Here is a 53779-nt window from a genome sequence, read left to right on the forward strand (position 1 = left end):
TACCAGAAAATATATTCAATTTTAACCTATAGGTTAAAGCTTTAAAACAGTGTACTGTATTTTACACAATTTTATGGACTTGACTTAAAAAATCTGGAATTACTGATGATCCAAACGATTTTAGTGATGATCCAAAGTATATTTTGAATTTGTTACTGTCTGTAATAACGGTAAGTATGAAAACATTGGAGTTGATTGATGAACTACCGGATTTCGAACCAATTGATATTTAAAGAATCTTTCAGTATTTTACATCGAAAAATATTAGTGACTAGTTATGACGACCTAGTTTTATGAATTAGGAGCCACCGGTATGAAAAAAGGAAAATTAATCAAATACATTGTTGTGATAGGTAATGGTTTGGATTTACACCATGGATTATCATCAAGATATGTAGATTTTTATAATTCTTCGTCAATGTCCAGCAGATTGAAAGAGGAGTATGACATTGTCACTGCGCAATTTAGAAAACCAGGAACCTGGTACGACTTTTAAAATTAGTATCGACAGCTGATTTATCAAGAAACAACGAAAATGAATTCAGGTGCATATGGGACAGGAGATTTAGGTCTTTCTGAGAAAAATGGAATTATATTGGAGAAGCACGTCCAACGTTTAAATTATCTGTTTCAGATAATTGATAAAAAATTTGAAGATTATCTGTCTGTTGAGTACGACAAACAGGCTGCTAAATTTAAAATAGATTCTAATGTCAAAAATGTGTTAGATACCGCTGATATAGTACTTAATTTCAATTACACAAACACGCTTCAAGATGTTTATGGAATCGAAAGTTCTAAAGAAATACATGTTCATGGCGATTTCACAGCAAGTATGATTTTAGGACACTCAAATTATTACGATGGGGAGGGTGCGAAAAACTTTGGAGTTCACTTCACCGACTTGTATGAAGACGTGTCTATAAAAATTTCAGTAAATGAATTGAACGAAGAAGGAATTTATAGATTTTATCAAAAGTATACATTTTATGATTTTGATAGAGCCGCTGACGTATATATAAAAATGTTAAAACGAAAACTAATAGATTGAAATTTGATCAAGCTGTCTGTATACTTGTCAAGAAAGAAAGGCGGTAAGAGTAATGGATATAAAAATTGAAAAATCAAATAAATTTGGTTCATCTATAAAAACCACAAAAAATATTGGCGTATCTATTTCTGAAGCCAAAACTGCCGTAATGAATGATGAGAGTATTTTAAAAGCGCTCAAAAAATTATCTACTAAGTAATAACTACAAATAGGCCTCACCTAATGGTGAAGCTTATTTTTATACTCAAAATTGATTTTGTGTCAATTTAAAACCTGCGTATTAAGTTGAAGTAAACCCCAATAATTGAAGTTCACTTCATGAGAGGGTTTTTTATTTTGTCTAAAAGGATAGAAGGGGATATTTTGGGCGTACACTATGTAATTAGTCACCAAGTTATATTGTTTTATGATGCATAGCGTCCAAAATATTCTCAATATTATGAATCAATCTTTGGGTCATCATATTTCCTGACAATATACTTAACATCCTGCAGTGAGATAGGCATATCTTCTCTATCGTAGTATTCTTTATTGACGACCTTCACGGGGACTTCATGGTGGTCGTCGCCAACCGGCACGATAACACGATCATTTACTTCGATGCTGTCGTCATCCGTGAGATAGTAATAGGTTTGATCACTATTGAAGAAGCTGACGCTCAGCAAAATATAATCATGCGGAATCTTCTTTATTTCCTGGGCCAGGGGAGAGGAGAGTAGATTGCCTGAACTATACGAGTTAATTAGTTGTCTGATGGCAGATAGGAAATCAAGCAAGCCGCCAGGCCAACCATCTTTAGTATAATTTCCTTTAATCACGAATGGCTCCTGGTATTTATAATTCACCACAATTATATAGTCTTCGGACTCGGTATCTGGATCAATTAAGTATTTTGAGCTGGACTGGTCGTTAGAAAATGGCCTTGTTACTTTTAAACTATCAAGTAAATTTGAGACGCCGTCTTTAATCTGGTATTTATGCGAAATATTAACGGTAGTGTCGATTTTCTGAGTATGAGTAATGGTTTCTGCTGCTCTATCTACAACCACTTTTTCAAACCGTTCACAAGGCTTAAGTGACCAAAGAGCTTGACCAGAAGTGTTGTCGGCTAGTATCTGGGACACTTTGTGATATTTCAACGTAATTCTGGTGATTAGATCAGGTTCGAAATTGCCGTCTAAAACGTACAAATCTCTGCGACCAATAACTTCTCGCGTCAGATTCGACAAATTAATTCCTTCGGTTGCTAAGTTGTCCAGAAAACTACCGTGGTACTCATAAACGATGCCCTCGGTATTAGTCAACTCAACGTCCCAGGTACCAACGTCAGTTGCAAGCAACTCATGGTGTTTTTGTTTAAAATAATTGGAAAATACAGTCAATAACTTGTGCGCTTGATTTTTTTCGATTTTGAAATCGCTGCTCTGAGTTGAATTCGGTATATCAGTATCTAAATAAAATTCTGTGAAAACTACCATACCAATATCACTAACTGTAAGCTGTTGGGTGGCCGCCAGATTGAAGTCAGAGGATGAATTCCAACTGCTGTAGTTTGAAGTAATCTGGATTTTTTGTGGTACTCCTTGGAATATGTTATTTTCTACAGTTACTTTAGTAAGTAGTGCAAGGCGTTCAAGCACAATTATGAACCATTCACGATTAGCAGGTTCGATGATCTTCTCAGGCTCAAGTGCCCAGTGGTTAAAGTAACGCCAACGCGAATAAATTACCGAACCCAGCAAATCAATATCTGTGACGTTGGCTATTATTTTGGCAAAAGTAGTAGGATCGGAAATTGCATTGCCATAAACGCTCTTAAACGATTTACCACTATCCATTTTAAAACCGAGTTTATCACAGTCATCAGCAAAGTAATGATCAACAAATTCTGTATATTCGTTGGTGCGGTCACGAAATCTGGCCAACCATTTAAGCGCAAATTGATGTATCTGAATCATATCTGACATAATATAGTTAGCTCCTTTTAAATCCTAGCTACACTCACTTCAATTGATTATGCGTTGATTTTATCACCATTAATAATATATTACTACGTAAGGTGATGGATTCAGAAGGTTATATTGCAGACAAAAAGACCTGACTCAGGATTGATACCAGAATCAGGTCATTTTTTAGAAATATCTGACGTTTTGGGTCACTGCTTATTACCGGAAGTTTTTCTGGGCTTGTTCATTGCAATGCCAAGAATTGTGGTCGAGCATGTTAATTGTTATTCCTTAGCACCTTATTTGACGTTAATAGCGGACAACCAGTGATCAACTTCTTGAGCCACTGCCACCTTCTTGTTGCCCTTAATCACCAGCAGACGGCCGCTAATTTCTTCGCCACCTTTGACAGAGTAGCCCCGCAACACTGCCGCACCTTTAGCTTCTCTTTTAATTTGAGTGAAAACGGACCCTGCACCGTAGCCACCATTCGTGTTAAACGGGATGACTGTTTTATCGGCAAAGTCATGCTCCTTCAAGAATGACACGACGGCTTGAGGGAGCGCCATGTTCCAGGTGGGCGTCCCAATGAAAATTCTGTTGTGATTGGCAAAATTTGGGATTTTGGTCTCCAATTCTGGTAAAACATTATTTTCTTGCTCTTCCTGATTCAATTCGACTTCTGCGCGATAATTCTTGGGCCTCGCTGCTGTAGTTTTTAGTTGCACGAGGTCACCCCCAATCTTTGCTTGAATCAATTCGGCCACCGCCCGGGTGTTGCCAGTCCGTGAATAATAGACAATTAAAGTTTTCTGTGTTGCCATAGTTGTTTCTTCTTTCTCATGCTCATTTGCTGCTATCATAAACCTTGGAGCCGGATCTAAGGCAATCGATGGCCAGTTTCCCGCGCCAACTGCTGAAATTCCGCTCCAGATGATTTAATGAAAAGCCTTCTTAATGAAGGCTTTTTTTGTTGGCGAGTAAGTTTGCTAGGTACAATTCCTCAATCGGCTTATACTTTGGGTGTAAAATCATCACCTGGTTGGCCCAGAATAAATTCGTTTGCCTCACTAAGTAATAGTCTGAATTAATTGCTATTTTAAATAATCTCGTTATAGATGCTTATAGTTTGAATAATCTAATTATTATAAACTATGATGGAATTATCGGAATAGTTTATTTGAAATGAGGTATCAGCTATGGTATTGATGACGAGGTTAGAGAAATCAATTCAAGAGATTGCGACCGCCCATGTGAATGTCGGCGTAGAGGTCGAAAAGTTACGCGTTGACCAACAGAATAAGTTAAGCCTGAAGTCATTTCCCCAGCACTTAAGTCAGGATATTGCGGAATACATTGAGCGAGAATTCCTTACAGCCCAGCTCGAAGTTGTCTTCCCACCGGCTGTTGTTGCAGAGGACAACGTAGCACTAATTACTGAGGTCATGACTGAGCTCGATCAGCAGTTACGACCTGGTGAGAGGTTATGGTCCTTCAGTTGTCCTCCCGAATTACCACCCCATATCTCCGAATCGGAAATTTCCGCCAAACCAGATGCTAGCCTTTGGTATCGTAAGCGGATTGGTCAACTGTACGATGTGCGCCGAGTTGCCAATACCGGAGTACATCTTAACTTAAGCTTTTCAGCTGACGTAGTCGACCAGCTTGTTAACAGTACTTCGTTTACAGATTCAAATGAGCTCTATATCCACCTTGCCCAGCAGTTTATGCTTCATCATTGGTTATTCACATACTTGTTTGGTGCGACGCCGACGGTCGATGCCTCGTACTTCGATGGTCCAGGTCTCCAGCAGCCGGTACGTAGTATTCGCAACAGCCCATACGGTTTCCCAACAAGTATTATTGGTGATTACAGTAGTGCCGCAAACTACGTGACCCGGATTGAATGGGCCGTCACTACTGGTGAATTGATGCAGCCTGGCCAATACTACGAGGGTGTGCGGTTAAAGGGGCAAAAGGGTAAGGCCCTAAGGTCGATTCTGACAGATGGAATCTCACACTTGGAACTGCGTTTCTTTGACTTAAATCCGTTCAAGATTGCGGGCTTAACGAGCATGCAGATCAGGTTAATTCAGTTGTTGGCATTGTACTTTGTTCAGCAAGAACCGATTCCAGATAGTAAGTTGGTTCAAAAATTGAGTAGGGCTCGACGTAAGAATACAGAGGTGGCTCTCGAGAACCCAATCGAGGAGTGCCGCTACCAGCAGCAAGGGCTCGAACTTTTAGCCGCTTTAAGGGAGTTCGCCCTGGCAAATCAACTAGACGAGAAGTTCGTGATCGCAGTCGAGCACTTTAAGGAGTGTTTCGTTGATTGTGAGCAGACGCTCAGTGTGCAGGTACTTGATGCGATGAGTTCTGTAACCACCTAAAGTTAATAGAGCCTGCCCGTCACTGTGGCCAGGTTCTTTTTGTTCGTTGCCCAAGATTTCGCGGTCTGCTAGTCCTATTTTAAAAGCATGTAATCTGCTATACTTAATGCAATATACCGACAATTATTGTGTTTAGTGGGAAAAGGATAAAATATTGATTACAGTAAGTGAAATGGGCCTCATCCTTGATGGCCATAAGTTATATGAAGACGTTAACCTGAAGTTTACGCCCGGTAACTGCTATGGCGTGATTGGCGCAAACGGTGCGGGTAAATCGACTTTTCTGCGTTTGCTGGAAGGTAAATTGCAGCCAACAAGTGGTGTGATTGCAATTGATAGTAATTCACGGATGTCGAGCCTCGTGCAAGATCATTTCTTATTCGACGACTTCGATGTTTTGGATACCGTAATTCAGGGGCACAAAGAACTACACGATGTAATGCTCCTAAAGGATGCATTGTATGCTAAACCGGATTTCTCTGAGGAGGATGGCATCAAGGCGGCGGAGCTCGAGAATCGCTTCGCCGAACTCGACGGCTGGAATGCAGAGGTGGAGGCGACCCAGTTGTTGAATGAACTGGGAATTTCCGAAAGCATGCACCACCAGAAGATGGGCGAACTATCGGAACCCCAGAAGGTGAAGGTCCTGCTTGGGCAGGCACTATTTGGTAAGCCGGATATTCTGCTTCTCGATGAGCCGACCAATGGGCTTGATATGCAGACAGAAGTTTGGCTAGAGAATTTCCTCGCCGACTATCCCAATATCGTCATTGTGGTTTCCCATGACCGCCATTTCTTAAACCAAGTTTGTACCAACATGTGTGATGTGGACTTTGGCAAAATCAAGATGTTCGTTGGTAATTATGACTTCTGGTTGGAATCTAGCCGCCTTGCATCTAAGCTGGCTGGGCAACAGAATGCGAAGAAGGAAGAACAAATTAAGGAGCTCCAGGAGTTCATCGCCCGTTTCTCTGCCAATGCCTCTAAATCAAAGCAAGCAACTTCACGCAAGAAGCAGTTGAGCAAGATTACATTGGATGATATTCAGCCCTCCTCGCGCAAATATCCGTTTGTGAAATTTGATTTCGAACGAGAACTAGGTAACGATTTATTGCGAGTGGAGAATGTTTCGAAGACGATTGAGGGCGTCAAGGTACTAGATAACATTAGCTTCAGCGTTGGCCCAAATGAGAAGGCCGCGATCATGTCGCGGAGTGATTTGGCATCGACGACAATGATGCAAATTCTAGCAGGGGAGCTTGCACCGGACACGGGCACTGTGACGTGGGGTGTAACCAGCATTCGCTCGTACCTGCCAAAGGATACTAATTCGGCGTTCAACGATGACCAGTTGAACATCCTCGATTGGCTCCGGCAATTTGCCGAGAAGGGCTTCGATGACAACACGTTTTTGCGTGGTTTCTTAGGTAAAATGCTCTTCTCTGGGGATGATATTGAGAAGAAAATCGCTGTGTTATCCGGTGGTGAAAAGGTCCGGGTCATCCTCGCCAAGATGATGCTCCAAAAGGCCAATACCCTGTTGATGGACGATCCGACGAATCACCTCGATTTGGAATCAATCACGTCATTGAATGATGGCCTGATCGGCTTTGGTGGCGCGATTATCTTCACCTCCCATGACCACCAATTCATTCAGACAGTAGCGAACCATATTATCGAGGTCTCGGCTAGAGGTGTGGTGGATCGTGCAGATACGAATCTTGATGAATGGCTGAACCACGAGGTAATGCAGGCGAAGGTTGCTGAACTATATTAACCTTTTAACGGTTTAAGTGTTTAATTGTATCGTTAGTTTTTAGCTGAATTATGAGGTAATCTGATGGTGAATAAGAAGACTGGTCTAGTCAGAAAAATTGGAAAAAACATTGGTAGTACGCTAATTCAAAGCCTCGGTGTGACCGATATTGCCGATAAGTCACTCGAACTATTGAATAAGTATGTTGATCAGCATAGTGGTGATATTCGAGTGCCGGATCTGAAGGATGTGGGGCTTGACGATGCTGAAGCGATTTTGGCCCAACTAGGCTTCAAATACGCACGCGTCTTAGTCCAACCAAAGGCGGCATTAGCGGAGCAAGCCACGATGATGGTCCTAGAGACTCAGCCCAAAGCCAACAAAAAGGTTGCACCAGGGAGCTTCGTGAAGCTCTATTTCATGGATGAAGTGGTCCAAACTAAGAGCCGAGAATTGGTCCAACAAGCTGTGTTGAAGAAGCAGCAACGAAAGGCACAACAAGCGGCAAGAGTCCACAACACCGTCCAAGCAACCAAGCAGAATGTGGGTAACATGGCCCAGAAAGTACCGCTGCCCAAACTTAAGCGTAAAGCAAAACAAACCAAGCAATAAGTTTCAATATTAAACCACGATTTTTTATCAAACAAAGCCTCTGCTTGACTATTAATGTCAAGGGAGGCTTTGTTTTTGTCTACCAGCTCTGGCGACTTGGACCAACCGTGAATTCGTTGATGGTCGTATCTTCAGGTGCGTCGATGGCAAATGCCACTACATCCGCAATGCGTTCTGGACTAATTTCATACTCGTCATAAAGGGCGCGAATGCCAGTAGCCATGCCACTGTCCGTGATGTGGTCTACAAGTTCTGATTGGATGGCTGCAGGATAAATGACGGATGTCCGAATGTGGGTCTTTTCCTCAGCAGATTCCATCCGCAATACCTCCATGAGGTCGCGCACCGCCCACTTTGTGGCACCATAGACAGCACCATTAGTGTAGGCCTTCAAACCGGCCACGGAAGATGTGGCAATCACTTGACCGTGTTTTTGTTCTGTGAAGGTCGGAAGTACACTCGCAATACCATACAGGACGCCACGTAAGTTGACGTCAATCATCTTATTCCATTCGTCAACATGGAGCGCTGATAACGGTGAGTTAGGCATCAGGCCGGCGTTCAGGAAAGTGACGTCCAGACGGCCAAAGCGTTCTAAAGCGAGCTTAACCAACGCATCGTTGTCATCCCGTTTGGTCACGTCCGTGGCCAGGGCAACAGCTTCACCACCCGCATTCTTGATGTCAGCAACAATTTTTTCTAACTTCTCAATCCGGCGTGCACCAAGCACAACCTTTGCACCAGCAGATGTCAGCTTCTTAGCGGTAGCCTCACCGATACCTGATGATGCACCAGTAATTACAACAACTTTATCTTTAATACTCATTGAAATTTCCTCTTTTCTGCTATATGATTGTTCTCATGTTACATCCTAAAGCTGACTTTAGGTCAAGGGAAAGAGGAATATAATGGCAAAAAATTTATTAATTGGTGAGGTTGCAGCGCAGTTTAGGCTTACTGTCCCAACGATTCGCTACTATGATCAGGAGGGACTAATCCCCAATTTACAAAAGAATGAGTCCGGTCAACGCGTTTTTACAGCTGAGAATATTGATGCACTACAAATAATTGAGTGCCTAAAGGATTCCGGCATGGCGATTAAGGATATCAAGCAGTTTATGCAGTGGGTTAGTGAGGGTGATGAGACGCTCTATAACCGGCGAGAAATGTTTGTGCACCTAAGAGCACAGATGCAGGAGAAGATGAACCGGTTGCAACAGACGATGCACGTGCTTGATTATAAGGTGGGTTATTACGGCAAGGCGGTGCAGGACGGCACGGAAAAGTATGTTAAACAAACTGCCAAGCCAATCGCTGAGATTATTAACGGATAGTAGGATGATGTAAAATGACAAATGAAACTGATGACGAACGCCTTTACGCGGGGAAATTATTTAAGTCGCACCAACTCTCGGCTAAGAATCGTTCACGCCGTGGTCGGGCACTAGCCCAGCAAATTAATCAACTGCCGCTAGAGCAGGTTGAACAGATTGTTGCGGCAGAGCGCCAGTTAATTGAGCATAGTGGTCAAGATATGTTTATTCAGCCACCATTAATGGTGGAGTACGGGCATAACATCACGATTGGTGATCACTTCTATTGTAATTTCGACGCTATTTTCTTAGACAAAAGCACCATCACGATTGGCGATAACGTGATGGTGGGTCCACGCGTGAATTTTCTCACCGCCGGTCACCCGGTGGATGCGAAAACGCGCAACGAATTTTATGAATACGCAAAACCAATCGTGGTCGGCAACGATGTCTGGATTGGTGGCAACGTGACAATCCTGCCCGGCGTAACAATTGGCAGTGATGTCGTAATTGGTGCAGGCGCAGTTGTGACAAAGGATATCCCCGATCACGTGATTGCCGTGGGTAATCCGGCCCGTGTCCTAAGAACAATTACGCCAGAAGAGCAGCAACGGTGGCGTGAAGAAGCCAGCGAATATGAAGCGGAAGTGGGCAGGTAGTGATGCTACAAATATTGATTTTTCTGTTCGCCGCAATTGGCGGGATTCTGCGTTTCTGGCTATCACTGCATGTCCATGTCCTGGGGGTTCCCGTGGCCACTTTACTCGTCAACTTACTTGGTACGTTTTGCTTGCCTATCTGGAACGAACGGCTGCAGACGAGTGCACCACTGCAGGTGAAGTTGAAGGAGGCTGTAGGGGTGGGCTTCTTTGGCGCGTTGACGACATTCTCAAGTATGAGCCTCGACACCTACTTGTTAGTGTTGCGTGGTGCTAATTTGCAGGCCGTAATCTACCTGCTGTTGACCATTTTCGGTGGAATTTCACTGACTTTCCTTGGTACGCGAATTGGCATAAATAAAAAAAGAGTAGGAGACTAATTGATGAGCCTAGTCTTGTTGGTTGGGGCGGCAGCTGGCGTCGGTGCACTAGTGCGCCGTAACTTTACCGTCTTCTTCCGTAAACACGTTTCGCAGCGTAATGCGTTTATTGCGACGATGTTCATCAACATCGTCGGCAGCTTTTTTATTGGGATTTTAGCCGGGTTATTCCTACCCAATACTGTTAATTATCGAATCTTGGCGGTCGGTCTGTTAGGAGGGTTGACTACGTTCTCCTCGTTTAATTCCGAGCTAGTCAACCTGACGCTCGCCGGCCGGACCAAGGTGGCTTTAGCCTACATGGGTGGCTCATATCTGCTTGGCTTGACATTTGTTTTTCTTGGTCATTTGGTTGCCACAATGGCGGTGTAATAATCGGCTTCTGTGCCCGCATTTCCATGTACGGAGAATTTTTTTATATTTTTGGTGACATTTTGTCACCAGAGGAGTATGCTGGTTTTGTGTTTAAGTGACAAAGTGTTACTTGGGTAAAAATAGTCAACGAAAGAAGAATAATTATGTTCTTAGCATTGAAAGAGATGAAGGATCAGAAGCTGCGCTACCTCCTACTCACGAGCATCATCGGGCTGATTGCGCTCGTCGTGTTTGTGATTAGCGGCCTAGCGAGTGGCTTGAGTTCTGGCAATAAGCAAGTAGTCCTCGATTGGCATGCGACTGGGATGGTGCTCAACAAGAACGCTAACAAGACGGTGAACGCGTCCAACCTGGCTGCACGCGAGCAGGAGAATGTCACGGCTGAAAAAGTCGCGCCGATGGGCATCTATTCCGGGGCCCTGAAGCAGGGCGAGGAACAGAATAACATCACGGTTTTCGGTACTGAAAAGGACAGCTTTATCTTACCCAAGCTGCTAGAGGGTAAGAGTTTCGATGAGGACTACACAATCATGATTTCCCAGAATATGGCGGATAAGTTTCAACTCGCCGTTGGTGACCAGATTAAGGTGGGCAATCTGAAGCACAAGCTCAAGGTGACCGGGATTTTCAAGGCTACCACCTACCTGCTCCAGACCGTGGGTTACACCAACTTGACGACCTACCAGGAATTGAAGTATGGGACCAAGGCCGCAGATGAATCACAAATCATGGTCAACATGTTTGCGGTTAAGGATAAATCATTGAAAGATGTGGCGCTAAACGACACGAAGACCGTGCCACTGGAGAAATTCAGCAACACAACATTTATTGAGAACATTCCGGGTGAGAAACCGGAACAGATTACTCTAAACGCGATGGTCTACGTCTTGATTATCATCTCCGCTGGAATTGTCGCAATCTTCATGTACGTTTTGACCCTCCAGAAGAAGAATCTGTTTGGTATCCTGAAGGCTCAAGGGATTCCCGCGAGCGTGATTAGCAAATCCATCTTCGCCCAAAGCCTGGTGATGGGCTTGCTCGGTGTGGGCGTAGCCTTTATTTTGGCATTGGTATTGGGCAAATTCACACCAGAGGCGATGCCGTTTAAGGCTGACTACCTGAAGTGGGTGATGAACGGTCTCTTGTTAATTGTCGTGGCAACGCTTGGGAGCATCTTCTCGCTGCCAACCGTGCTGAAAGCAGATCCAGTAGAATCAATTGGGGGTTAAGGCATGACACAAAGTTTAGTAATGGAGCATGTTGTGAAGAAGTTTGGAAGTGGACATACCGAGATCACTGCCTTAAAAGGAATTGATTTCGCCATTGACGCCGGAGAATTTGTGGCCGTGATTGGGCCGTCTGGTTCAGGTAAATCTACTTTTCTCACCATTGCTGGCGGGTTGCAGACGCCGACGGCTGGCTCAATTCATATTGGAACTGCTGATTTCAGTAACCTAAACGAGAAGAAGCGGGCGCAGCTGCGCTTACGCAAGATAGGCTTCATTCTCCAGGGGACTAATCTCATTCCCTTTCTCACGGTCGCAGATCAGTTTAAGTTCATCGACCAGGTGGAACACAGGAAGTTTCAGACGACGCGGTTTAAAGATTTATTGACCTCCCTAGATATCTACGAGCTGAAGGATAAGCTGCCGCGTGATCTTTCTGGTGGTGAACGCCAGCGCGTGGCAATCGCCAAAGCTTTGTATAATGATCCCGCTGTGATTCTCGCGGATGAGCCCACGGCTGCACTGGATACGAATCACGCGTATGATGTGGTGAAGTTGCTGGCTAAAGAGGCGCATGAGAAGAATAAAGCCACTATCATGGTCACACACGACCCAAGAATGGTGGCGTACGCAGATCGTGTGCTTGCCATGGAGGATGGATTGTTAGTTGAGAAGCAGATCAGCGATTATCAGGTAGTGGAGTAGTCAGATGCCAAAAGCGACGTTTTTGAATTTGCCGGAGGAAAGGCGTAACCAGATCGAACGAGTCTTGATTGAACTATTGAGTGAAGAGGACCCTAGTCGGGTGACCGTGAAACAGATTATCGATCGCGTCGACTTTTCCCGAGCGGCATTCTATAAGTACTTCATTGATTTAGGTGATGCTATTAATTATGTCACCAGAATAGCAACGAACTTCGTGCACAAGGCGATTATGCGAGAAATTACGACAACCGGGGATTTCTTCTTGGGTAGCCGCAACTACCTCGCACATGTGGCCGATTACGCGCCAGGTTCGCGTGAGCAGCGCTTGATTATTGTTCTCTTAAATGGGGGTAATTCCGTGTTGTTCAAGCGAACATTATCCGCCCAGAACGAGGAGCTCGTACAGCATTTCTTACACCTGCTCCAGCAAAATCAGATTAACATTGAGGATCAAAATGAGGCAATCAGTTTCTTGTACCTAATGATGAGCCTCGTAACTGATGCCCTGTTTGATTACACAAGTAATCACTGGACTAAATCAGAGTTACTCGCTGACTTTGATTTACGAACTAAGTGGTTGCTTCACGGGATTCTGCCGCAATAGGGCGATATTTTAGAATTTTGCTCGTGGAAATACTATACTAATTCTAGAGCTACATTGATGTGCTACTAGATAGCTGGTGACGAAAGGAACGCAGATGAAAACCAAGATTGTATTGCACGCAGATGACATGGGTAAGGTACCGGAGTTACTCAGTAACCTGGGCAACATGGTACGCTACGCTAACACGCACGAGCAGGATCAGATTGAGGTCGTATCTGCCGGCGTTTTAGATATCGCGGTGCTACAACAAGACGGCTTCTCATATATTAAACCGTAGGAGAGGACCGCGGAGGTTTTACCCTGCACCGTTGACGGACATGGATCAGGTGGTCGCCTGGGTACGCCAGCGATTTACAATAAATATTATTAAAGTCATCGGCGGCTCCGCGGTTGGCAACATGGCGGTTGAGCTGGCAATCAAGTACGGGTTTGCCGCGGTCTCGCTTTCCGGTATTTTGGACATTGATGGGTGGCTGCAGGAACACAAGAACGTCGTAGCCCAGCCGGACACAACCCAGGACTTCACTAACGCGGCGAGTGCGACGATTAATCAGGCGGGCGCAGATGACGCTTTTTACAAGTGGTTTATCATGAATTATCTGAATCAGAATCTGGAACTCGCGGAGGCTGCCACGGCCTATCACCGGGTGAATGAAGGTACTGGTTCCATGTTGTTGGTCAATTCGCTCAACGAATTTGTACCCACGAGTGGTGTACTACAGCTTGCGGCGCGACTGGCTCAGATGCATGTTCCTGTCAGCACCATCTGGCTAGCGGGGACACAACATGCGAAGGGCTATCTGGCTCAGGTATGGCCCGTCGTCCGAGACTTTTTGCTGGCGCAGTGATTCTGGTAGAAAAATTACGCACAAATTCAGGTGAAAAAGTATACGATAGAAGTATTCAAACTGGTCTAACCAGAATTGAATACTTTTTTTGTGGGGTAAATTATTAATGCAAGATACTTTCTTAGGAATTGACCTGGGCACAACGAGGCTGAAGGTTGCAATCATCGACCACGGGCAGGTGACTTACCAAAATACCAGCGCACTGACCACCTATAGTGGTGCTCATGGTGCGCGCTACCAGTCTGCGACAGAGATTCTGCAGCAACTGACAGAGTTGTTGTTAGGCATTCCGGTCGAAGAACGGACGAAGATTCAAACAATTGCCTTGTCGACTGCGATGCACAGCACCTGGCCGGTTGATCCGGCAAGTGAGCAGAATGACCAGATATTTATCTGGTCCGACCGGCAGGCGGCAGGGGTAATGGCAGATTTCCGGCAATCAGAGCTCTCAAAGATTTTCTATCAGAAGACCGGGACCCCGATTTACCCAATGACCCCGTTCGCCAAAATTAAATACTTTAAACGCCAGATGCCAACAAGGTATTCGTCAGAGACGAAGTGGCTCGGTCTGAAGGAACTCTTGCTCGAATTTCTCACTGGCAAGGACGTGCTCGATTACCCGACAGCAAATGCGACGGGCTTGTTTAACATTCATGAATTACGCTGGGATGCCGATATTCTCGCTGATCTGGACATCGGCACGCAAAACTTGGCCGAGTTGGTTGACTGGCAGACGCCGTTAAAGCTCAAACAATCGGTCGTGAGCGCCTTTGGTCTTGCTAAGAGCGTGGCGGTTTATCCCGGCGCTAGTGACGGAGTGCTGGCCGCCGCCGCTGGACTGAGCCAAAGTGGTAACGGCAATAGTCTGACCATTGGCACGAGTGCCGCTGTGCGCCGCGTGAGCCAAGAGATTGTCCTCGACTCGCATAAACAGAACTTCTGCTACTATCTCAGACCAAAGTGCTACGTTATTGGGGCACCAACTAATAATGGTGGCGTCGTCTTGGACTGGGCGAAGCAAATCTTTTCGCCGGGTGAAGGAACGGCGCAGGATTTCTACCAAGAACTTAGTCAAAGTCTGACGGAATCCCCCATCGGAGCAAATGGGGTGCTTTTCCTACCGTTTCTAAATGGTGAGCGGGCTCCCTACTGGGATGCCACGCTAACCGCCCAATTTACGCATCTTTGGGTCACAACGACGAGAGCCGACATGCTGCGGGCTATCGTAGAGGGAGTACTCCTGAATATTCGTTTATTGACCGAGCTGGTGGCGGTTAAGGAGAAGACAACTGCAAGCGGTGGTTTTTTTGAAAATACGGCGTTGTCACAATTGGCAGCCGATATTCTTGGCGTGGACCTAGACGTTACACCGGGTAATGAGCCGATTGCCGGACTCTACAGTCTTTTGACGGGAAAGCCTGTCATAGCGATGCAACGCAAGGATGCGCGCCAAATCAAGTTTGATGTCGCGGTGCACGAGCAATATCGGCGCTAATCATTTTTTGGCTTTTTCTTAAATTTGGCTCCTGGCTGGACGGATTACTGGTCAACTGAGTGTAAACTGAGTAATATAAGCATGTTTAGTTGATCATTTAAAAAAGGAGTGAGCAGATGCGCCGATTTATGAGAATGTTCTGGCTCACGCTGTTAGTCATTGGTGGCTTGTTTGTCTACAGAAATTATGATTATCTCCGCGTCAATTTCTGGCCCTTAGTGGAACAAAAAATTGCCCAGGTGACTAGCCAAAAAGACCAGACAGCTGATTCGACTAATACGGCACCAGTTGGCACAACTGAAGATGATGCGGTGACGCCCGTCGAGTCGATTGTGGCCGAGACCAAGTTGAGTAATGTCTATTATTATGTCTTCGAGGATAATGCGCCAGCGAGCGTCCGCAATGTTTTCGAAGAAGCGGTGGTAATCTACAATGAGACAGGTTTGGTAGAGCTTAAGTCAGGTACCCCAGCGGATACCGAAAACAAGATTACCTTTGGTATTTATACCAATGAGGAGGCTGCTAACCAAAACGGTCTCAGCGAGCTGGGGCGTGGCGGACCAAACATTATTAAATATACGGGTTGGACGTCTTACGTCGTGAACCGGGGTAGTGCGCGACTCAATCTTGCGGGAACAAACGCCGTTAGGTTGTCCGTGGCGATTCACGAACTAGGCCATGTCCTCGGTCTGGCGCACTCGACCAATCGCAATTCGGTGATGTACCCGATTGATCAGGGTAAGACTGGCCTGCAGGATGTCGATATTCGGGCGTTGCAGACAATTTACGCCAACTAATCAGAATATTTTATTGATCAGGATAAGCAAAAAGAACGTGGCCAATCGCCACGTTCTTTTAGTCTGCCATATCATGCAAGTTTATGTTGCTACTCTATTTTTTCAGTTTAAAGGTTAAGCGTACGGGATTATGGTCTGAGTTGACGAACCCGGCATCAACAACATGGATTTCTTGCGCCTCAACGTTTGGTGAAAGGATGAAGCCGTCGACTAGGGTCACGAATGACTCGCCTTTTTGATACGGCTGATCCAGTGCTCGGACAGACGGTGTTTTGGCTGCAGCTAGCTCCATTCTTGGTACATAGAATCCTGCAGGTAACTTGTTAAATGGGAAGAGATGGGTCCAGGTTTGGACCTTACTTGTCGTGTGGAAGATTTCTGGTGCGTTTTGGAGCAAACGGTGGTTGTAGTCTCCGGCGACAACCACGTAGTTACCGGCCCGATAGGCCTGGTTGATGTACTTGAAGAGCTTCGCAAACTGGGCCTCTTGAATGCTGTGGTCCTTCGTAAAGGCCGAGAGATGAATGTTGACGAGCTCGAACTGCTTGCCATTATCGGTTGGGAGCTTAGACACCGTAAAGGCGCGGTCGAGATCGATGAACTTATTGAAGTTGGTCTCGATTGGTAGAGAGTAGCGTGTAGCTTTGCCAATTCTGGTAGCTGCTAACGTGATGAGACCTGACTTGGCCTTGCCAATGGGGTCATTGAAAGGGTAGAAGAGGTAGGGTGAATCGTAGTTCTGTCCGTAAACACCACTGTGTGTGTGCGCAAAAGCGTTGGTGATGCGCTTAACCTGATCGACGTGACGTGAGCGATCACCGTCTTGGTCGACCTCCTGGTAGAAGTAGAAGTCTGCCTTTGCAGACTTTGAGGTCTTCACAATCCCTCTGGTTAGCCTGGTTACAGTTGCCTTGTCGTAGGCCTTTGCATACTTACCACCATCCATGAAGAATGAGTAGCTCGGTGGATAAGAGCCGTAGCCAACGTTCCACGACTGTGCGTGATAGGTGCGCCCAACTTGGACAGTATTCTCCCGATTATGTTTAACCCCTAGGCTTTCATTGTCAGGTAAGCGGTAATACGTGATGTAGGCGTAGGCCAGGTACGAACCTGCCGCAACCAGGATAATGAAAACGATGGCAGCAAGTGTCTGCCAGAGCCATTTTAGTTTCATAATTATTTTTCCTCCAAGAAAAGTACTGCGCGTTTTTAACAATTGATAACATACTCGGTTAATAAAAAACGGCACCACCTCATGTGTGCTTGCCGCCGTTAAATTAATGCTTACATCATTCACTCATAGTTGTCCGAGTTCGTGCAATTTATCCTCGATCTGAGTGATGACCGCCGTTTGATCCTCTTTGCTTTCGACGAAATCATACTTGTCACCATCAATTCGAATCTTAGGTGAATAATTGTAGTTCTCATACCAAGGACCATAGTATTCGAGTAGGGTCTTGTAGTACGTCTCGAGAGTGGGATCATAACTGAGTTGTTCGAAACTGCGTCCGCGCTTTGTAATCCGCTTAAGCATCGTGTCGTAGGAGACGTCGATGTGGACCAATAAATCAGGCGCCTTCTTCGGCAATGTTTTCAATTCCTCCATCATGTTGTGCAGTAGGTCGCGGTAGATGTCTACCTCGGTCTGGTTTGCCCGACCCATGTCCGCGTTCATCTGAAAGAATAGTTCATCCTCATAGATGGACCGGTCGAGCACGTTATTGTCGGCAACTAGCGCGTCTTTGATGTTCCGAAAGCGTGTGTTTAGGAAATAAATCTGTAATAGAAAGGCGTATTTGGCCGGATCTGCGTAGAACAGGGGCAGCACCGGATTGTCTTCGACACTTTCGTAAAAGGCCTGACTGCCTAAATCTGCAGCAAGTATTTTGGTTAGGGTTGATTTGCCGGCACCGATTGGGCCACTTAAAGCTATGACGGTCATCACATTCCTTCTATCTAAAGTGTTCTTATACAAAATATGGTCAACTCCTAATATAATAACGCTACATGTGGTGGCAAGCAATATATTTTAAACTTTTATCTTTTTCATGAATTCTCCTCCAAGAAATTCAGAATAGATTCGATTTATCTCCTCTAAATTGAGTTAGCTGATTAAGGCCAGCTAACTATGCTTAAACGCTAATGCCCCGTGAGCGTTTTTTTGGTCAAAAAAGTGCTTGTGTTATTATTGAATAGAATAATGGGGTAAATTATTGTGAATAAGAAAAATTTTGCGCTGAACAAGCACACGTGGTTTGTTGGGCTAGTGTTCGGACTGTTGTTGGTCCTAGCTTTGATAACAAATATTCAGTCGGTTAACGCAGACAACGGCTACGTCGTTGATCCTGCTAATTACTTAAATAAGAATACGGAAGAGTATATTGAGCGTTTGAACGAGCAGGATTTAACTGGTCTAACCGACCGGCCACAGTACATGCTAGCAGCGGTGGGAAAACGCTCGTTGATGGTCGCAGTAACCGAATCCTTAACGGCATCATCCACCAACAGATTGATTTTGCTGATATCGTCGTCGACGGTTGGAAAGTCAGAGACTTCCTTCAGCGTGTAGTAATATTGGCGTGCATTTTGTCGACCAGCTGGTGTTGCACTTTCGAGGATGTAGGCTGACCGCAAGCCACTAAGCGTCACGTGTTTAAGACTCTCCAATTTAAAGACGTCTGCTAAAATATGCGTGACAACTGGTCTGGGAATTGTTGTGGCGTTGACCAGTTGGTCGTGTTCGAATATTTGGGAACCGTTATCCGACACAAAGGCAATCTCGTCCGCCTTGCCGGGGAAAAAAGCTTTGAGTTGTTCATATTGATTCCCGCTGGCGACAATGAATTTAATGTCCTGTTGGCACATTTTGGCGTAGACCCTGTCGAATTGTTCCCGGTCATAATTCTTGGCGGAATTTAGAAATGTCCCGTCCATGTCTGTCGCAATTGCTCTAATCATCAGTTACACCGTCAATTCTATTAGGTTGCCCTCTGGGTCCTCAATCACAGCCTCGTAATACCCGTCGCCCGTCGTTCGTGGACCACTAAGTAGGTTAAAGCCGTCGTTTACAAATTGTGCAGCAAGCGTATCGACTCGCTGCTTCTCACCCAGTGAGATAGCGATGTGTGCGTAGCCTAGGACATCTGGGGCCCGTTTATTGATGTTGTCCTTGTGTGAGAGTTCTATGCGACCGCCCGTCGCAAATTTGAGGAAATACGACGAGAAGCCGGTCTTTACGTTCTCGTAGCGGGCACTCGCTAGTGTATTGAAATAGTGCTCATAAAATTGTTTCATTGTCTCCAAATCATTGACCCAAATTGCGATATGTTCTAATTTCATTTGTTTCACTCCATCTACAGCTAATTATTTTGTAATCGTTATCAACTTCCATTAAATCAGTAAAAGGATTGTTTGACCATGAAAATTATTGTTGCACCAGCCAAGAAAATGACGAACCAAAGCGAGAGCTTTCGAGCGAGACGGCAACCGCAATTTCTCGCCGAAGCCCAGGAGATTTTGGCTGCGATGAAGGCACTCGATTATGCCGCGGCAAAAGAAATGTGGCACTGCAGCGACCGCCTTGCCCGCCCGAACTTCGCCTGGCTACAGGAGATGAAACTGACAGAACACGTCACGCCGGCGCTTACTAGCTACGTCGGTATCCAGTATCAGTATATGGCACCGGATTTATTCACCAAGGATGCACTCGAGTACGTCGACCAGAACTTGCGCATCTTATCGGGCTTCTATGGCGTATTGCGGCCATTCGATGGCGTCGTTTCTTATCGACTATCACTTGATTCTAAACTGGCAGTTGCCGGAAGTCGGAATCTGTATGACTTTTGGGGTTCTAAAATATACCAGGCGCTTGAATTCGACCGAGAGCCCGTGTTAAATCTAGCCTCACTTGAATATACTAAGGCAATTAGGCCCTTTCTGAAGCCCACTGATCGCCTGATCGACGTTCTGTTCTACACTAGTGTCTCTGGTCGACTGCAGGTTAAGGCGACACACGCTAAGATGGCACGAGGGATGATGGTGCGTTATCTTGCGGAGCAGCATGTCACGGATATCCAGGATGTGCGCAACTTCTGGCATCCCGAGTACGAATATCGGGCAGATTTGTCCACGCCCACCAAAATCGTTTTTGTCCGAGATAAATAAATGAAATTTTTAATTTTACCTCAAGTCCACTTGAGCGAGTATCATGTTTATTGATATTTGGTTAAAGGAGACGAACGAAATGACAGATAATAAAGCTGCAGTAACCAATGGCATCTTCCCAATTGGGGAGGAAAATAACGCATATGCACAATTTTTTGTAGGTCAAAGTTACCTGAAGACATTGGTGGCTGACCCGAACGTTAATGTCGGCGTAGGCAACGTGACTTTTGAGCCGGGGACTAGGAATAATTGGCACATCCATCACGATGGTTTCCAAATATTGTTGGTAACCGCTGGTGAGGGCTGGTATCAAGAAGCAGGCCAACCTGCCCAAAAGATCAAGGCTGGAGACGTGGTGGTGACCCATGACGGCGTCAAACATTGGCATGGTGCGACGAAGGACAGTTGGTTAAGTCACATTGCGATTACGGCTGGCACCCCGGAATGGTTAGAGCCGGTTTCGCTCGCTCAGCTGCTCTGTGAATTCCAGCGTGATTGGAACAGGACGGAGACTGTGCCTGGCTTCGTGCAGTTGATGGTTGAGGCGGGTTACTTCCTCAATATGTAATTTGATTGACGTGAAAGCGATTGAGTGCTGCTGCAGTAAATGAGGAGGAATCTTCATTTTTTTTGCTGTCTAAAGCTCAAATTAAGCGTATAATGGGATTATTCTTAAATTTCCACAGGAGGATATTATGACGGCTTCAACACACTTATACGAGTATTTTCAGCCAACTAACTATCAACTTTACATTGATGTTAATCGGGCAAACAAAACAATTACGGGTAAGACAACCGTAACGGGTAATGCAACGCAAACGAGAATTGCATTACACCAAAAGTATTTGACAATTGACCAGGTAAAAGTGGCTGATCAACCAGTTAATTTCGAAGTGGACGACGATGCGGAACTATTCTGGATTGATTTACCAGAAGCGGGTACGACGTCTGTGACCGTCGACTACTCTGCCAAATTGACAGACACGATGATGGGTATTTATCCTTCATATTACACTGTGAATGGTGAGAAGAAGCAGTTAATCGGTACCCAATTCGAGACCACATCTGCTCGTCAGGCATTCCCAGGCGTTGATGAGCCTGAGGCTAAGGCTACCTTCGACCTAGCAATCAAGTATGATGAGGTGCCCGGTGAGACAACCATCAGCAACATGCCCGAGGTGAAGGTCGAAGATGGTGTGCACTACTTCGATACCACCGTCAAAATGTCGACGTACCTAGTTGCCTTTGCCTTTGGGGATATGCAAAGTAAGCAGACCGAGACAAAAAGTGGCGTGAAAATTGGGGTTTTCGCGACAAAGGCACACCCAGCAAAGAGCCTTGACTTCGCCTTAGATATTGCTAAACGCTCAATTGAATTCTACGAAGACTTCTATCAGACACCATATCCACTTCCCCACTCCTGGCAGCTTGCCCTGCCTGACTTCAGTGCTGGTGCGATGGAGAACTGGGGCCTCGTTACCTACCGTGAGGCAGCATTATTGGTCGATCCTGACAATACCAGTCTGGACGTGAAGGAATACGTGGCTACTGTGATTGCCCACGAGTTAGCACACCAATGGTTCGGCGATCTTGTAACGATGAAATGGTGGGATGATCTCTGGTTAAATGAGAGCTTCGCTAACATGATGGAGTACGTAGCTACAGATGCTTTGCAGCCTGATTGGAAAATTTGGGATCTTTACCAAGTTGCAGAGGTACCTTTAGCGTTGCAACGTGATGCGACTGATGGCGTCCAATCAGTGCACGTCGAAGTAGAGGATCCTGCTGAAATCGACTCGATTTTTGACGGGGCGATTGTCTATGCAAAAGGCTCACGGATGCTCGTCATGGCTCGTGCATTAGTTGGCGATGAGGCACTAAGAAAAGGCTTGCGCCAATACTTCATTGACCATCAGTACAATAACGCTCGAGGAAAGGACCTCTGGGATGCGCTCGGGCAGGCCTCCGGTCTAAATGTTAGTGAAATCATGAATACTTGGCTCGAACAACCTGGTTATCCAGTGGTTGAGGCGAGCGTGGTTGCTGGTCAATTAACTCTGACACAGCAACAATTCTTCGTTGGTGAAGGCAAAGATCTTGGGCGGATTTGGCAGATTCCATTGAATGCGAACTACGCCGCTGCACCAAAGATTTTCAAAGAGCAAAAGGTGGTCGTAGGTGATTATGAGCAACTGCGTGCCGAGAATGGGGTGCCATTCCGAGTTAACGTGGGAAATGATTCGCACTTCATCGTGAAGTACAGTCCTGAGCTCTTGTCTGACATCATGGAGACAGTCACCGAACAAGACGACCGCACTAAGTTGCAGTTGTTGCAAGACTTCCGCCTATTGGCAGAGGCAGGACAAATGTCTTATGCGGACATCGTTACAGTGTTACCAAGGTTCAAAGCTGAAGAGTCTGCAATGGTTGTTGATGCCCTCTACACGCTCATCGCTAACCTACGGAAGTTTGTTGTGCCTGAATCTGCAGAGGAGGACGCTTTAAAAGCTTACACCAAGGCTTTGAGCAGTGCTCAATTCGAACGGTTAGGACTCTTGCCTAAAGAGACGGACACAGTTGATGATCAAAGTGTCCGTGTGAAGATTGCAGATGCAGCACTGTATGGACGCAATGAAAAGGCACTGGGAGCAGCTAAAGAATTGTTTGAGGCACACGAAGCTGATCTAGCCAAGCTACCTGCAGATGTACGCTTGTTAGTCCTCTCAAACCAGATGGAAAACGCCGGTAATCAACAATTATTTGATAAGTTGGTTAACTTTTATCGGAACGCAGCAGATGCTAGTTACAAGGCAGCTCTTAGGATGTCATTGACTAAGGCTAACGATGAGGACTTGTTGCAACAGCTAGTCGACTTATTTAAGGACCCCGATACCATTAAGCCACAAGACTTACGGAGTCTTTTCGCCGGTGTGTTGAGCAATCATCACGGCGAACAGCTGGCCTGGGACTGGTTCAGAAATAACTGGGACTGGCTCGTTCAGACAGTTGGTGGTGACATGTCCTTTACCTCATATGTCACCTACATTTCACGGATTTTCCGGACACGTGCACGCTTAAACGAGTTCAAGGAGTTCTTTGAGCCAAAGATTAACATGCCAGGTTTAACCCGGGAGATTGTGATGGATACCAAAGTGATCGAGAATCGTGTCCAACTCGTTGAACGTGAGAAGGATGCGGTAAATAAAACAATCGCTGCTGCAAATCAGCAATAAAGTTTGATAGCAAATTAGGTAAATATGCAGAATTATTGGAATCAGCTAAATTAATTTAGCTGATTTTTTTTGGCAACAAAAATACGTGTTTAGGAGTGTAAATGGCCACGATTCAGGCTTGAGTTGGGTATAATAGCCTTAAAATTAGGCAAGGGGATGCAATGATGAAAAAATTCTATTTGAAACGCACAAGTTTGCCAGAGACAACGCAAAATAACACGCAACGTAATGGTGAGACGACCACGGTAGGTGAACGGGTGGCGGATGCAATCGCTAAATTTGGTGGCTCATGGGGATTTATCGGGATTTTTCTCGCCGTATTGGTCATTTGGATGGCCCTCAATGTGACCCACCTCTTTGGTGTGAAGTTCGATCCGTACCCCTTCATTCTCCTCAACCTGTTCCTGAGCTGTTTAGCAGCTATCCAGGCACCAATCATCATGATGAGCCAGAACCGGGCGGCCAAACGGGACCACGAAGCCGCTCAGAACGACTACCAGACCAACCTACAGGCTGAACGAAGAATTAAGAAACTTGAGAAAAAACTCGAACAACAAAATAAAAAAATTGATCAACTTTTGGCCCTGATTGAAGCTCAGGCTAAAAGCGATCAATTTACAAACGATCGTCAATGAGTTAAATGGGGATAATCGCTGGTGTTCTATGATTATTGTCGCAGGATACTCGTCATTTTCTTGCCGCGTGCTAACTCATCGACTAATTTGTCCATGTACCGGATTTTCTGCATGCGGGGTTCTGTGATTTCTTCGACGCGGACACCACAAATCATGCCCGTAATCAACGTGGCATTCTCGTTAAACTTCGCCTGGTCAACGAAGTCTCCGAGCATAATATCTGAGGCCACAAGGTCGTCCAACTTGTGCTCGTCATAACCGGTCAGCCAACTGAGAACTTGATCGAGTTCAGCTTTTGATTTATCCTTACGTTCGACTTTTTGGACGTACATCTCATAAATCTGAGTAAAGGACATTTCGAATAATTTAGGATGGGCCATTGTCATTCTCCTAGCATTAAAGTTCAAAATACTACAGAATATTGATGTTATTAGCAGCGCACTTTTTGAGCATCTCTTCCGGCCAGACACTTGCCTGGACCTCACCAACGTGTGCCTTACCTAATAATAACATGCAAAGGCGTGATTGTCCGATTCCACCACCGATGGTGTAGGGAAGCTCGTGGTTCATAATCATCTGGTGGTAGGGCAGATCCAAGCGGTCAGTGGCGTGTGCTATTTCTAGCTGGCGTAACAGGGCCTGTTCGTCCACCCGAATACCCATACTGGAGATTTCAATACTTCTTGCTAAGGGTTCATACCAGAAGAGAATATCGCCGTTTAATTGCCAGTCATCGTAGTCGGGTGCGCGATCGTCATGCTTCGGTTCATTGGCTAATGCGCCACCAATTTGCATGAGAAAGACGGCCCCGTTCTCCTTTGTAATGGCGTCTTCTCGTTCCTTTGGCGTATAATCCGGCCACCTGTCTGCTAGTTCTTGAGTTGTGCAGAAGTGAATTTTATCCGGGAGGTGATGGACCGCCTCTGGGTACTTATACCAGACCTCGTGTTCCATGTGCTTGATGACCTTGAAAATTTTGCGGACGGTCTTCTTCAAGGTGTCAATGTTGCGCTCATCTTCACGAATGATCTTCTCCCAATCCCACTGATCGACGTAGATGGAGTGGAAGTTGTCGATTTCGTCGTCCTTTCTGATGGCATTCATGTTGGTGTATAAACCTTGGTGCATCTTGAAGCCGTACTTATGGAGTGCGAGACGCTTCCACTTCGCGAGCGAATGGACGATTTCGATGGTTTCACCTGGCAATTCCTTCATCTGGAATGAGACGGGTTGTTCAACCCCACTAAGGTTGTCGTTTAAACCCGAGTCGTGGTCGACGTACATTGGCGCCGATAACCGGGACAGGTGGAGCTCCTTACCAAACTCATCCTGGAAGGTTTCTCGAATATAACGGATTGCTTCCTGAGTTTCTAGCACATCTAATTTAGGATCGTAATGGTCAGGGATAATTAATTGCATCTGTGTTACTCCTTTGTGGTAGTTTTTATTAGTCTGTTTTTGGGGAATAAAAAAGCCCTTCATCCCCAATACAGGGACGAAAGACTTCGCGGTACCACCCAGTTTGACTATTGCTAGACCACCTCTACCGAGTACAAGCATACTCGCCGCCTTTAACGTCACGGACACGTCTAAGCCTACTGAATTTCGGTTAGAAACTGGGAAGTGTTTTTCGAATAGTCAGTGACTCGTTGGTTTCCACTCAGCCCAACTCACTGGTAGTGTGACTATCTTACTCGTCTTCTTCATCGTTTTATCTAATGTTATTTTCATGTATTATAGCACGATAATTTACAAAAGTAAAACTAAATATTTAGTTTTGTGTTGCGTATGGTATAAATGGGAGCTGGAGGCTGTCTGCGACTGCCTGTTCGGTCAGCTGGCCGTTGTACGTATTCAAGCCAGTGGCAATTGTCGGATTGACTAACGCTTTACTCAAGCCAAGGTTGGCAATGTCTAAGCCATAAGGCGTTGTCGCACTTGAGAGAGCTTCTGTAGCGGTCTTCGGTACTGCCCCCGGGATGTTCGCGACTGCGTAGTGGATGACTCCATGGCTGACGAATGTTGGAGCATCGTGTGTTGTTGCGTGGGTCGTGGTGGCGAAAATTCCCCCTTGATCAATTGGAATATCGACGACCACGGAACCCGGTTCCATGCTCTCAATCATCTCTTTCGTGACCAGTTTAGGGGCGGCAGCACCGGGAATCAGCACAGCACCAATTACGAGATCAGCCGTTTGTACGCTTTGGGCAATCGTGTGACTGTTGCTCAATAATGTGTTAATTCTACCGGCAAAAATCTGCTCTAATTCTGCTAAACGGTGGGCGCTTCGGTCGAGGATCGTGACATTTGCGCCCAGTCCAACAGCGATTTTGGCAGCGTTTACTCCCACAACACCACCACCAATGATCACGACGTTACCTGGCCGAACCCCGGGGACGCCAGCTAAGAGAATTCCCTTACCCCCATTGTTTGATTCCAGGAAGTGGGCACCTGCTTGAACTGCCATCCGGCCGGCAATTTGACTCATTGGTACAAGTAGTGGCAGGTCGCCGTTTGGCCCCACCATGGTCTCGTAGCCGATAGCTGTGACCTTTGCAGCAAGGAGAGTGTCTGTTAACTCCTTGTTTGCGGCCAAGTGTAGGTACGTGTAGAGAATCAATCCGGGACGGAAATACTGGTATTCTTCTGCTAATGGTTCCTTCACCTTGATTACCATGTCGGCAGACCAGGCTTTTGCAGCGTCGACTAGTTCTGCGCCAGCGGTTGCGTATTCTTGGTCGTTAAATCCAGCAGCCACACCGGCATTGTGTTCGACTAGAACCTGGTGGCCTGCTGTAGTGAATTGTTGGACACCACTTGGCATTAAGCCAACTCGTTCCTCGTGATTCTTAATTTCTTTTGGTACGCCAATAATCATTGCTTGTTCTCCTTTTCCTAGAAATAAAAAAATGGACCAAATTGGTATCTACTACCAGTATGGTCCAGCTATTGTATTTATGCAAATCTAGTCGAAGATGGGTGACTAGTTAGCTTCGTCCTTGACGGAGAAGGCCATTTCCACATCCTCTGGAAGTGTTTCAGTTGGTGAAAGTTTCAACTTGATGGCGTCCTGGAAGTCGAAGAATTTGATTTCTCTGACGGGATCGCTATATGATTCTGGCTCCTTGACAATATTGCATTGCATGAAAATCTTGTAGGCCTGCTCCAGGTTGACGGGCTTGTAAGCATGTTTACTAATATCCTTTATGGCAACGACTCTTGCCGCTTCCGTCGTGATTCCCGTCTCTTGCAGGGCTTTCGCGTTGACGTTTTATCAATCAGTTTCTTCACAATATCACTAATCTTCTTGTAGCGTGCGAAGTCGGCCTGATTGTCTGTGTTGTTCTTTCCCTGGAGCGCGATTGTATGAATCTGACTTAAGAGCAGATTGATTTCTTGTTGTTTTCTAAGCATTGATTAAATTCCTCTAAGAATTGATTTGTGTCTCGTCATGAAAGGTTGTTGGCCACAAAAAAATGTATGAGCTTCCATAACTAGGTTTATCTTAACTCAATTTGGTCCATTTAATAACAAAATATGTGATAAATATAACAATAAAAAGCGTTCTTTAATTATGAAACTAATTTGAATGCGCTTATTTACATATTTCTACTAAGTTTGATTAGAAACAGCTACCAAACAAGCCTATTTATAGCAAAAAGAATAATTATTTGTATTTTAACGTTTCTTCGTTACAATCAGTTAGTAACATATAAAAATTAATTAAAGAGATAAAAGGAGTAAACATGACTTTTCCACAACTAGATTTAGAACACGTTACCGGCCCTAAGGCCACAATCAAGACTAACCAAGGGGAGATCATCATCCAATTATTCGCGGCCGAGGCTAAGAAGACAGTGCAAAATTTTGTTGAGTTAGCGAAGAAGGGCTACTACAACGGTGTAACCTTCCACCGGGTGATTCCAGACTTCATGATTCAGGGTGGCGACCCGACTGGGACTGGCGCCGGTGGTGAGAGCATCTACGGCGAGAGCTTTGCCGATGAATTCTCTGACCAGCTCTTTAACTTGAACGGCGCGCTTTCGATGGCTAATGCGGGTCCGAATACGAACGGCAGCCAATTTTTCATTGTTTCAAACACCAACGTGCCAAAGAGGATGTTGAAGCAACTGGCACCTGCAGGTTACCCAACTGAGATTATCGCTGCATATGAAAAGGGTGGTACTCCTTGGCTTGATCATAAACATACCGTGTTTGGCCAGGTGATTTCGGGCATGGACGTGGTGGAAAAGATTAGCAAGCTAGAGCGCGATGCCTTTGACAAGCCGATAGAACCCGTTGTGATGGAAGAAGTAATTATCGCCTAGATTTTTGAGTCTTCAAAACAGACTTTTGCTGATGACAGCGTTATACTTGGGGTAACTTAAATAATAAAGGAGTTGGTTCAATGGCAGATAGAGAATTTACAAGATCAGAGCTAGCTAAATACACAGGTGAGGGTGGCCAACCCGCCTATGTTGCAATCGATGGAACCGTTTATGATATGACTAACGTCGAAGCTTGGGCGGGCGGCAAGCACCACGGTAATACCGCCGGTCAAGATCTCTCGGACGTTATTGTTAAGGCACCTCATAAGAAATCAGTTCTAGCTAAGTTACCTGTTGTTGGTAAATTAGTCGATTAAAAAAAGCCGGTTATCCTGCAGGATAACCGGTTTTATTGTGCGCTCAGTTTAAGGCTAAAGATTCTTGAGCGCGATGTTCTTCGCTACGAAAGTGACCAGGCTGTTAATTCCGTCCGTTGTTGGATGAGTGTGATCGGCGACGAACCAATCGTTGTGGTCCTTCGAATATGCTGCCCAATCAATTATGGTCAGATTCTGATACTTCTTCGCGGATTTAGCGAGTGCAGCATTAACTTCCTCTTCCCACGGGCTGTCCGGCGTGTGGACATTAATCCAGAACACCGTGCGTTTAGTGCCGGCAACCTGCATGATCTGTGCCATTTGCTCAGGTGTATATGTCCCGTTTGTCCCCAGGCCGATTAGTAATGTGTCCGCCATCTGTCCTTGGTCAATCATTGAGCGCTCGATGTCTGCTAATTCGTAAATCTGACGACTGACGCTCGTGTTCAGGTTCATTTGCGAAAAGACTTTCTTGTACTTGTACGCACTACCTTCCATGACTGAATCACCAATGGCGGTTATTTTTAGCTGGTTAATGTATGATTGCTCACGCTTAGTCAAGGTTGTGTAGTCGACTGGCTTTGCTTTCTTAACCTTAGTGACTTTTTTGGTTGTTTTATCAGCCGCGGCTGGTGCCTTAGTTACAGCTGCGTCATTTTGACAGGCACCAAGCATCGCTGTAACTAGAGCAATAATACTCATTGTGCTAATCTTTTTCATACTCACGATTTCCCTGTCCTTTTCGATGTAATTTAATTCTAACACGATTTTGTTCGTGCGAGTATCCCTCTGAAAAATGTTATAATCTGAACTAGGTAGTAGGAGGAACAAAATGGCTAACTACAACGAAAATAATAGGCAATCGCTTAATCGGCCAACTACTCCGAAGAAGCGGAAGCCACTCGATAAGGTGACCGACTGGATTAGTACAAATGGCATGATCATTCTAGTTGTTGGTCTGGTGATTATTCTGCTGATGAGTGCCTCTAGGACGTTGGGCTGGGCAGCGCTCATCGCTGGTATGATTCTAATTTACATCATGGCACAGACCCAGCCGGAAGAGAAGGAGAGTAAGCTCAACCGGCGGCTCTCGACACAAGTCGACTTTTTAGGTCAACGAGTCGGCGCGGGAATTGAAGAACGGGTAGCTGCACCAGAGAATCCCTCGCCTGAAAGACAGAAGATTGACAGGCGCGTCGGTGGGTTGAATCTCAATCTACTCGTGCTATTTCTGGCTGCAATCACCCTAGTACTCGTCTTCTATGGCCCGTTTGCCTCTGCTTATGTGTTAGTAGGGATTGAGAGCAAGTCATCAATCTACCAGACGTCTTTGACGATTGCCCAAATAGGGTTGAACGCCGGAATTCTCAGCTACGGGTTCCTGACAATCGTCATTGGAGCGCCAATCATGATTATTCTACTTACCCTCTCTAAGAAACGACGGTCACGGCTCTGGGCGTTTATCCTTTCCGCGTTAGAGAGCGTCGTTTTGATTGTCGTAATGGCCAGCCTAATCTACATCATGAACACGGTGGAGGAGGGCAAGCTGGTCTCCATGTTCAGCGCTAAACTAGCGGATGTCCTCAGCATGACCGTTGGTTTCGGCATTTCCAGCTACTTGCTGCTAGTCTCCTCATTGATCACATCGGTGGTTACGGCTCTAAATAACAAGAAATGAAATTGAGTCGATGACTAATAATCAAAATGGTGTTGCCAATTTTAACGTTGGTAACACCATTTTTTATTGGTTATTTTTCAGGCTTTGGTAGCTTCTTTAGTCTGATAAAACGCTTGATTAGATACCCGTAGAATGTGCGGGTAATTGGAGCGTCCTCAACTGCCACCGTGAGTGGGCGTAAGTCAAATTGATCATCACGCCCTTCTTCTAGCAGAACGGGCCAGTCTGGTTGCATGATGAGCTGTTGGCCAATTCCAACAATTTCGGCATTTTCCAATACGCCTAATACATCGGCGCGAGTCCGGACACCACCGACACCAATCAATGGGAAGCGCCCATCAATATGGTCGTGAATGTATTTCAGAATGGAGTGTTCCCGGAAATTTGGATTATGTGACACCTTTTGGAAATCATCAAGCGACATGTGCACGTAATCTAGGTCGAATTGCTGGAGTTGATCGAGGAGCCAGAGGGTATCCTGCAAGGCAATGCCCCCGTGACCAAATTCCTCCGGGGAGAACCGGTAGCCGATGACGAATGGCCGGTCCGCATACTTGCTGCGTGCGGCAAAGACGGACTGCAAAACTTCATTTAGGAAGCGGAAACGTTGTGCACGATCACCTCCCCAGGCATCGGTTCTGCGGTTAGCATGTTGTGAGAAGAATTCTTGAACCAGATAGCCATTGGCACCGTGGATTTCGACACCATCAAAGCCAGCTTCAATTGCCCGTCTGGTTGCTGCGCCAAAAGCGGCGATGGTGGTTTCGATCTCGTTTTCCGTCATCGCTCGTGGTAGTTCCGATCCTGGCCGATGTGCCAGTACGACACTTGGGGCAATCGGCTGGGTGTGAATTGTGTCCTCATGGGTAAGCCGTCCAGCATGGAAAATCTGGATGAAGGCCTTGGCTCCTGCATCATGAATCGTTTCTGCCAATTTTTTTAGGTTCGGGATGTATTTATCATCGGCGATGCTTAGCTCACCGTTCCAGCCCTTACCTAATTCTGTGACGTTTGAGGCGGAGACAATAACTGCGCCTAGGCCTTTAGCACGCGCCCTATAGAAAGCCATCTCATCAAGTGTCACTTGGCCATCGTGCATGCTTTGGACGTTCGTTAGTGGTGCCTGGAATAGCCGGTTGGTAACAGTCACACCGGATTTAAATGTTAAGGGTTCGTCAAATTTGCTCATTATCATTACTCCTAAAAAAATCCTTTTCTTTGACATTACCACAAAATGGCCTTATAATGAACAAATTCGCTACTATAAGGCCGTCCGATTTTTTGAACGGAGGTTCTAACAATGAGATATCAACTTAGATTGAATACAGATACACAAATTTTTATTGTGACTGACACTGCAACAAGTAAAACTGCTTCTGGCAGAACAATTCAAGCAGCATTAGCTAAGATGAAAAAATAAGACGATGCAGCCGCATCGTCTTTTTCTTTTGCGCGAGATTAGTGGTCCAGGTGATTGGTGATGAGGTGTTCGTTGACGAATGCCAATTGGCCTAGTTCACTCAGTTCACGACCGTAACCGGAATTCTTAATGCCACCAAACGGTAACTCTGGTAAGCTTGTCCATGCGCTATTGATGAATGTCATACCGGCCTCTATTTGGGCAGCCACAGCCTCGGCGCGTGCTGGGTTAGCTGAGAAGACCGTGCTACCAAGACCATATGAGGAATTATTAGCTAACGCAATGGCCTCTTGTTCTGAATGAACGCGGTAGACTTGCGCCACGGGACCGAATAATTCCTCGTCGAAAATCGGATTGTCCGGTGTAATATCAGACAGGATGGTGGGCATGAAGAATTGTCCGGGAAGGTCAACTGGTTCATTACCGTAGATTATCTTAGCGCCATTAGCGACTGCGCGGTCAACTTGCACCTGAATTTTTTCTTTAGCGGCAGCAGAGGATAATGGTGCGAGTGTTGTCTTAGGATCCAGTGGGTTACCCATCTTCACCGCTTTAAATTCTTTAGTGAGCAGTTCGATGAACTCATCAAAGTAGCTGTCTAGGACGATAAAACGTTTGGAACTGGTGCATACTTGACCGGCATTTGACAGACGTGCATTTGCGACAATCTTCTGCAGCTCTGTTTTGTCAGCGTCGTCTAAAATAATGAACGCGTCGTTACCACCTAGTTCCATCGTGGACTTCTTTAAATGCTCACCTGCGGCCCGTGCGACTGCTCGACCTCCACGTTCGGATCCGGTTAGGGCCACGGCTTTAATACGTGGATCAGCAATAATCTCCTCGACCTGGTCGTAACTGACAAAGAGGTTGATGAGACTGCCTTCGGGGGCGCCACCGCGCTTGATAATATCCGCTGCCATTCTTGCGGAGCCAGGGACGTTTGATGCGTGTTTCAGAATCATGGGGTTACCAGCCATATAATTCGGTGCGAAGACCCGAATAATTTGGTAGAGGGGGAAATTCCACGGTTCACACATGAGAATCGGTCCGATAGCCTGTTTCAGGTAATACGCCTTACCAAAACTCGAGTCTAACGTGACTGGTGCCATAAATTCCTCACCGTGGTCGGCAAAATAATCAAGAATATTGATACAGAGCTCGACCTCGGCAAGTGACTCAGTAATTAATTTACCCATCTCAGTCGTCATCATCTGAGCCATCGGTTGCTGTTCCTGCTTGAAAAGCTTGGCAATTCGATGGAGAATCTCGCTCCTGCGGGCGAAGGCCATCTGTGCTAGGGTTGGCGCAAATTTGGCCACGGTCACGAGGGCGGATTCGACTTGCTCAGGGCTTGAGTTCTCATATGTCTTGAACGTTTCGTTCGTAAACGGATTGGTAGATTTGTATGTCATATAGACCTCTTTCTTGTCGTTAGTTAAAAATTTCCGTGCTACGGATATAGCTGTGCAAGCGCAATCATCTGCTTAATTATACTGGTTTTCTTGTTGATTGACCACCTGCATGAACGGGAGATTTATGCACCAATTAAGATTAAATTTTTTTTAAAAAGTTCGTTTTTCATGTATAATGCAGAAATAGACATTAGAGGAGAAGAATTATGTGGGCAACTTATACTAGAATTTCACTAATAAAACGAATCATTATTGGAATCGTGATTGGCTTTGTATTGGGATTGACCCTGCCTTCCTGGACCTGGATCGGCGTAATTGGTAACCTGTTTATCAACGCCTTGAAGGCTATCGCACCAATTCTGGTTTTCTTTATCATTACCGCGGCTTTAGCACGGCATAAAAAGGGCTCGCAGACTAACATGCGTTCAATAGTTATCTTGTATCTGGGAGCCACATTTGTTGCAGCATTGGTCGCCGTTCTTGTGACGTACCTCTTTCCGATCACGGTGGTTTTTCCAAAAGAGGCTGTTGCCGGTGTGCCTAAGGCACCAAAGGCAATCGGTGAAGTCATTAACCAATTGCTGATGAATGCCGTCGCCAATCCGGTCTCCGCACTCATGGAAGGTAATTATTTGTCAATCCTGTTCTGGGCAGTATTACTAGGACTGGGCTTGCGTAGCATCGGTGAGGCAACTAAGAAGACGGTGATTGACTTATCCGAGGCTGTGACACATGTTGTCCAGTCAATTATTCAGATGGCGCCGTTTGGCATTATTGGCTTAGTGTTTAATTCTGTTGCATCTACTGGAATTAAGGGAATGGCTACATACGGTCGTCTGATTCTGCTACTAGCGGGCACGATGTTCTTCGTTAACTTCGTTATTTATCCGTTGATGACCTGGTTGATGGTTCGGCAGAATCCGTTCCCACTAACTTGGTTTGCTTTCAAAGAGAGTGGCATTCCAGCATTTTTCACCAGAAGCTCAGCGGTCAATATTCCAATTAATCTTGATCTGGCTAGGAGATTGAAGCTAGATAAGAATACCTATTCAATCTCCATTCCGCTTGGCGGTTCTGCTAATAGTGGTGGTGCGGCCATCACTATTTCAATCATGACATTGACTGCCGCAAATACGCTTGGCCTACACGTGGATTTCTTCACGGCCTTTCTTCTTTGTTTGCTGACAGCCATCTCAGCCACTGGTGCGTCTGGAATTGCCGGGGGTTCATTGCTGTTGATCCCACTCTCATGTAGTCTATTTGGCATCTCAAATGATATTGCCATGCAGATGGTGGGAATTGGCTTCATTATTGGTGTGATTCAGGATGCGGTAGAGACAGCCGTGAACTCAGCCAGTGATCTCGTGTTCACCGCCACAGCTGAGTATGCGCACCTCAGACGAATCGGCCAACCCGTCGATATCGTGAAGCAGGTACGAGAGGCCAAGGAGACGGACTAATCAATATTACGGTGGCGGTGTTCTCGTAGTCTGATGTAGATGATGGTGGTAAAAATCACGATGAATGTCAGAATACCAAGTGCTATTAGAACGATTTGGAGCAAGAGGACATGCTCTTTCAGCCAGATAAAAATATCGTCAAAAAAATTTGTTTTGGCATAGTAAAGTGGTATATCCCTAATTAAGTTGGACATTGTCGTTCCTTTCTGAACTATTACTGACTTAGCCAACTTAATTGTACTTGAATGTTTAGCTAGCGGGATACCGAACGATTCAATAAGTAGATTATATAAAGGCGTCATTGTATTCCCTGTGGACAAACTCAGAGTAGGTTACAACTACGCACAGAAAGACCCGCACAATTCGTGCGGGTCTTTTAGATAATTGCCTCGATTTCTGCTGGTGAACTGAACTTGTAATCAGCGCTCTCGAACTGACCGCGATCGTGCGCGCCCCAGCCAGCGAGGCCAAATTTCACACCGGCTGCCTTAGCACTCTGTAGGTCGTAGATTGAATCTCCGATGTAGATAGTATTTTCCGCAAAGGCGCCAGTAGCCTCTAAGGCCTTCAACACCGGTGCAGGACTTGGTTTATGCTCTGTAGTATCACTTGCAGTGACAACATAGGGAAACTTCTGCACAATGCCATACGGGTAGACGAGTCGCTCTAGTTCCGTTTGATTCTCAGAAGTGACTACCCCAAGAGCCAGCCTTTCACGCAGCAGATTATCAATCGTGTGGTTAATCCCGTCGAAAACTTTTACCAAGTGCTGGAATTCTGGCATCTGAGCGTCCCATAGCTCGACCGATTCTGCAAAGGGAATCTGCAATTCTGCCATGATTTTGTGGGCGGGGATGCCCAACGCAAATTCAAGTTCGGCAATGGATTTATTAATGTGATAGTGCTTCAGGAGCATTTGCTGTAGTGCTCCCAGATTGGCCATCTCTGTGTCTAGCAGGGTGCCGTCTACATCAAATAAAACAGTGTTGATCATTATGTGTTCCTCTTCAGACCGTGTAATCAATTACGGTGTAATATGGATAGTTTAACAAATTATTAAATCAAATAACAACTTTACCAATTCGCACTTAGCTATGTTAAACTATTGCTACTATACGAGTAGAGGAGTCTTATATGATTGATTGGATTTTACGCTTTGTGAAGGGAATTTTCGTCGGCTCAGGGTTCATCCTACCGGGAGTCAGTGGTGGAGCACTCGCTGCTGTCTTCGGGATTTACGAGCACATCATCGAATTTCTGGCCCATGTCCGCAGAAATTTCAAGGATAATTTCTTATTTCTGTTACCCGTTGGGCTCGGGGGGCTGGTTGGCTTGGTTCTGTTCTCCTATGTTGTAAGCTTCGCGCTTGGCGAGCATCAGGACACGATGCTCTGGTTCTTCGTCGGGGCAATTGTCGGAACCCTACCAGCGTTGTGGCAACAGGCCGGTAAAATGGGTCGTACAAAGCGTCATTATGGGGTACTGGTACTCAGCTTTGTCGTCAGTCTCACTTTTCTGATTTTCGGTGAATCCCTAATCGGTAATGTACCCCAAAATTTTGGTACCTGGGTGCTTGGCGGCTTCCTAATTGGTCTAGGGGTGATTGTGCCAGGTCTCTCACCATCCAACTTCCTGATTTATATGGGCATGTATAAGGATATGGCCGATGGCATCAAGAGCTTCGACCTTGCAGTCGTGGTTCCTCTAGCACTTGGGGGTGTTTTGAGCCTCGTGCTCTTGGCCAAACTCATCTCGCTGATTTTTGCCAAGGCATATGCCAGCATGTTCCACTTCATTCTAGGCGTGGTGGCAGCCTCAACGGTGATGATTATCCCGTTTGATGCGCATTACACCGTGAGTTACGTTTTGATTGCCATTTTAATGTTGCTGGCGGGCGCCGCCCTCGGTTGGTTCATGGCCCAATTAGAGACCAAATACGAGACTAATTAAATCGAATTTACACAATAAAAAAAGAGTTAACCTTGGTAATTCACTACCGGGTTAACTCTTTTTTTTGGTGCGCTAACTATTGGACGTAGAAATGTTCTTGCTTGGTTTTGACGTGGTACAACAGCAGATATGATACCAACAGACTAGCAATCACGATGATGACGCCACCCCAGACCCAGAAGTAAGCACCTGCAGCGAGTGCCATCGCTAGCCAAATCATCAGGACGGTTGCAATTGCTCCTTTAGCACTGTTGACTGAACCCTTACTTGGTGTCGGTAATTCGTTGAATGGCACCTTGCGCATAAATATGCTAGCGACACATAGAAAGAGCAGGATGCTGAGCGCAGGGCCCGCCAGTAGCATTAAATAATACTTTGGTTTGACGAGGAAGATGGCGACAGCATCGCTCATCAAGCTGATGGGCAGGATGAAACGCATGATGACGGCCTTCAGTGTTGCTCGGCGGTACAAGTTGGTATCTGAATTTGGGATGGCATTCAGAATGGTAAAGCCATTAGCCTGGGTACTTTGATCAAGCATTATGCCAATCATTTGTGCCCCGAAGATTGTTGAGAAACTCAGGAAGGAGAAGATACCGTAATCTTGCATGAAGTCAAAGCCGGCAGCGCTGAATAGTGAGATCTTCATGCTCTCCATGATGCTTCTGGTTGAGCTAACAACCATGATCGCAATAATCAAGAAGCCCATCCCAAACATCGGGTATGTTTTCAACTTAAACTCGCGCTCGTTTTGCATGATGCGCCAGGCCAGTTTGAAATAAGTTCGTTCCTTGGGACTTTTAGCGGCAAGCTTGGTGGCAAGTTTGAACCACCAACCGTTTTTGTTGACAGAACCCTCATTCGAACTGAGTTTAGCTAAATATAGCTCGAACTTACCTGAGTTATTGCGGTAGAGGATGAACATCACCCAAGTGAGGACAAAAGAGAGGACGGTCAAGACAATCAGGTTAACGGTAGCGCCGTTGAACGTCATGAGTGTGACAGGAGCGGCAAACCAGACGGGGAAAGTGAAGGTGTAGAACCATTGGAACGTGTTCGGTAGAAAATCTAATTTGTCGTAGTTCATGAATTGCGGGATGTAGAAGATGGCAACCGTCAGGATGACCATGAAGATCTGCAGTGAGTTCAGCATGTTCTTTAGACGTTCACCACTAAAGGTCTTTAGAATTACGAGGTACAGGAGCATCGCCATGAAGAGGGTGGTCAGGCCAATGAGCAGTGCCATCACCAAAAAGACTAGCCCAGTCAGTGGACCATCATTAATGATACTTGCGATGATGGCTGGCCCAAGGAGACTGAAGAAAGTAAGGAGGACGTAGTAGGAGATATAGGTGAAGCGACTGATATTTAGCGTGCGGTCATCGACGCCCCGTGTGCCCATAATCTCCCGATCCTTTGGGTTTAACAATAAGCCTGAGAAGGATTGGAGCAGCGACATTAAAAGCATGAAGAAGCCCGCTAAGAAGATCAGCCCGTAACGGGAGAACGCGGGTACGGGCATGAATAATAACACGGTCATGAATAAGCCCATGAACAAGTTCAGCCAGATCGACTGGAGGTACTTATTGCGCCCATCTTTTTGCTTGTTGTTAAAGCCATCGCCTCTGTTTGAGTCAATCCGGGTATCCATCAGTAATTTCGTCTTGATGATTAGTCGGAGTTCTGGATAATTAACGCCATTGTTGGTGAAAATTGATTGAAAACGGTCAAGCACCTTGACGAATACTGGTAACTTGTAGGCCTTTGGCTCAATGACTTTATTCCTCTGAAACAGTTGCCGCATCTGGGGCACCTCCTGTCACGATGTTGACGAATTCTGTAGCTTTTTCGCCGTGTTCTTGGAAGCCGGTGAGATCATTGAACAGGCTTTGCAGGGAGGCATTCTGATCGTTATTCACTAGCTCCTGGTAGGTACCGTTCGCGGCAATTGCCCCGTTGTTTAGCATTAGGATTTGGTCACTAAGACGCTGAACGACGTCCATAATGTGGGATGAATAGAAGATGGTCTTACCCTCGTCTCGTAACTTGCCGAGGATTTCTTCAATTACTAGGACAGTGTTAGCGTCGATCCCGTTTAGAGGTTCATCGAGGAAAATAATGTCAGGGTTATGGATCAGTGCACCAATCAACAACACGATTTGGCGCATGCCCTTTGAGAATGTCGCGAGACGTTTGTCAGCGCTCGCGCTTAGGCCGAGCACATCTAGTAATTGGCGCGTCTTCATTTCTGCCTCCGTCGCGTCGATACCATATAGTTCGGCGATGAAGGTGATGTACTCGACCGCGGTCAGAACTTCAAACACATCTGATGCCTCGGGGACATAGCCGATATGTTTCTTGTATTCCTGGTCACCGGCATGAATCAACTCACCATTGATATAGATTTCGCCCGTATCGGGCTCGATTAAGCCCATGATGAGCTTGATAGTGGTACTCTTGCCGGCACCATTTGGACCAATGTAGCCAATGATCTTGCCCGGTTGTACGGCAAAACTCAAGTTGCGTAGCACAACCTTCTCATCGAAGATCTTGCCAATATTCCTCAGTTCAATCGAATAATCCATTTTATACCTCCATGTTTGAGCTGATTGTATCATAATGGAAGTGCTTTTAATAGTTAACTTCCGGGCACAAAAAAAGTAGGTTGGCAGTTAGCCTCACCTACTCAGAGAGTTAATCCTCTTCGTTTTGTAGCTTATTCTTGACAGCGGTACATTGGCGGCGGTAAATCATTTCCTTAATACCGGAAATCAAGAATGTTGGTATTGCTGAGATGAAAAGTAATGCGAGAATGACCAGCTCTGGTAACTGGGCTGTACCCATGACTTTGTGGAAAAGTGGTAGGTAAGTTACGAGTACTGAAGAGATGCCCGCGAAGGCCACCGTCAATAAAAGCACCTTGTTGCTGAACGGGTTGCGGGCGAAGATTGTCCGCTCGCTGCGTGCATCAAAGATGTGCCAGAGTTGCCCAAAGACGAGCATTAGGAACGCCGTGGTCTGTGCTTGGGCTGGTGAAAAGCCGTTTTTCGCCGCCCAGATGAAGGCAAAGAAGACCATGAGGCCCATGGTAAAGCCACGTAATGCCACGCGTTCAAGCATGCGTTTGTTCAGAATTGGTTCTTGCATATTGCGCGGCTTTTGCAGCATGATATCCTTCTCTGCATTATCAAAGCCGAGCGAGAACGATGGCAGTGAATCACTGATCATGTTGACCCAGAGGACCATGACGGCCGTCAGGGATGGGGTGAGCTCTGATACCTGACCGATCGGTCTGGTAACGAAGAACGTGACGAGCAGGAGCGATAGAACCTCACTGACATTTGTGACGAGCTCTTGTCTAATGAAGTTTCTAATGTTGCCGAATATTTGCCGGCCAGCTTCCACGGACTTCTCAATGGTGGTGAACTTGTCATCAAGCAGGATGAGGTCTGCGGAATCTTTCGTGACCTCCGTCCCGTTGATGCCCATCGCAATGCCGATATCGGCGGTCTTGAGTGCGGGTGCATCATTGACCCCATCACCGGTCATTGCCACCACCTCGCTGTTTTGCTGGAGGGCCGAAATGATGCGCTGCTTGTCTCTTGGTGTGACCCGAGCATAGACCCGCGTGTGCTCAACTCTTTGCAGCAATTCCTCATCCGACATCGCTTTGAGCTCCGCACCGGTAATTGCCGGCGCGGATTTAGCATTGATGATTCCTAGGCGAAGGGCAATGGCATTCGCTGTGGCCGCGTGGTCCCCGGTAATCATCACGACTGCCACGCCAGCACGGTGGAGTTTCTTAATTGATGCCTTAACCTCTGGTCGTGGTGGATCAATGATGCCAGCAAGTCCCAGGATAGTGAATTCGGTTTCGAGTTCTGCGACACTCCCGTTGCGCGCTAAATCCTCAGGAACTTGGCGCTCCGCTACAGCTATCGTCCGTAGCGCTTGGTCGGCGAATTCATTGAGTTTTTCGTCGAAAATTGTGGCAGCTTCGGCAAAATCAACGAGCTGATCCTTAATGAGGGCTGCGCTGGCCTTTTGAAACAGCACATCGGGTGCACCCTTCGTGTACACGTAAAAATCATCGTCCTTTTGAACCACCATACTCATCATCTTGCGTGTGCTGTCGAAGGGCAGCACACGAATTATGTTGTAGTCCGGTGCGGGCTGCGAAATTAAGGCGGCATGGTTCTGACCGATTTTTGCGCCCAAGACAACCAAAGACACGTCGGTAGGGTTACCCAGCGGGTAGTATGCTCCATCGTCTGGACTTTGTTGAATAGCGGCCTCGTTGTTTAGGAGGGCAGAGGTGATGAATCTCTCATATAACGGCAGTAACTCGGCTGCTTCCTCCACACCATCGACCAGGGTCACTTCACCGTGGGGCTCGTAACCTTGTCCAGAAACCTCAAAAGTATGGCCGTTAGCGAAGAAGTTGGTCACGGTCATCTCGTTCTTGGTCAGCGTTCCCGTCTTATCAGACGCAATGAATGTTGTAGCGCCAAGCGTTTCCACGCTATTCAAAGACTTTATTAGACCGTTGTTACGGGCCATGATGCCGGCACCAATGGTCAACACGATTGAGAGGACCACCGGCATGGCATCCGGAATTGAGGCCACGGCCACGGCAATGGCCGAGCTGATGTTTGCCATCACTGCCTCAATCGTCACGGCACCGTAGTTCATGTACTCCTTTGCAATACCGTAGATTAGTACTACTGCGACAATGCCCGCCGCCACATACATTAACGTTCTCGTGAGGTTTTTGATGGTTTTCTCAATTGGGGTTGGGGCAATTGGCGTTTCCTGCAGCATGCCTGCAATCTTGCCGAGCTCCGTTGCCATTCCTGTCTGCACGACGACACCCAGTCCGCTACCGTTCATCACGGTCGAGCCGGAGAAGGCCATGTTGGTTTGGTCTCCCAGACCGGTCTCATCCGGTAATGCTGCGGTAGTTTTATTAATCGGGTCGGACTCACCGGTGAGGTGTGATTCATTTAACGAAAGCTCATTGGCTGAGAGAATGCGCAAGTCAGCCTCAATGAAGTCGCCCATTTTAAACTTCACAATATCACCTGGTACGAGGTCTAGCACGTTCACGTGGGACCAGTCGCCCTCACGAAGGACGAGCGCATGGTGGTCGACCATCTTTTTCAGACTATCGAGCGATTTCTTCGCTTGGAGTGTCTGGTAGAAAGTGACTAACGAATTAATTAAGATAATCGCGAGAATCGCCACAGTCTCGTAGACCGCGCTCATCGCGTGTTCCATGTCGTGATTTACGTAGATATCATAGAATGCACTGGCGATGGAGAGCGCGATGGCAATCCAGAGCACGATGACAATCGGCTCTCTTAGGGTATGCAAAAAGACGCTGAGCGGCTTCACCTTCTCCTCACTCTTGAATGTATTCGGCCCAAATTGTTCCTGCCGCGACTTAACCTGCTCGTTCGTCAGCCCGCTGGTCTGGTTCGTTTCCAGTTCCTTTAGCACGGCTTTTCTATGCTTGTTGTAGCTCATAATTCATCTCCCTTATTGGTTCACATGAAATGGCAACAAAAAAAATGCCATTTATGCATTTAAAATTCCTAATAACATTGTTTCATAAAAAATGATAGGTATCAAACCTAACGCCTGAGTTATCTTTGAACAGCGCAATATTGGGAAAAAACAGCAACCTCTAAGATGTTAGATGTTGCTGTGGTAATTCGTTATGCTGATTAATCTGCTAAAAATTGTAAGCTGGCACTGAGGACATTCTCACTATAGTCCATTGCGTGGCCACTACCGGCCACGGTGTGGAGTGTAACGGGTAAATCATCGTGCGCAAGTAAGCTGACGAAATTCAGTGTATCCTGCAAAGGCACTAATTCATTGGTCGAGTTATAGAGCAGGATTGGCCCAATCTTACCGTTGTAGGTTGCTTCGACGTTTAGCTGATTGCGCTCAATGTCTGTCGCCTCCGGACCGAGATATGTTTCAACGAAGTACTTGTAGAATGAGGCGTGAATATCTGTTGGATCTTCTAAACCTAACTCGTTTTTGGCATCGACCGCGGCGTGCACGTCTTCATGCTCGTGTAGCCAACGGGAGAAGTTGAGTGGTGCCGACCAGGTGACTGTCTTGAAGCCGTACTTCATGGAGAGGACTAGGGCCATGGTGCCACCAACACTCGCGCCAATCTGGACTATTTGATCCTCTGCAGCGTAATAATCGCTCTGCAGCAACCATTTGATGAGCCTGGCACTGTCTTCATGCGCGCTTGGAAAGGTATGTCTCGGTGCCAGTCTGTAATTGGGAATTAGTACTTTAAAACCATTATTTGCGGCAATCTCCCCAATTGGTTGTGCGCTAGATTTATCGCCGCGGAACCAACCACCACCGTGCCAGAAGACCAATATTTTGCCATTTTCGTGTTCTGGTAGGTACAAGTCGAAGGCGAGGTTTCTATCTGGATCGAATACCAGCTCTTTTTTAACTGTAATCATTACTAATACTCCTGTTGATAAATTTTAAAATCTATTGAAATACTGCTTCATTCTGTCGGTCAAAAAGCAGCTCGTGCTGCATTCTGTAGCACAATTTGGTTTCTACATTAAGCAGATTACGTGTGCTGATTGCAGTGGTTAACTTGGACAAGCGTAGACCATAACCACCTGCTGGGTCAAGTGAGCCACTCATTATGAGAAGGCGATAATCTGCCGGTAAACCAGCCAACCAGTCGTCAGAAGTCGTGGTTAGCGCCAGTTGTGCAATCAGTTGCCAGCTAGCGAGGGTGTAATCATAGCCCACCAGTGGTTCTAGTTCTAGCTGCTTTCTAACCATTGGGTTGTTTGTGACCCAGCCAAACTTCTCTCCGGATTGGAAATCCTGGTTGAATACGTTGTTTGCTTTTTGATTCAATTCGCGGGTTAGTCTGGTACTCTCAAGTGGTTGAAATGACTTGATTGCAGGTGCAAATAGCTTTGCCACAGAGGGAAGGTTAATAATTCCAATTAAGATTGCCGCCTGTTAGAGCTCATGGTCCTCTTGCAGTAGTTCGGTAACCACGATGGAGCCGAGTGAACGACCGAGGATAATCAGGGGGATCTCGGGATAAAACTGACGGCAAGCTAGGCTCACGTTTTTACTGCGTGTGACAATTTCAGGTGTTGGTGTACTTATTTGTGTCTGTGGAATAATGTTGCCCAGATCATTCCGCTTGAGAACGGCCTTACCCTTACCGAAGTGGTCATGGCCAATCACCAGAATGTTTTGTTGGTTCAGGAAGTGGGCGAAATGGTCGTAACGGTCGATATAATCAGACATCCCGGTGATGATTTGGACAATTGCCCGCGGCTTTTTGACCGGCCACAGAGTATAATAATTTGCACTGGTACCGTTTACTGCTTTAAGATAATCAATTATTTCCATACGAGCCTCTACCGGGTGACTTCTGGACTAAAAAACAATTAAACATACAAACATGTTTTATGATGGAGGAGAATAGAATAAGCATGATTAATTCGCGCCGATTTGAATTGAGAAAAGTACATGAAGACGAGCTGGAGCAGCAACTAGGATTGCTGAATCAGGCGAAAACAATTCTACAGGAACGTAACATACCGCAATGGCAGGAGGGCCCTTACCCGAGCATGTCAGATTTAGAGCATGACTTCGCACTGGGGCAAAGCTACGGCTTTTTCTCAGGAAAGACCTTGGTGGCGACTGCCGCAGTTAGTGCTGTGCAGAATCCGCTCTATGACGACGAGCGGTTCCAAAAGAATGAACACTATCTCATAGTGCACCGGTTCGCTGTCAGCTCGACTTTTGCCGGGCAGGGTATTGGGACCAAGTTCTTGCAAGCAATCATTGAGAATGCCCAGAAACGGGGGATCTATGATCTGAGAATTGATACACATCCCCGGAATTTCGCCATGCAAAAGACAATCATTCGGGCCGGATTCCACGAGGTCGGTGAGCTGATTCTCCCCGCGATTACAAACCCAGAAAGAATTGTTTATCAGGTTACCACAAATTAATTGACTTGGGCCGTTGGTTTTCGTCCACTGAGGACCCGAATGACCTCCTCCACGGCCATTGTGGCCATGTTCATTGCGGCCTCTGTGGTCCTGGCACCGATATGCGGTGTGATGATGGTGTTTGGTAAATCACGGAGCTGACTCGCGAGTGGAAGTGGCTCTGTTGCGAAAACATCAAGGCCGGCACCCGCTATTTCGCCCGATTGAAGGGCCTTGACTAAGGCAGATTCGTCGATGACGCCACCACGTGCAGTATTGACAATATATGCCGTCGGTTTCATTTGTTTGAGCAAGTCGGCATTTACTAGCTGGTGGGTATCTGGTGTGTCTGGGACGTGGATGCTAATGATATCGCTCTCGGCGACTAGTCTCGTTAGTGAGACGTATTCACCATACTTGAATTCCCGCTTCGTTCGGTTAGCAATCAGAATTTTGGCATTGAAGGCATGAAGTCTCTCCTCGACTTCCTGGGCAATGTGCCCGTAACCGATTAAACCAACGGTTTTGTGCGCCAGTTCTAGGCCAAATGGAGCATCTGCGATCAACGAATTATCCTGTGACTTCAGCGCCTGATTATAGCGTGGTGTGAGTGTTAGTAGGTTTAAAATCAAGGTGAGAGTTAGCTCGGCAACGCTCGTCGCGTTTGCACCTGGCGTGTTCGTGACGGTGACGCCAGCTTTCGTGGCTGCGTCCAGGTCAATGTTGTCATACCCAACGCCAAAGCGTGCGACCAGTTTCAGCGTAGGCAGAGCTGCAAAGACTGTGGCGTCTACGGGCGTCGTGTTCAAAATGATGGCGTCTACGCCTTTAGCCTCCTCGATTAAGGATGTGGTGCTGGCCATCCTACCCCTAACGACCTCAAAGTGGTTGTTAGTGAGTATCTCAATTGCTGCTTCCGGCATGAAATTGGGTACCAATACTTTTTTACTCATGTTTTCCTCCTGCTTCACTGAAACCAACACCGATTAGAAATTGAATTGGCTACAATGAAATTTATTTGACTTGACTACCAGTTAGCTATAAATTGAATACTATTGCTTATATATTACTATTATACAAATTACGACAAAGAGTTTCTTCTTTTTGACTCTTGGATGGGGATTTATGAAAATTTTTAAAAGAATTCTACAAATTTTGGGTGTAGTCTTGCTGACTGCCTACCTGGTTTTTGCCTGGGTGAAGAATACGCAAGAAAACGCCTCAACCGCGAGCACTACAGATACGAACGTGATTCGCATTGGGACCGAGGGGACCTACGAGCCGTTCTCTTACTATAATAAGGATAATCAACTCGTTGGGTTTGATGTTGACGTGGCCAAAGCCGTTTTCAAGGAGCTTGGGATGAAAGTACAGTTCATTGACGCTCCTTGGGATTCCATGATTGCGGCGTTTAATGCTGGCAAGACCGACATCGTCTTTAATCAGGTGGGAATCACACCCGAGCGGAAGGCGAAGTTCTTATTATCGACACCGTATAGTTACTCGCATGCTTCCCTCATTGTGCACAAAAACAATTCAAATATCACGTCGTTCAATGACTTGCGGGGTAAGAGAAGCGCCCAGTCGTTAACCAGCAATTACGGCGCGCTGGCTGAGAAATATGGAGCGAAAATCGTCAACACGGATGCGTTTACTAAGGGAGCGGACCTCATCATTGAGGGGCGCGCCGATGCCACCTTAAACGATGACGTCGTATTCTACGATTACCTCAAACATAAGCCAAATGCCCCATTGAAGATTGTGAAAAAGGCGGCGGACAGTGTACCAACTGCGGCCTTGATTCACCGTAATCAACAGTCGCTGAAACAAAAGGTGGACCAAGCGTTGAATAAGCTCCGGGCAAACGGTGAATTAATCAAAATCTCTGAGCGCTATTTCGGAAAGGACATCACGAAGAATTAATATGAAAAATATCGTTTTTGATTCAATCTTACCGCTACTAGAATCTGCCGTGATGGTCACTATTCCCCTAACGATTATCGCATTTATCTTCGGCCTAATAATTGCCATCCTGACGGCTGTGGTGCGGCTGTCGCACGTGAAGGTGATTAAGCAACTCTTCGGACTCTATGTCTGGATCTTTCGTGGTACGCCGCTATTAGTCCAACTGTTTATTATTTATTTCGGTCTCCCATCAGTTGGTATTCGGCTCGATGCGTGGACTGCCTCGGTGATTGCCCTATCGCTCAATACAGGAGCGTATGCATCGGAGGCCATTCGCTCCGCAATCCTCTCCATTGATGTGGGCCAATGGGATGCTGCCACGAGTCTCGGTATGTCCCGGTGGATGGTGCTGCGGCGGATTATCGCACCACAAGCGCTTCGTGTTGCATTGCCACCGCTCTCAAACTCGTTAATTAGCCTGGTTAAGGACACTTCATTAGCATCTAGCATTACGTTGCTCGAAATGTTCATGACATCGCAAAGAATTGCAGCTAGAACGTTTGAGCCACTATTGATGTACAGCGTGGTTGCGCTATACTACCTGGTGCTCTCAACGTTGTTGACGTTCTTGCAACAGTACTTAGAGAAACATGCATCACGATTTATACGGGAGGAATAGTATGCTGGAATTGAAGAACATTAATGTAAGCTATCAGAACCATTCTGTGATTGAGGATCTTTCAATCGCCTTCAAAGAACAGGAAACTACGGCAATTGTTGGGCCTAGCGGCGCCGGGAAAAGCACGCTGCTCCGCACCCTCAACCTGTTGAATATTCCCACATCAGGCGTGATCAGTTTCAACGGACAGGAGCTCACCTTCCCGAAAAAATACCCCAAGAAGTTTCTCAACCGTTTCCGGCAAAACTTTGGGATGGTCTTTCAGAATTTCAATCTTTTCCCGCATCTAACGGTACTAGAGAACGTAATGGAAGGGCCCGTACATGTCCAAAAGCGGGATCGTAAAACGGTGGAGCAGGAGGCACGCAAATCCTTAACCAAGGTGGGCTTGGCCGCTAAAGCCGATAGCTACCCAGCCCAACTATCAGGCGGACAACAACAGCGTGTGGCCATTGCCCGTGCGATGGCCATGCACCCCAAATTCTTATTCTTCGACGAGCCCACAAGCGCGCTTGACCCCGAGCTAGAGAACGAGGTTTTAAATGTGATTGGTGAGCTGGCAAGCAAGCAGAATTCGCAAATCATCGTCACGCATAACCTGAACTTCGCCCGAGAAGCTGCCGACCGCATTATTTTCTTTGAGGACGGTCAGGTGCTCTTCGACGGCACACCAGACGAGTTTTTTGCTAGTGATTCCCCGAGAATTCAACAATTTACCAAGAAAATTTTAAAATAGAATCACTAATCGTGCTTTTTCTGATATCATGGTGAGAGCATACATTTACCTTAAAGTAAATGTTTGATCTAACATCAATTTTTTGGGGGAAGAAGATGGAATATTCACTAGCAACACAACTTATTGCAGAATTTATTGGGACAGCATTCATGGTGCTTTTGGGGAACGGCTCCGTGGCAAATGTTGAACTGGAAGGCACAAAGGGGCACCACGGCTCATGGCTCATTATCGCCATTGGATACGGAATGGGTGTGATGATTCCGGCACTCATGATAGGCTCTGTCTCCGGTAACTACATCAATCCGGCGTTTGTCATCGGCATGGCTTCGGTAGGTTCACTAGCATGGGGCAAGGCCTTGTTGTTTATTGTCGTGGAATTTTTAGGAGCCATGGCCGGCCAATTGGTGGTTGTGGCAATGCACAAGCCATATTATGACAAGACAACTAATCCGACTGCTATCTTGGGTACATTCTCAACTATTGAAAATACGGGAAGTAAGCTCAACGGCTTCGTCAGCGAATTCTTCGGTAGTTTCGTGCTTTTCTTCGGTGCGTTAGCACTGACGCACAACGCGTTCAACGGCAAAGCAGATCTTGAGGTGGCCCACATTGGGCTCGGTTTCTTAGTCATGGCCCTTGTGGCCTCGATGGGTGGCCCAACTGGTCCGGCATTGAATCCGGCGCGTGATTTGGGTCCGCGGATTTTACACGCCATCCTACCGTTGAAGAACAAGGGTGATTCACAATGGGACTATGCTTTGATTCCCGTGATTGCCCCGATTTTGGCAGCCGTTTGTGCCGCATTTCTTTTCCGTGGCATATTCGGACTATAATCTAACAGAATACTATTAAATATCAGGCTGAGGTGACTCGGCCTTTTTTGATGACAAAAATGTAAGTTCTAATTTGTGCTGAATACAGCTATGATAATGTAATATGGTAGACGAAAGCTAGGTGAAGAAATGTCCATGTCCCCGAAAACATCCCGCAGGATAATCAATATCGTAACCATTGTGAGCTTCGTGGTTCTGGTGTTGTTGACAATCTATTGGTGGCGCCTCGGAATATTTGAGTCACAGGCCAAGATGCGGGGCTATTTAGCTGATAAACAAATTCTGGGCCCAATTATCTTCGTAATTATTCAAATAGTTCAGGTGGTCATTCCAATCATTCCTGGTGGTATTAGTCTGGTCGGTGGCGTGCTGTTCTTCGGCCCTATTTGGGGATTTGTTTATAATTATGTCGGTATCGTGATTGGTTCGATTATCAATTTCTATCTTGCGCGTTACTATGGTAAGCCATTCATTCTCCACATTGTCTCGGAGAATACCTACAACAAATACGAGGCCAGAACGAAGGATCAGAAGAAATTCGATATCTTTTTTGCCTTATGTATTGTGCTGCCCTTGGCACCAGATGATATACTTTGTATGATAGCCGGGCTGACAAAAATGAAATTTTCACGTTTTCTGTGGATTATTCTCTTACTGAAGCCATGGACGATTCTAGCTTACAGCATGGGGATGCTCTATGGTGGAAAGTGGCTGTTCAAGTTAATTGGAAAGTGACAATTTGGTCGTGAAATTAGAAACCAAACGAACATATTTACGTAAATTTGTTGAATCTGACGTGACACAGATTTTTAAATGGGGGCAAAATCCGGTGTACAAGCGTACAGCGGGTTTTTCTAATATTAAAGATAAGTATCAGGCAAAGCAGGCCATTGCACAGTATATGGCCCGGCCGTTGAGCTTCGCTGTGGTCCTAAAAGAGACTGATGAAGTGATTGGCGTTGTGGAGCTCAGTAATCGGGGTGAGGAGCAGGAATCGGGGTTACTGGCGACCAAGGAGTTGGGTCTCATGTTGGATCAGGCATATTGGGGTCAACACATCATGAGTGAAGTACTGCCGCTAATTATTGACTTTGCCCGGGACGAACTCCACCTGACTGAGCTTTGGGCTGGCGTTTATCCGGATAACAAGGCATCGAAAAATCTCTTATTGAAGTTTCATTTTGAATATAAATATCAGGTCGATTACTCGGTGATGTACCAATTTGCGGACTATCAAGAGGATTACTATCGCCTGAAGCTCAACTAGATTAGCTGTACGTTTTACGAAATATATTGTATTTTATAAAAATTAGCATATAATTATGATAGAAATATTAAACAGGGGTCTGGGGTGTAGAGCTGTAATTACAAAAGATGGAGTCAGAAGATGGATTTAGCGACTGAGGTATTTTTAACTAGTGCTGAACAAGAGCGTTTTACTCTTTTCTCGATTATCAAGTCATACTTGGAGCGAGTCTACATTTTTAAAAATCAGGATCAACCGTTACGCGATACTTTCGAACGTGATTATACTGCGGTAAATCTGCGTGAGATTGCGAAGATTACGGGTAAGACATACGGCTCTGTCTATAACACATACTTGCAAATAATTGAGGATTTCAAGAATATTTTCGTAGAGGATGATCCGAAGGAAAGTGAAATATTCAATTACGAGGCCGACCTGTATCGATTCTACTTAATGACTAATTCGTACAGCTATAAGTTTATTAAAATCAGTTTGAAGGATGAGCATACTTCACTAGATGAATTTCTGAAGCAGAATGATATTAGTAAGGCTACGGCGATGCGCCACTTTAAGCCTCTACGCCAGCACCTTAAACAGTACGGCGTGCGGATGGTCTACGATCAAATTGGCTTTACGGGCGATGAGGTCTTAATTAGACTGGCAGTGACCAATCTCTTATGGATTGGCACAAACGGTATTACCTGGCCATTCATCCTCATCAACCACGACACCGTTGACCGACTTTTCAAACAAATTATGCGGGACTTTGGTTTCGAAGAAACAAATCATGCAACATCTGAACTATTCAGATATTATGTGGCTGTTGCATTGGAGCGGATTTTGGGTGGTCATCTGGTGGAGGACAATGAAACACTCAGACTACTGCGTTTTCCTTTTCCGTCCACTATTAAACGTTTCTTAGATGAGACGGATAATGATCTGTTAAAAGACCATCCGCCGTTAGTCGAGCTCACCGAATCTGCGTCACTCTATCTGATTTTGAATGGTCTTCCCTTCAAGTACGAGACCATTCAACCAATTGATTTTCTCCTGAAATCAATCAAACATTACAACAGCAATATTTATGATTTCGTTGATGACTTCATCAATCTGTTGCCGCCTGAGTTGTTAGATCAATTCAACATGTCAATTCTCGAAAAGAAACAATTCAAGTTAAATTTAGCGCAGGTCGTAATTGGGGTAATTACCTTCAAGGAACTGTATCAGGTTGTCATCGATGACTTCTTCGGCAATGAAAGTTTCTACGCGATCGATGAACAGAAGAATTTGAAAGAGATCGTTGATCAATCATTCGACCAATTGGTGCGGGATAAAAATGAATTTGAGCTGGATAAACTCAATGTGGTCAAGTACGGTTTCTACCAGATTTTACGGCGAATGAGCGTCTTTGTGAAAGTCAATACGACCGTGAAAGTGGCGATTAATGCTCCGGTCAATACGGCAGCATACGATGATATGTATAATTTCCTTCAGAGTATCCGCTTTGTTGAGTTACAGAAATTCATGGATATTGACGAGACAACGGACGTGATTGCGACCACAATTTCTCGTAGGGAGGAATTTCAGCCTAAAGCTCCAAATGCGATTATCACGCATGTAGATGACCCGTTGACCGATGTGACTTTTGGGTTGCTCACCATTCTTATTTTTAGAACGTGGCGCCATAAACTAACCGGGCAGTGACCGGCTTCAAAGAACCTTTAACTTACTAAAAAAAGATGGTATAATTTTGAAAACACGAAATTCCAGACTGATTCAGAGAGCTCATGAGTGGTGTGAATGAGTAGAGGTCGTTCCAAATTTCTAATGTGGGTAGGTAATGCTACACGGCTATTGGCCGTTATCCAATCTTGAGTGTGACTCATATTTGAGTTGAACTAGGGTGGTACCGCGAATCTAAGACTAATTCGTCCCTATAGGGATTATTAGTCTTTTTATTTTGCAATTAACAAGGAGGAACCATAATGCTAGACATCAAAAAAATTAGAAATAATACTGAGTGGGCGAAGGAAAAACTAGCAACAAGAGGTGTTAAACCGGAAGAGATTGATACGCTATTGGCGATTGACAATGAGCGACGCGAAGTCCTGCTCGAGAACGAGCAACTACGAAACAGACGAAATGAAGTTTCAGACCAGATTGCAGTTCAGAAGAGAAATCACGAAGATGCCGGTGCCGTTATTGCGGAAATGCGTGCGGTGGGTCAGCAAATTAAGGAACTTGATGTGAAGGAGCAAGAGCTAACCGCTAAGCAGACGGATATTTTGCTCCGTTTACCGAACTTTCCGGATGATTCTGTGCCGGTGGGTGCAGACGAATCTGCAAATCAAGAGTTGCGGCAGTGGGGACAAAAGACTGAGTTCACGTTTGAGCCAAAGTCTCACTGGGAGATTGGGGAAGATTTAGGTATCCTGGACTTTGAACGCGGTGCGAAGGTATCGGGAAGCAGATTTCTATACTACAAGGGTCTTGGTGCTCGTTTGGAGCGCGCTGTCTACAACTTTTTCCTTGATAAACATGTTGCAGAAGGCTACGAAGAAATTATCACCCCGTACCTGGTGAACGAACAATCAATGATTGGCACTGGCCAATTTCCTAAGTTCACTGAAGATGTATACACAATCATTGATGAGGATAACCCACTGACCTTAATCCCAACGGCCGAGGTACCGCTGGTAAACTACTATCGGGGCGAAATTATCCCAACGGAGAAATTACCAGTTAACTTCACCGCACTCTCGCCTGCTTTTCGCTCGGAGGCTGGTAGTGCAGGTCGAGATACGCGCGGACTCATTCGTTTGCATCAGTTCAATAAGGTTGAGATGGTTAAGTTTACTAAGCCAGAAGATTCTTGGAATGAGCTGGAGAAGCTCACTAAAGATGCAGAAGATCTGCTGCAGAAATTGGGATTGCCATATCATGTTATTGCCTTGTCAACTGGGGATGCCAGTTTCACATCGGCTAAGACGTATGATTTAGAAGTTTGGATTCCAGCCCAGAATACGTACCGTGAAATTTCCAGTTGCTCAAACTGTACAGATTTCCAAGCAAGGCGTGCGCAGATTAGGTATCGTAATGACGACGGCAAGTTGGAGTTCGTGCATACTTTGAATGGCTCTGGCCTGGCTGTTGGTAGGACGGTGGCTGCAATTCTTGAGAACTATCAAAATGAGGATGGAAGTGTCACTATCCCTGAGGTGTTACGGCCATATATGGGTAATATCAGCAAGATTGAGAAAGTAGATTAATAAGCAACACATGAACAGCCTGTCGCGGTGATATAGCGCAGGTTGTTTTTCTTTTGAGAAAAATCAAAATTTCACTTGCAAAAGCATTTTTCGTCAGGTAATATATTTCATGTTGCCTGACCAGTTAGCAATTTTCTGGTTGAAATAATTTAAACAAATTACTTGTCAAATTATTTACTAAGTGGTAACATTTATAAGTCGTCAATGGCGACACAGTAGACCTTTGAAAACTGAACAAAGTTTCGATTTAAGTGTGCGGGGGGTTAAACCCCTAAAGATTTAAGCGAAGTCAATTCGTGAATAAACAATAAAACTAAGAGCTATTTGAAGAATATCTCAAGATAAAAATTG

At 45.9% G+C, this 53779-nt stretch carries 58 protein-coding genes, 1 pseudogene and 1 other annotated feature; of the genes and pseudogenes, 35 read left to right on the forward strand and 24 right to left on the reverse strand.

Annotated features, from left to right (window positions below; translation table 11 throughout):
• Positions 1–313: 313 nt before the first annotated feature.
• Genes FC62_RS08560 through FC62_RS08150 form a run of 3 tightly spaced genes read left to right on the forward strand, consistent with a single transcriptional unit; the run spans position 314 to position 1250 of the window.
• Positions 314–496 (forward strand): AbiH family protein, encoded by a 183-nt coding sequence (locus FC62_RS08560; protein ID WP_056945780.1) that lies wholly within the window; start codon positions 314–316, stop codon positions 494–496.
• Between the two features lie 39 nt (positions 497–535).
• Positions 536–1051 carry an AbiH family protein gene (locus tag FC62_RS06565; protein ID WP_056945781.1) on the forward strand — a complete coding sequence of 172 codons (516 nt, stop codon included), beginning with the start codon at positions 536–538 and terminating at the stop codon, positions 1049–1051.
• Between the two features lie 52 nt (positions 1052–1103).
• Positions 1104–1250 (forward strand): hypothetical protein, encoded by a 147-nt coding sequence (locus FC62_RS08150; protein WP_156408156.1) that lies wholly within the window; start codon positions 1104–1106, stop codon positions 1248–1250.
• 238 nt (positions 1251–1488) lie between these two features.
• On the opposite strand, the gene FC62_RS06570 is transcribed toward FC62_RS08150, so the two are convergent.
• Together FC62_RS06570 and FC62_RS06575 are read right to left on the reverse strand one after the other, a co-directional pair.
• The gene (locus tag FC62_RS06570) at positions 1489–3018 is read right to left on the reverse strand and encodes a hypothetical protein (protein WP_056945782.1); all 1530 of its coding nucleotides are present in this window, start codon (positions 3016–3018) and stop codon (positions 1489–1491) included.
• A 278-nt stretch (positions 3019–3296) separates the two neighbouring features.
• Positions 3297–3821, reverse strand: a complete 525-nt coding sequence (locus FC62_RS06575; RefSeq protein WP_054746238.1) for a flavodoxin family protein — start codon at positions 3819–3821, stop codon at positions 3297–3299.
• A 375-nt stretch (positions 3822–4196) separates the two neighbouring features.
• Here FC62_RS06575 and FC62_RS06580 point away from each other — a divergent pair, with 375 nt between their 5' ends.
• The 3 genes from FC62_RS06580 (at position 4197) to FC62_RS06590 (ending at position 7755) form a co-directional block, all read left to right on the forward strand.
• Positions 4197–5387: a hypothetical protein gene (locus FC62_RS06580; protein ID WP_056945783.1), complete on the forward strand. Its 1191-nt coding sequence runs from the start codon at positions 4197–4199 to the stop codon at positions 5385–5387.
• Positions 5388–5541: 154 nt separating this feature from the next.
• The gene (locus FC62_RS06585; protein ID WP_056945784.1) at positions 5542–7164 is read left to right on the forward strand and encodes an ABC-F family ATP-binding cassette domain-containing protein; all 1623 of its coding nucleotides are present in this window, start codon (positions 5542–5544) and stop codon (positions 7162–7164) included.
• Between the two features lie 63 nt (positions 7165–7227).
• Positions 7228–7755 carry a PASTA domain-containing protein gene (locus tag FC62_RS06590; RefSeq protein ID WP_056945785.1) on the forward strand — a complete coding sequence of 176 codons (528 nt, stop codon included), beginning with the start codon at positions 7228–7230 and terminating at the stop codon, positions 7753–7755.
• 79 nt (positions 7756–7834) lie between these two features.
• Here FC62_RS06590 and FC62_RS06595 read toward each other — a convergent pair whose 3' ends face one another.
• On the reverse strand, positions 7835–8581 hold the full coding sequence (locus FC62_RS06595) for an SDR family oxidoreductase (protein ID WP_056945786.1): 747 nt from the start codon (positions 8579–8581) through the stop codon (positions 7835–7837).
• 82 nt (positions 8582–8663) lie between these two features.
• On the opposite strand from FC62_RS06595, the gene FC62_RS06600 reads away from it, so the two are divergent.
• The 11 genes from FC62_RS06600 (at position 8664) to FC62_RS06650 (ending at position 16157) form a co-directional block, all read left to right on the forward strand.
• Positions 8664–9089 (forward strand): MerR family transcriptional regulator, encoded by a 426-nt coding sequence (locus FC62_RS06600; RefSeq protein ID WP_056945787.1) that lies wholly within the window; start codon positions 8664–8666, stop codon positions 9087–9089.
• A gap of 14 nt (positions 9090–9103) precedes the next feature.
• Positions 9104–9727: a sugar O-acetyltransferase gene (locus tag FC62_RS06605; RefSeq protein ID WP_054746207.1), complete on the forward strand. Its 624-nt coding sequence runs from the start codon at positions 9104–9106 to the stop codon at positions 9725–9727.
• Positions 9728–9729: 2 nt separating this feature from the next.
• Positions 9730–10107, forward strand: a complete 378-nt coding sequence (locus FC62_RS06610; RefSeq protein ID WP_056945788.1) for a fluoride efflux transporter FluC — start codon at positions 9730–9732, stop codon at positions 10105–10107.
• A 3-nt stretch (positions 10108–10110) separates the two neighbouring features.
• Positions 10111–10479, forward strand: a complete 369-nt coding sequence (locus tag FC62_RS06615) for a fluoride efflux transporter FluC (protein ID WP_056945789.1) — start codon at positions 10111–10113, stop codon at positions 10477–10479.
• A 146-nt stretch (positions 10480–10625) separates the two neighbouring features.
• Positions 10626–11711: an ABC transporter permease gene (locus FC62_RS06620; RefSeq protein WP_056945790.1), complete on the forward strand. Its 1086-nt coding sequence runs from the start codon at positions 10626–10628 to the stop codon at positions 11709–11711.
• 3 nt (positions 11712–11714) lie between these two features.
• Entirely contained in the window at positions 11715–12413 is a 699-nt protein-coding gene (locus FC62_RS06625; protein ID WP_056945791.1) for an ABC transporter ATP-binding protein, read from the forward strand.
• A gap of 4 nt (positions 12414–12417) precedes the next feature.
• The gene (locus FC62_RS06630; RefSeq protein WP_056945792.1) at positions 12418–13017 is read left to right on the forward strand and encodes a TetR family transcriptional regulator; all 600 of its coding nucleotides are present in this window, start codon (positions 12418–12420) and stop codon (positions 13015–13017) included.
• Between the two features lie 94 nt (positions 13018–13111).
• Positions 13112–13294 (forward strand): hypothetical protein, encoded by a 183-nt coding sequence (locus FC62_RS06635; RefSeq protein WP_054746212.1) that lies wholly within the window; start codon positions 13112–13114, stop codon positions 13292–13294.
• On the forward strand, positions 13281–13865 hold the full coding sequence (locus FC62_RS06640) for an alpha/beta hydrolase fold domain-containing protein (protein ID WP_255313983.1): 585 nt from the start codon (positions 13281–13283) through the stop codon (positions 13863–13865). Before FC62_RS06635 ends, FC62_RS06640 begins: the two co-directional genes overlap by 14 nt.
• 106 nt (positions 13866–13971) lie before the next feature.
• A complete protein-coding gene (locus FC62_RS06645) occupies positions 13972–15360 on the forward strand; it encodes a gluconokinase (protein ID WP_056945793.1) in 1389 nt (462 codons plus the stop codon).
• A 116-nt stretch (positions 15361–15476) separates the two neighbouring features.
• A complete protein-coding gene (locus FC62_RS06650; RefSeq protein WP_056945794.1) occupies positions 15477–16157 on the forward strand; it encodes a matrixin family metalloprotease in 681 nt (226 codons plus the stop codon).
• Positions 16158–16251: 94 nt separating this feature from the next.
• Here FC62_RS06650 and FC62_RS06655 read toward each other — a convergent pair whose 3' ends face one another.
• The 4 genes from FC62_RS06655 to FC62_RS06670 all read right to left on the reverse strand — a co-directional run bounded on the left by FC62_RS06655 (position 16252) and on the right by FC62_RS06670 (position 19496).
• On the reverse strand, positions 16252–17331 hold the full coding sequence (locus tag FC62_RS06655; RefSeq protein WP_056945795.1) for an endonuclease/exonuclease/phosphatase family protein: 1080 nt from the start codon (positions 17329–17331) through the stop codon (positions 16252–16254).
• Between the two features lie 123 nt (positions 17332–17454).
• Positions 17455–18099, reverse strand: a complete 645-nt coding sequence (locus FC62_RS06660; RefSeq protein WP_054746240.1) for a deoxynucleoside kinase — start codon at positions 18097–18099, stop codon at positions 17455–17457.
• A 410-nt stretch (positions 18100–18509) separates the two neighbouring features.
• Positions 18510–19115: an HAD family hydrolase gene (locus FC62_RS06665; protein WP_056945796.1), complete on the reverse strand. Its 606-nt coding sequence runs from the start codon at positions 19113–19115 to the stop codon at positions 18510–18512.
• Between the two features lie 3 nt (positions 19116–19118).
• Entirely contained in the window at positions 19119–19496 is a 378-nt protein-coding gene (locus FC62_RS06670; RefSeq protein ID WP_056945797.1) for a VOC family protein, read from the reverse strand.
• Between the two features lie 78 nt (positions 19497–19574).
• Between FC62_RS06670 and yaaA the strand changes: the two genes are divergently transcribed.
• The 4 genes and pseudogenes from yaaA to FC62_RS06690 form a co-directional block, all read left to right on the forward strand.
• On the forward strand, positions 19575–20321 hold the full coding sequence (gene yaaA, locus FC62_RS06675; protein WP_056945798.1) for a peroxide stress protein YaaA: 747 nt from the start codon (positions 19575–19577) through the stop codon (positions 20319–20321).
• A gap of 79 nt (positions 20322–20400) precedes the next feature.
• On the forward strand, positions 20401–20889 hold the full coding sequence (locus tag FC62_RS06680) for a cupin domain-containing protein (protein ID WP_082611532.1): 489 nt from the start codon (positions 20401–20403) through the stop codon (positions 20887–20889).
• Between the two features lie 127 nt (positions 20890–21016).
• A complete protein-coding gene (locus FC62_RS06685) occupies positions 21017–23554 on the forward strand; it encodes a M1 family metallopeptidase (protein ID WP_056945799.1) in 2538 nt (845 codons plus the stop codon).
• Between the two features lie 242 nt (positions 23555–23796).
• A pseudogene (locus tag FC62_RS06690) lies at positions 23797–24082 on the forward strand (DUF1003 domain-containing protein); the annotation flags it as partial.
• A gap of 139 nt (positions 24083–24221) precedes the next feature.
• On the opposite strand, the gene FC62_RS06695 reads toward FC62_RS06690, so the two are convergent.
• The 5 genes from FC62_RS06695 to FC62_RS06710 all read right to left on the reverse strand — a co-directional run bounded on the left by FC62_RS06695 (position 24222) and on the right by FC62_RS06710 (position 27603).
• Positions 24222–24569 (reverse strand): DUF2200 domain-containing protein, encoded by a 348-nt coding sequence (locus FC62_RS06695; RefSeq protein WP_054746218.1) that lies wholly within the window; start codon positions 24567–24569, stop codon positions 24222–24224.
• 31 nt (positions 24570–24600) lie between these two features.
• Positions 24601–25608 carry an aspartate--ammonia ligase gene (gene asnA / locus FC62_RS06700; RefSeq protein ID WP_056945821.1) on the reverse strand — a complete coding sequence of 336 codons (1008 nt, stop codon included), beginning with the start codon at positions 25606–25608 and terminating at the stop codon, positions 24601–24603.
• A gap of 69 nt (positions 25609–25677) precedes the next feature.
• Positions 25678–25905: a binding site (T-box leader), on the reverse strand.
• Positions 25906–25960: 55 nt separating this feature from the next.
• Entirely contained in the window at positions 25961–27067 is a 1107-nt protein-coding gene (gene ald, locus FC62_RS06705) for an alanine dehydrogenase (RefSeq protein ID WP_056945801.1), read from the reverse strand.
• Positions 27068–27172: 105 nt separating this feature from the next.
• Positions 27173–27334 (reverse strand): hypothetical protein, encoded by a 162-nt coding sequence (locus tag FC62_RS08155; RefSeq protein ID WP_156408159.1) that lies wholly within the window; start codon positions 27332–27334, stop codon positions 27173–27175.
• Between the two features lie 59 nt (positions 27335–27393).
• Entirely contained in the window at positions 27394–27603 is a 210-nt protein-coding gene (locus FC62_RS06710; protein WP_054746219.1) for a hypothetical protein, read from the reverse strand.
• Positions 27604–27935: 332 nt separating this feature from the next.
• Between FC62_RS06710 and FC62_RS06715 the strand changes: the two genes are divergently transcribed.
• Together FC62_RS06715 and FC62_RS06720 are read left to right on the forward strand one after the other, a co-directional pair.
• The gene (locus FC62_RS06715; RefSeq protein ID WP_054746220.1) at positions 27936–28517 is read left to right on the forward strand and encodes a peptidylprolyl isomerase; all 582 of its coding nucleotides are present in this window, start codon (positions 27936–27938) and stop codon (positions 28515–28517) included.
• Positions 28518–28597: 80 nt separating this feature from the next.
• A complete protein-coding gene (locus FC62_RS06720) occupies positions 28598–28834 on the forward strand; it encodes a cytochrome b5 domain-containing protein (protein ID WP_054746221.1) in 237 nt (78 codons plus the stop codon).
• A 54-nt stretch (positions 28835–28888) separates the two neighbouring features.
• On the opposite strand, the gene FC62_RS06725 is transcribed toward FC62_RS06720, so the two are convergent.
• Positions 28889–29554, reverse strand: coding sequence for an SGNH/GDSL hydrolase family protein (locus FC62_RS06725; RefSeq protein WP_056945802.1), 666 nt, complete (start codon positions 29552–29554; stop codon positions 28889–28891).
• 112 nt (positions 29555–29666) lie between these two features.
• On the opposite strand from FC62_RS06725, the gene FC62_RS06730 reads away from it, so the two are divergent.
• Positions 29667–30512, forward strand: a complete 846-nt coding sequence (locus tag FC62_RS06730; RefSeq protein ID WP_056945803.1) for a M48 family metalloprotease — start codon at positions 29667–29669, stop codon at positions 30510–30512.
• A 70-nt stretch (positions 30513–30582) separates the two neighbouring features.
• On the opposite strand, the gene FC62_RS06735 is transcribed toward FC62_RS06730, so the two are convergent.
• Both FC62_RS06735 and FC62_RS06740 read right to left on the reverse strand, forming a co-directional pair.
• Positions 30583–31701, reverse strand: coding sequence for an NADH-dependent flavin oxidoreductase (locus tag FC62_RS06735; RefSeq protein ID WP_056945804.1), 1119 nt, complete (start codon positions 31699–31701; stop codon positions 30583–30585).
• 269 nt (positions 31702–31970) lie between these two features.
• The gene (locus FC62_RS06740; protein ID WP_056945805.1) at positions 31971–33344 is read right to left on the reverse strand and encodes an NAD-dependent succinate-semialdehyde dehydrogenase; all 1374 of its coding nucleotides are present in this window, start codon (positions 33342–33344) and stop codon (positions 31971–31973) included.
• Between the two features lie 206 nt (positions 33345–33550).
• Here FC62_RS06740 and sstT point away from each other — a divergent pair, with 206 nt between their 5' ends.
• Positions 33551–34804, forward strand: a complete 1254-nt coding sequence (gene sstT, locus FC62_RS06745; RefSeq protein WP_056945806.1) for a serine/threonine transporter SstT — start codon at positions 33551–33553, stop codon at positions 34802–34804.
• Here sstT and FC62_RS06750 read toward each other — a convergent pair.
• Together FC62_RS06750 and FC62_RS06755 are read right to left on the reverse strand one after the other, a co-directional pair.
• On the reverse strand, positions 34801–35106 hold the full coding sequence (locus FC62_RS06750) for a hypothetical protein (RefSeq protein WP_056945807.1): 306 nt from the start codon (positions 35104–35106) through the stop codon (positions 34801–34803). The genes sstT and FC62_RS06750 overlap by 4 nt on opposite strands.
• A 74-nt stretch (positions 35107–35180) precedes the next feature.
• On the reverse strand, positions 35181–35798 hold the full coding sequence (locus FC62_RS06755; protein WP_056945808.1) for an HAD family hydrolase: 618 nt from the start codon (positions 35796–35798) through the stop codon (positions 35181–35183).
• 140 nt (positions 35799–35938) lie between these two features.
• Between FC62_RS06755 and FC62_RS06760 the strand changes: the two genes are divergently transcribed.
• Positions 35939–36754, forward strand: coding sequence for a DUF368 domain-containing protein (locus FC62_RS06760; RefSeq protein ID WP_056945809.1), 816 nt, complete (start codon positions 35939–35941; stop codon positions 36752–36754).
• 76 nt (positions 36755–36830) lie between these two features.
• Here the strand turns inward: FC62_RS06760 and FC62_RS06765 are convergent, their stop codons facing one another.
• The 6 genes from FC62_RS06765 to FC62_RS06790 all read right to left on the reverse strand — a co-directional run bounded on the left by FC62_RS06765 (position 36831) and on the right by FC62_RS06790 (position 44173).
• Positions 36831–38558, reverse strand: coding sequence for a hypothetical protein (locus FC62_RS06765; RefSeq protein WP_056945810.1), 1728 nt, complete (start codon positions 38556–38558; stop codon positions 36831–36833).
• The gene (locus FC62_RS06770) at positions 38533–39339 is read right to left on the reverse strand and encodes an ABC transporter ATP-binding protein (RefSeq protein ID WP_056945811.1); all 807 of its coding nucleotides are present in this window, start codon (positions 39337–39339) and stop codon (positions 38533–38535) included. Before FC62_RS06770 ends, FC62_RS06765 begins: the two co-directional genes overlap by 26 nt.
• Before the next feature lie 109 nt (positions 39340–39448).
• Positions 39449–42283 carry a cation-translocating P-type ATPase gene (locus FC62_RS06775; RefSeq protein ID WP_371857359.1) on the reverse strand — a complete coding sequence of 945 codons (2835 nt, stop codon included), beginning with the start codon at positions 42281–42283 and terminating at the stop codon, positions 39449–39451.
• A gap of 197 nt (positions 42284–42480) precedes the next feature.
• Positions 42481–43248, reverse strand: coding sequence for an alpha/beta hydrolase (locus FC62_RS06780; protein WP_056945813.1), 768 nt, complete (start codon positions 43246–43248; stop codon positions 42481–42483).
• 31 nt (positions 43249–43279) lie between these two features.
• Complete coding sequence (locus FC62_RS06785; RefSeq protein ID WP_054746231.1) at positions 43280–43732, reverse strand: hypothetical protein; 453 nt, start codon at positions 43730–43732, stop codon at positions 43280–43282.
• A gap of 39 nt (positions 43733–43771) precedes the next feature.
• Positions 43772–44173 carry a serine aminopeptidase domain-containing protein gene (locus tag FC62_RS06790; protein ID WP_056945814.1) on the reverse strand — a complete coding sequence of 134 codons (402 nt, stop codon included), beginning with the start codon at positions 44171–44173 and terminating at the stop codon, positions 43772–43774.
• Positions 44174–44256: 83 nt separating this feature from the next.
• Between FC62_RS06790 and FC62_RS06795 the strand changes: the two genes are divergently transcribed.
• On the forward strand, positions 44257–44781 hold the full coding sequence (locus FC62_RS06795) for a GNAT family N-acetyltransferase (RefSeq protein ID WP_054746233.1): 525 nt from the start codon (positions 44257–44259) through the stop codon (positions 44779–44781).
• Here the strand turns inward: FC62_RS06795 and FC62_RS06800 are convergent.
• The gene (locus FC62_RS06800) at positions 44778–45713 is read right to left on the reverse strand and encodes a phosphoglycerate dehydrogenase (protein ID WP_056945815.1); all 936 of its coding nucleotides are present in this window, start codon (positions 45711–45713) and stop codon (positions 44778–44780) included. The genes FC62_RS06795 and FC62_RS06800 overlap by 4 nt on opposite strands.
• Before the next feature lie 172 nt (positions 45714–45885).
• Here FC62_RS06800 and FC62_RS06805 point away from each other — a divergent pair, with 172 nt between their 5' ends.
• From FC62_RS06805 to serS, 8 genes are all read left to right on the forward strand, one after another.
• Positions 45886–46683, forward strand: coding sequence for an amino acid ABC transporter substrate-binding protein (locus FC62_RS06805; RefSeq protein WP_082611531.1), 798 nt, complete (start codon positions 45886–45888; stop codon positions 46681–46683).
• Position 46684: 1 nt separating this feature from the next.
• Positions 46685–47344: an amino acid ABC transporter permease gene (locus FC62_RS06810; protein ID WP_056945816.1), complete on the forward strand. Its 660-nt coding sequence runs from the start codon at positions 46685–46687 to the stop codon at positions 47342–47344.
• Between the two features lies 1 nt (position 47345).
• Positions 47346–48080 carry an amino acid ABC transporter ATP-binding protein gene (locus tag FC62_RS06815; protein ID WP_056945817.1) on the forward strand — a complete coding sequence of 245 codons (735 nt, stop codon included), beginning with the start codon at positions 47346–47348 and terminating at the stop codon, positions 48078–48080.
• Positions 48081–48175: 95 nt separating this feature from the next.
• Positions 48176–48913, forward strand: coding sequence for an MIP/aquaporin family protein (locus FC62_RS06820; protein ID WP_056945818.1), 738 nt, complete (start codon positions 48176–48178; stop codon positions 48911–48913).
• Between the two features lie 135 nt (positions 48914–49048).
• The gene (locus FC62_RS06825) at positions 49049–49648 is read left to right on the forward strand and encodes a TVP38/TMEM64 family protein (RefSeq protein ID WP_056945819.1); all 600 of its coding nucleotides are present in this window, start codon (positions 49049–49051) and stop codon (positions 49646–49648) included.
• A gap of 10 nt (positions 49649–49658) precedes the next feature.
• Positions 49659–50180 carry a GNAT family N-acetyltransferase gene (locus FC62_RS06830; RefSeq protein WP_075362844.1) on the forward strand — a complete coding sequence of 174 codons (522 nt, stop codon included), beginning with the start codon at positions 49659–49661 and terminating at the stop codon, positions 50178–50180.
• Positions 50181–50300: 120 nt separating this feature from the next.
• Entirely contained in the window at positions 50301–51863 is a 1563-nt protein-coding gene (locus FC62_RS06835; RefSeq protein ID WP_054746236.1) for a helix-turn-helix domain-containing protein, read from the forward strand.
• A gap of 281 nt (positions 51864–52144) precedes the next feature.
• Positions 52145–53428: a serine--tRNA ligase gene (gene serS, locus FC62_RS06840; RefSeq protein WP_056945820.1), complete on the forward strand. Its 1284-nt coding sequence runs from the start codon at positions 52145–52147 to the stop codon at positions 53426–53428.
• The last annotated feature ends 351 nt before the right edge of the window (positions 53429–53779 follow it).

This window comes from Amylolactobacillus amylotrophicus DSM 20534, assembly GCF_001434555.1.
Classification (GTDB): Bacteria; Bacillota; Bacilli; order Lactobacillales; family Lactobacillaceae; genus Amylolactobacillus; species Amylolactobacillus amylophilus.

Excerpts from the sequence above, each read along its gene's own strand:
- FC62_RS06770 (WP_056945811.1), bottom strand. The coding sequence starts at position 39,339 with ATGGATTATTCGATTGAACTGAGGAATATTGGCAAGATCTTCGATGAG.
- FC62_RS06725 (WP_056945802.1), bottom strand. The coding sequence starts at position 29,554 with ATGAAAAAGATTAGCACAATGAGTATTATTGCTCTAGTTACAGCGATG.
- FC62_RS06630 (WP_056945792.1), top strand. The coding sequence starts at position 12,418 with ATGCCAAAAGCGACGTTTTTGAATTTGCCGGAGGAAAGGCGTAACCAG.
- FC62_RS06760 (WP_056945809.1), top strand. The coding sequence starts at position 35,939 with ATGATTGATTGGATTTTACGCTTTGTGAAGGGAATTTTCGTCGGCTCA.
- FC62_RS08150 (WP_156408156.1), top strand. The coding sequence starts at position 1,104 with ATGGATATAAAAATTGAAAAATCAAATAAATTTGGTTCATCTATAAAA.
- FC62_RS06800 (WP_056945815.1), bottom strand. The coding sequence starts at position 45,713 with ATGAGTAAAAAAGTATTGGTACCCAATTTCATGCCGGAAGCAGCAATT.
- FC62_RS06590 (WP_056945785.1), top strand. The coding sequence starts at position 7,228 with ATGGTGAATAAGAAGACTGGTCTAGTCAGAAAAATTGGAAAAAACATT.
- FC62_RS06810 (WP_056945816.1), top strand. The coding sequence starts at position 46,685 with ATGAAAAATATCGTTTTTGATTCAATCTTACCGCTACTAGAATCTGCC.
- FC62_RS06625 (WP_056945791.1), top strand. The coding sequence starts at position 11,715 with ATGACACAAAGTTTAGTAATGGAGCATGTTGTGAAGAAGTTTGGAAGT.
- FC62_RS06660 (WP_054746240.1), bottom strand. The coding sequence starts at position 18,099 with ATGACCGTCATAGCTTTAAGTGGCCCAATCGGTGCCGGCAAATCAACC.
- FC62_RS06820 (WP_056945818.1), top strand. The coding sequence starts at position 48,176 with ATGGAATATTCACTAGCAACACAACTTATTGCAGAATTTATTGGGACA.
- FC62_RS06780 (WP_056945813.1), bottom strand. The coding sequence starts at position 43,248 with ATGATTACAGTTAAAAAAGAGCTGGTATTCGATCCAGATAGAAACCTC.
- ald (WP_056945801.1), bottom strand. The coding sequence starts at position 27,067 with ATGATTATTGGCGTACCAAAAGAAATTAAGAATCACGAGGAACGAGTT.
- FC62_RS06755 (WP_056945808.1), bottom strand. The coding sequence starts at position 35,798 with ATGATCAACACTGTTTTATTTGATGTAGACGGCACCCTGCTAGACACA.
- FC62_RS06650 (WP_056945794.1), top strand. The coding sequence starts at position 15,477 with ATGCGCCGATTTATGAGAATGTTCTGGCTCACGCTGTTAGTCATTGGT.
- FC62_RS06720 (WP_054746221.1), top strand. The coding sequence starts at position 28,598 with ATGGCAGATAGAGAATTTACAAGATCAGAGCTAGCTAAATACACAGGT.
- FC62_RS06670 (WP_056945797.1), bottom strand. The coding sequence starts at position 19,496 with ATGAAATTAGAACATATCGCAATTTGGGTCAATGATTTGGAGACAATG.
- FC62_RS06835 (WP_054746236.1), top strand. The coding sequence starts at position 50,301 with ATGGATTTAGCGACTGAGGTATTTTTAACTAGTGCTGAACAAGAGCGT.
- FC62_RS06825 (WP_056945819.1), top strand. The coding sequence starts at position 49,049 with ATGTCCCCGAAAACATCCCGCAGGATAATCAATATCGTAACCATTGTG.
- serS (WP_056945820.1), top strand. The coding sequence starts at position 52,145 with ATGCTAGACATCAAAAAAATTAGAAATAATACTGAGTGGGCGAAGGAA.
- FC62_RS06580 (WP_056945783.1), top strand. The coding sequence starts at position 4,197 with ATGGTATTGATGACGAGGTTAGAGAAATCAATTCAAGAGATTGCGACC.
- FC62_RS06740 (WP_056945805.1), bottom strand. The coding sequence starts at position 33,344 with ATGACATACAAATCTACCAATCCGTTTACGAACGAAACGTTCAAGACA.
- FC62_RS06620 (WP_056945790.1), top strand. The coding sequence starts at position 10,626 with ATGTTCTTAGCATTGAAAGAGATGAAGGATCAGAAGCTGCGCTACCTC.
- sstT (WP_056945806.1), top strand. The coding sequence starts at position 33,551 with ATGTGGGCAACTTATACTAGAATTTCACTAATAAAACGAATCATTATT.
- FC62_RS06610 (WP_056945788.1), top strand. The coding sequence starts at position 9,730 with ATGCTACAAATATTGATTTTTCTGTTCGCCGCAATTGGCGGGATTCTG.
- FC62_RS08560 (WP_056945780.1), top strand. The coding sequence starts at position 314 with ATGAAAAAAGGAAAATTAATCAAATACATTGTTGTGATAGGTAATGGT.
- FC62_RS06710 (WP_054746219.1), bottom strand. The coding sequence starts at position 27,603 with ATGCTTAGAAAACAACAAGAAATCAATCTGCTCTTAAGTCAGATTCAT.
- yaaA (WP_056945798.1), top strand. The coding sequence starts at position 19,575 with ATGAAAATTATTGTTGCACCAGCCAAGAAAATGACGAACCAAAGCGAG.
- FC62_RS06645 (WP_056945793.1), top strand. The coding sequence starts at position 13,972 with ATGCAAGATACTTTCTTAGGAATTGACCTGGGCACAACGAGGCTGAAG.
- FC62_RS06730 (WP_056945803.1), top strand. The coding sequence starts at position 29,667 with ATGGCTAACTACAACGAAAATAATAGGCAATCGCTTAATCGGCCAACT.
- FC62_RS06765 (WP_056945810.1), bottom strand. The coding sequence starts at position 38,558 with ATGCGGCAACTGTTTCAGAGGAATAAAGTCATTGAGCCAAAGGCCTAC.
- FC62_RS06805 (WP_082611531.1), top strand. The coding sequence starts at position 45,886 with ATGAAAATTTTTAAAAGAATTCTACAAATTTTGGGTGTAGTCTTGCTG.
- FC62_RS06815 (WP_056945817.1), top strand. The coding sequence starts at position 47,346 with ATGCTGGAATTGAAGAACATTAATGTAAGCTATCAGAACCATTCTGTG.
- FC62_RS06750 (WP_056945807.1), bottom strand. The coding sequence starts at position 35,106 with ATGACGCCTTTATATAATCTACTTATTGAATCGTTCGGTATCCCGCTA.
- FC62_RS06615 (WP_056945789.1), top strand. The coding sequence starts at position 10,111 with ATGAGCCTAGTCTTGTTGGTTGGGGCGGCAGCTGGCGTCGGTGCACTA.
- FC62_RS06565 (WP_056945781.1), top strand. The coding sequence starts at position 536 with ATGAATTCAGGTGCATATGGGACAGGAGATTTAGGTCTTTCTGAGAAA.
- FC62_RS06790 (WP_056945814.1), bottom strand. The coding sequence starts at position 44,173 with ATGGAAATAATTGATTATCTTAAAGCAGTAAACGGTACCAGTGCAAAT.
- asnA (WP_056945821.1), bottom strand. The coding sequence starts at position 25,608 with ATGCAATTAATTATCCCTGACCATTACGATCCTAAATTAGATGTGCTA.
- FC62_RS06665 (WP_056945796.1), bottom strand. The coding sequence starts at position 19,115 with ATGATTAGAGCAATTGCGACAGACATGGACGGGACATTTCTAAATTCC.
- FC62_RS06635 (WP_054746212.1), top strand. The coding sequence starts at position 13,112 with ATGAAAACCAAGATTGTATTGCACGCAGATGACATGGGTAAGGTACCG.
- FC62_RS06715 (WP_054746220.1), top strand. The coding sequence starts at position 27,936 with ATGACTTTTCCACAACTAGATTTAGAACACGTTACCGGCCCTAAGGCC.
- FC62_RS06685 (WP_056945799.1), top strand. The coding sequence starts at position 21,017 with ATGACGGCTTCAACACACTTATACGAGTATTTTCAGCCAACTAACTAT.
- FC62_RS06575 (WP_054746238.1), bottom strand. The coding sequence starts at position 3,821 with ATGGCAACACAGAAAACTTTAATTGTCTATTATTCACGGACTGGCAAC.
- FC62_RS06600 (WP_056945787.1), top strand. The coding sequence starts at position 8,664 with ATGGCAAAAAATTTATTAATTGGTGAGGTTGCAGCGCAGTTTAGGCTT.
- FC62_RS06595 (WP_056945786.1), bottom strand. The coding sequence starts at position 8,581 with ATGAGTATTAAAGATAAAGTTGTTGTAATTACTGGTGCATCATCAGGT.
- FC62_RS06795 (WP_054746233.1), top strand. The coding sequence starts at position 44,257 with ATGATTAATTCGCGCCGATTTGAATTGAGAAAAGTACATGAAGACGAG.
- FC62_RS06695 (WP_054746218.1), bottom strand. The coding sequence starts at position 24,569 with ATGGCCCATCCTAAATTATTCGAAATGTCCTTTACTCAGATTTATGAG.
- FC62_RS06605 (WP_054746207.1), top strand. The coding sequence starts at position 9,104 with ATGACAAATGAAACTGATGACGAACGCCTTTACGCGGGGAAATTATTT.
- FC62_RS06680 (WP_082611532.1), top strand. The coding sequence starts at position 20,401 with ATGACAGATAATAAAGCTGCAGTAACCAATGGCATCTTCCCAATTGGG.
- FC62_RS06570 (WP_056945782.1), bottom strand. The coding sequence starts at position 3,018 with ATGTCAGATATGATTCAGATACATCAATTTGCGCTTAAATGGTTGGCC.
- FC62_RS06655 (WP_056945795.1), bottom strand. The coding sequence starts at position 17,331 with ATGAAACTAAAATGGCTCTGGCAGACACTTGCTGCCATCGTTTTCATT.
- FC62_RS06735 (WP_056945804.1), bottom strand. The coding sequence starts at position 31,701 with ATGAGCAAATTTGACGAACCCTTAACATTTAAATCCGGTGTGACTGTT.
- FC62_RS08155 (WP_156408159.1), bottom strand. The coding sequence starts at position 27,334 with ATGCAATGCAATATTGTCAAGGAGCCAGAATCATATAGCGATCCCGTC.